Origin of the sequence: Pseudomonas cavernicola, assembly GCF_003596405.1 — a bacterium.
Taxonomy (GTDB): Bacteria; Pseudomonadota; Gammaproteobacteria; order Pseudomonadales; family Pseudomonadaceae; genus Aquipseudomonas; species Aquipseudomonas cavernicola.
In genome coordinates this window covers 455866-512694 of the sequence record NZ_QYUR01000008.1, presented here as the reverse complement: position 1 = coordinate 512694, position 56829 = coordinate 455866, and the positions used below count along the sequence as shown (strand labels likewise).

Below are 56829 nucleotides of genomic sequence, written 5' to 3'. Positions count from 1 at the left end.
GCGCGTGGCACCGCGAGACTGCCTACCGGCACCGCACTCCGCTGCCACGGCCACGGAACGGGTCCGCAACAGCAGCGACAGGAGGTCGTTTACGCCGGTGGCCATGAGCCTTGGGGGTTGCCGTGCCGGGTGCCTTAACCCAGCGAGGTGGTCAGGCTTGTAAAAACGCACCGCGCCACCCGCTTAGCTTTAGCTGTCAGGCTCTTTTCATTTCATGACCGAGCCTTTATAACCTAGAAGACCTATTCGAGCCGCGCGGCCAACCTGCAGCCGCCCTGAAACGAGCCCCGCCATGACTGCCCAAGCCCGTTCCGCCGTATTGACCAGCTACCTGGAAGTTGCTCGCCAGTACGGCCTGAACACCCGTGCCCTGATGTCCCAGGCGGGCCTGAGCCAGGCCATGCTCAACGACCCCGAACAGCGCATACCGGTCGAGGCGGCCATCCGCCTGATGGAGGATTCCGCCCGTGAAAGCGGTTGCGAAACCCTTGGCCTGCGCATGGCCGAACTGCGCCAGCTATCGGACTTCGGCGAGGTCAGTCTGCTGCTCAGCCACCAGCACAACCTGCGCGATGCGCTGCAGGTGATAGTGCAGTATCGCCACCTGATAAATGACTCGCTGGCGATCTATATCGAGGAAGCCGGCAAGACGGTGCTGATTCGTGAAGAGGTGGTCAGCGAGTACCCCAGCCACAGCCGCCAGTCCATCGAGCTGGCCATCGGCGTGATGTATCGCTTCTGCGCCGCCCTGCTCGGCGCGCACTGGCACCCGATCAGCGTCAACTTCAGCCACGAGGCCCCGGCGGATTTGTCGGTACATCGACGCATGTTTGCCTGCCCACTGGAGTTTGGCAGCGAGTTCAACGGCATCGTCTGCCCCTCGACCAACCTGGATACCGCCAACCCGCTGGCCAATGCCGCCATGGCGCGCCACGCCCAGCGCTACCTGGACTCCCTGCAGGACTCCAGCGAACACTCGCTGACCCTGGACGTGCGCAAGGCCATCTACCTGCTGCTGCCCATGGGCCGCGCCACCATCGAACAGATCGCCCAGGCCCAGGGCATGAACCTGCGTACCCTGCAGCGGCGCCTGGAGGATGAAGGCGACACCACCTTCAGCGAGCTGATCAACAGCGTGCGCCGCGAGCTGGTGATTCGCTATATGGAAAACCCCGGCTACTCCCTGGCGCGCATCGCCGACATGCTCGGCTATTCCTTGCCCAGCTCCTTCACCCGCTGGTTCATCTCGCAGTTCGGCATGCCACCGGCCGCCTGGCGCAGCGAGCACAATATCGTCCCGCGCAAGCACAGCTAGCGCGTACTGCGCCCACACGGCAGCACCCTGCGCTTCATGCGTATTGGCCTGGTCAGTTGGCGGGCTGGCGCGCCGGGTCGGCCTGGGCGGCAACCGTAGACCGCTCCCCCGCCACCAGCACGGCCTGCGCCAGCTCATCGAGATCGGTGACGGCGCGCCCGAGATAGAACTCGGCGCCGCCATGGGTCTGGCTCGTGCTCTGGCGCAGCTCGCCGCGCACGAAATGGTAACTGCTCTGGATCTTGCGCAGCACGTCGACGTGCTCGGGATAGCGCGTCAACAAGGTATCGAAGCCCTGTTCGATGCTCCGGTCGAGCGCCTGCAACGCCTCGCCCGACGCTGCGGATAGCGCTGGCGCTGGCTCCTGGGCAGGCCGTCTAGCTCGCTGAAGACGCGCTGCATGACTCGCAGCGGCTGCACCAGCGCTGCCGGCTGGCCGAGCTGCACAATTGTCGTATCCAGGCTCTGCAGGTGGTAGAAAACCGCCGTCAGGCCACGCGGATCGGGCTCGCGCTCCTGCGGATTGAAATACAGCAGGGCACTGGCGCACAACAGTTGGCTGCGGCTGCCCAGCTCGCTCAACTGCTGAGCACTGCGGCCATCGGCCCAGGCAGTGAACTCAGCAGGCACAACAGGCACAACAGGCACAGCAGCAATTTCGTGCGCATCTTCCCTCTCCTCGATTTTTTGTTGTTATGGCGGGTGCTATGACGAATCGGCTCGGTTGCTTCGGTTTACTCCCTCAGTGGTGAATGAAGTTGGCTTGCGGTATGGCAAGCGGTTGCCGGCCCTGGGGTGAGGCGACACTACGCAAGGCAGGTCGCCCGCTGAAATAAAAAAACGGTCGGCTGCCGAAACAGCCGCCGTAAAGGTACCGGGGAACATGCGCCCCGGAAGAGTGTCACGCACCGCCATGGAGTAACGGTGCGCGGCTCTTAACGCAGGATCTGGCAGCCGGTGGCGGCCTGCAGATCCGAAAAACTCACGCCGGGAGCCATTTCTACCAGGCGCAGCCCCGCATCGGTGATGTCCAGCACAGCCAGGTCGCTGATGATCCGATCGACCACGCCGACGCCGGTCAGCGGCAGGTCGCAGCGTTCGAGGATCTTGTGCGCGCCGCCCTTGGCGCTGTGCTCCATCATCACCACCACGCGCTTGACGCCGGCGACCAGGTCCATGGCGCCGCCCATGCCCTTGACCATCTTGCCGGGGATCATCCAGTTGGCCAGGTCGCCCTGCTCCGAGACCTGCATGGCCCCGAGCAGGGCCAGGTTGATGTGGCCGCCACGGATCATGCCGAAGCTCTCGGCACTGTCGAAGAAGCTGCTGCCCGGCAGGGTGGTGATGGTCTGCTTGCCGGCGTTGATCAGGTCGGCCTCGATCTCGTCCTTGCCCGGGAACGGGCCGATGCCGAGCAGGCCGTTCTCGCTTTGCAGCCAGACGTCCATGCCCTCGGGAATGTAGTTGGCCACCAGGGTCGGCAGGCCGATGCCGAGGTTGACGTAGAAACCGTCCTGCAATTCCTGGGCGGCGCGCTGCGCCATTTCTTCACGGGTCCACGCCATGATCAGTTCCTCACCGTACGGACTTCGATGCGCTTTTCCGGGCTGGAGTTGAGCACCAGGCGCTGCACGTAGATGCCCGGCAGGTGGATCTCGTCCGGGGCCAGTTCGCCGATCTCGACGATTTCCTCGACCTCGGCGACGCACACCTGGCCAGCCTTGGCGCACAGCGGATTGAAGTTGCGCGCGGTCTTGTTGAACCTCAGGTTGCCAGCCTTGTCCGCCACCGCGCCCTTGATCAGCGCCAGGTCGGCGCTCAGCGAACGCTCCATGACGTACCAGTGGCCGTCGAACTCGCGGGTCTCCTTGCCTTCGGCGATCAGCGTGCCGTAGCCGGTGCGGGTGTAGAACGCCGGGATGCCGGCACCGCCGGCACGCAGCTTCTCGGCCAGGGTGCCCTGGGGGGTGAACTCCAGTTCCAACTCGCCGGCCAGGTACTGGCGCTCGAACTCCTTGTTGCCACCGACGTAGGAGGAAATCATCTTCTTGATCTGCCGGCTGTAGAGCAGCGGGCCGAGGCCGAAGTCATCCACCCCGCAGTTATTGCTGATGATGGTGAAGCCGCGCTTGCCGGTCTCGCGCAGGGCCTCGATCAGCGCCTCGGGGATACCGCACAGGCCGAAGCCACCGGAGGCGATGGTGATGCCGTCGTTGACGATGCCGGCCAGTGCGGCGTGGGCATCGGGATAGATCTTGTTCATGACGATCCTCTGCTTGAATGGGGCCTGCAGTGTCAGCGCTGCAGCACATAAGTGCCGGGGGCTGCGCACAGCGGCGGGTATTTGCTTGAACCGAGCTGCAACGGCGCGACCTGGCTGGCGCCCGAGCGCTGCTGTACCCACTGCCGCCAGTGCGGCCACCAGCTGCCTTCGAGGCGCTCGCCGGCACCTTGCAGCCAAGTCTCCGGGTCGCTGGCGCTGGCCGGGGCCGCGTAGAAATACGACTTGGGATTGCCCGGCGGGTTGACCAGGCTCTGCAAGTGGCCGGCGTTGGAGAGGACGAAGGTGCCGTCCTCGCCGAACAGCCGGGCGGTGCCGTAGCAGCCCTGCCAGGGGGTGATGTGGTCGGTGGTGCCGCCGATCACGTAGGCACCGACCTTGACCTGGCCCATGTCGATCGCTTCGCCGCCGATCTGCAGTTGCCCCGGGTTGCTGTAGGGATTCTGCCGCACCAGGTCGAGGTAGTCGGCATGCAGCTTGGCCGGCAGCCGCGTGGTGTCGTTGTTCCAGGCCAGGATGTCGAACGCCGGCGGCTTGTTGCCGAGCAGGTAGTTGTTGACCCAGTAGTTCCAGATCAGGTCGTTGGGACGCATCCAGGCGAACATGCGCGAGAGTTCCTGGCCGCTGAGCACGCCCTTGCGCCACGAGCTGGCCTTGGCCGCGCGCAGGGCCGCCGGGGTGGCGAACAGGCCGAGGGTGGTGTCGTCGAGGGCCGCCGGCATGTCCAGCACGCACACCGCCCAGCAGGTGTTGGCCACCTTGGCGCCCTCGCCGCGCGCCGCCAGCCAGCCCAGATAGGCCGCCAGGGTCAGGCCGCCCGAACAGGAGCCCCACATGTTCACATCGGCGCTACCGGTGATCTGCCGCGCCACCTCGACCGCCTGGTCGAGGCACAGCGCATAGTCGGACAGGCCCCAGTCACGGTGCTTGGCGGTGGGGTTGCGCCAGCTGATGACGAACAGCTGCACGCCACTGTCCTGGATCCACTGGATCAGGCTCTTGTCCGGCGACAGGTCGATGGCGTAGTACTTGTTGATCTGCGGCGGCGACATCACCAGCGGCCGGGCATGCACATCGGGCGTGCTCGGGGCGAACTGCAGCAGCTCGAACATCTCGTTGCGGAACACCACCTCGCCCTTGACCGTCGCGACATTCTCGCCGACCTTGAACGGCTGGCTGTCGACCTGGCTCGGCATGCCGCGGTTGTTCAGCAGGTCGTGGGAGAACTGCTGCACGCCGCGCACCAGGTTCATGCCACCGGTATCGACCAGCTTGCGCAGCGCCGTCGGGTTGGTCAGCAACAGGTTGCTCGGTGCCAGCGCGTCGAACAGCAGCGAGGCGATGAACTGGGCACGGCCCCTGTCCAGCGGATCGAGATTGGCCGAGTCGATAAAACGGCGCAGTTCGTCATTGCCGGCCAGGTGGCTCTGCATCAGGGCGCGCAGCAGGAAGTTGGATTGCCAGGCCGGGTCGGCGAAGCGCTTGTCCCTGGGGTTCGGCGCCACCTCGGAGGTGCCGGTGGCGATGTCGCGCAGTTCCTTGAGGTAACTGCCGAGATGCAGCCCGGCCTTGAGCGGCGTCTTGCCCACGGCCTTGAACAGGGAACCGGCAGCCCCCAGCAGATCGGCCGGACGCACGCCGAGCAGCGGGGTGCCGGCCAACGTGTGGTTCACCGCCGTGCTCGCCAGTTCGTGCGCCTGCGCATCGCCCACCGGTGCCGCATCTGGTTTTTTACGCCGACCGCCGCGGGCCGCCGTACGGGGCTTGGCCGGGTTTGTCGGGGGGCTGCTAGGGGCTTTGCTCATTGCAGTTCTCTTGGTTGGAGCCGGGAGTTCAGGACTTCACGCAGGTCGCGCAGGGCCCCGGCATCCGTTGTCACTATTCGGCGGAGCGGTTCAGGCGCCCCAGTGCAGCAACAGCAGCACCAGGGCGACGAGGAATACGGTTTCACCGACCATCAGCAGGATCGGCTTGATCCCCACCGCGGCCAGCTCCTTGAGCTGGGTCTTCATGCCCAGGGCACTGATGGCCACCACGAGGCACCAGCGCGACAGTTCATTGACCCCGCCCTGCACCACCTGCGGCACCCAGCCGGTGCTGTTGACGCAGGCCAGCACCAGGAAGCCGACGGCGAACATGGGCAACAGCGGTGGACGCTTGCCGGTCGGGTCGGCGCCCTGCATGCGGGTGATCATGGCGGCGGCGAGGATCACCGGCAGCAGCATGGCCACGCGCATCAGCTTGACCACGGTGGCGGTATCGCCGGTCTCGGTGGACATGCTGTAGCCGGCGCCGACTACCTGGGCCACGTCGTGGATGGTGGCGCCGAGGAATACCCCGGCGTTCTGCGGCGACAGGCCGAACCAGTTGGCGATCATCGGGTAGACGATCATCGCCACGGTGGACAGCGCCGACACGCCGATCACGGTGAACAGGGTGGCGCGTTCCTTCTGCGGATGGTTGGGCAGCGCGGCGGCCAGCGCCAGGGCTGCCGAGGCACCGCAGATGGCGGTGGCGCCACCGGTGAGCATGCCGAACAGGCGCTGGAAGCCCAGGGCCTTGGCCGCCACCACCGAGACCAGGATGGTCACCACCACCAGCGTCACCACCAGCGCCACCGGCTTCCAGCCGAGGCCGGCGATCTGCTCGAGGGTGATGCGCATGCCCAGCAGGGCCACGCCGATGCGCAGCACGCTGCGCGCGGTGAACTCGATGCCGGCCTTGCACTGGCCCTCGCCGGACAGGAAGTTCAGCGCCATGCCCAGCAGCAGGGCGAACAGCATCACCGGCGCGCCGTAATGCTCGGAAAGAAAGGTCGCGGCGGCGGCAACGATCAGGCTGACGACGAAGCCCGGCGCCAGTTCGCGCACGCGACCTTGGATGCTGGCAAGCGCGAGGCTGCTCATGACAGGGACTCCTCAGGAACAGTAACGATGAACGCCTGGCCATCGACCAGCTCGACCGGATAAGTGGCCACCTTGAGCTGGGTCGAGTTGAGCAGGTAGCCACTGGCCAGGTTGAAGCGCAGGCCATGGGCACAGCACTGGATCACCCGGCCTTGCAGGCGGCCGCCGCACAGCGAGGCGCCCTGGTGCGGGCAACTGTCGTCGATGGCGTAGAGCTGGCCGTCGACGTTGAACAGCGCCAGGCTGTAGTCCTTGACCTCGATCAGCGCGCGGCCACCGGGGGCCGGCACACGCTCGGCCGGCACGCAGATACGCTGGTTCATGCCCGCTGCTCCAGATTCTGGCTCAGCGCCTGGAGCATGGCCGCGTGCAGCACCTCGGCCGGCTGCGCCCCCGATAGCGCCAGGCGGTTGTTGAATACGAAATAAGGCACGCTCTGCGCCAAGCCGCCCGGCTGTGCCGCGACGTAAGGCCGCCCATCGCCACGCAGAGCCGGCGCCAGCTGAGCCGGCTGGAAACCGCAGGACTCGGCGATGGCCAGCAGGGTCGCGCGGTCCCCGAGGTCTTCGCCTTTATGGAAATAGGCGGCGAACAGGCGCTCCAGCAAGGCATCGCGCTGGGCCGGCTCGGCCAAGGCGCCGGCCCGCTGCAGCAGGCGGTGGGCATCGGCGGTATTGGGCATGCTGGCGATGCGGGCCAGCTCGAGTTCCAGCCCGGCGGCCGCAGCGGCCTGCTGCACCTGGGCCTGGCGCAGGCGCACGGCCTCGGCGCTGCCCAGGCGGTCACGGTAGAACTCGGCGAAGGGCTCGCCCTGGACCGGGATATGCGGCAGCAACTGCACGCCATGCCAGGCCAGTTCGACCTCGACCTCCGGGCGGCTGGCGCGCAGCTGCGCCAGGGCACGTTCCAGCTGGCGCTTGCCGATCAGGCACCAGGGGCAGATGAAATCGAAGAACACATCGATGCGCAGCGAGCGACTCACGATTGGACCTCCAGCGCCGCCTCGAGCGACTTCTCCTCGACGCCCTCGCCTTTCAGCCGGGCCATGTCCTTGTGGTAGTGGCGCTTGGCGTAGAGGAACACCGCCGCCGCCGCGATGCTGACCAGCGGCACCAGCTGGAAGGCGTTGTCCAGGCCGATCAGGTCGGAGACCTTGCCGGTGAGCAGCGGGCCGGTGGCCAGGCCCAGCAGGTTGTTGGCCAGGGTCAGGGTGGCGAAGGCGGTGCCATGCACGCTGTAGTGGGTCAGGTTGGCGACCATGGCGCCGGCCGGTCCCGAGGTGCCGGCGGCGATCAGCATGCCCAGGCAGATCATCACCAGCTGGGGCAGGCCGAACGGCAGGGCGAAGGCCAGCGACAGCAGCAGGCAGCTGCCCAGGCAGTAGGCGATGGACAGGGCAATTTTGCGGTCGGGCCGGTTGCGGCACAGGCGGTCGCTGAGCATGCCGCAGAGGATCATCCCGGTGCCACCGCACAACACGATGATCGCCGCCACCGCGCCGGCCTTGTCGGTGCCCATCGCGTAGTAACGATTGAGGTAGCTGGGCATCCACACGATCACGGTGCCGCCGACGAACATCTGCAGGCCGCTGCCGACGTAGGCGCTGATCACCGAGCGGCTGGAATACAGGGTGCGCAGCGGCCGGGTGAGCGCTACCGCGGCCTTGTTCGCTGCGGTAGTCATACGCTGTGGGTTGATCCGTGCTTGCTTGACGATCAGCGGATAGAGCACGGCCAGCAGCAGGCCGAACAGCGCCATGCCGGCGAAGGCCCAGCGCCAGCCGAAATGCTGGGCCATCACGCCGCCGGCGGCCATGCCCAGTACCGAGCCGAACATGCCGCCGGAGATAAAGGCGCCGGACAGGGTGGCGCGCATCTCGCGGGGGAACACCGAGACCACCACGGCGATGCCGACGCTGCCGTAGGCGGCCTCGCCGACGCCGACCAGGAAGCGCGCAATGAACATCTGCTGGTAGTTCTCTGCCAGGCCGCAACCGAGGGTCGCCAGGCTCCACAGCACGGCCATCAGGGCCAGGCTCTTGATCCGGCCGAAACGATCGGCAAGCAGCGACAGCGGGAAGGTCAGCAGGCCGACCATCAAGGCGACTATGCCGCTGAGCAGGCCCAGCTGGCTGTCGGACAGCGCCCATTCCGCCTTCAGCAGGGGGAACACGGCGTTGAGCACCTGCCGCGACATGTAGTCGGAAATCAGCAGGCCGAAGGTCAGCGCAAAGACGATCCAGGCATAGGTGCGCGGAATGCCGAGCGACGTATCGATACCGTCGTCGCTGATGTGATGTGCGGCCATGCTGCCTCCTAGAAGCTTATTGTTGTTGTGCCTGAAACCGGTTCTGAAAAAGCTTCGCCCCGGCTCTTCGTGGGAGCGGACGCTCGGCGCATGGTCTTGTCTGCGTGGCGACAAGCGGGTAACGCCGACCTGGCAGAAGCTTTTTCACAATCGGATCGAGGTCGGTCGAACACGGGCGGCCAGGCCACCCGAGTCCGTCGCGGCCCCTGTGACGCGGGGCTGCCCCGCGTTCACAGTGTCCGCCCCCTGACCTGACCAGCAGAGGACTGATTCCTTGCCTCAGCGGCGCTGCGGCACGCCTTTCTCGCCCGGCTTGCGGTTCGGCGCCATGCCGTTGGCCAGCAGGGTTTCCTCGAGGCTGTCGTATTGAACGACATCCTGTAACTGCGGGTGAATCACTTGCGCAGGAAGCCCTGCTGACCGCCCTTCGGATTCGGGGCGAAGCCGTTGGCGGCCAGGGTTTCTTCGACCGTGTTGTAGAAAACGCCGATCTTGAGGATCTCGCGGGCTTCCTTGCCGTTGGCGACCGGACGGCCGATTTCTTTGGCGATGCGCACCAACTGTTCGATCTGTTCGACGGAGGTCATCCTGCGCGAGCGATCCTGGGTCCAGATGTTGTCCTCAATACCGCAGCGCACATGCAAGCCCATCGCCATGCCCATCAGGTTGACCGGCAGGGTATTGAGCATGCTGCTTTCCACCGTCAGCATGGTGCCGTCGGGGATGGCGCGCAGGAAGTTGGCCATGCTGTAGATATGCGGCTGGTCCATGCCACCGCCAATCGCCACCCAGTTGCACACCAGCGGCCCCTTGTAGACGCCGCGGCGGATCAGGCGCTCCACCGACTCGTAGCTGTTGATGTTGTAGAACTGGAAGGCGCTCTGGATGCCGGCGGCACTCAGGCGGCGCACATGCTCCTCGATGAAGCTCGGGCCGGAGGGCACGATCATCTCGCGGTAGGCTTCGTAGGTATCGCTGCCCATGGACGTGCCCGCGTAGTCGCGCGCATCCATCTGCTCGACGACGTTCATCTGCGTGGTGTTGACCGTCACAGTGACCTGGTCGGGCTTGGGATCGAGTTCGGCGAGCATGTGACGGGTGTCGTCATGCAACCACTTCGCGGCCGCGCCGTCTTCCGGGGGCGCGAAGGAGATGGAACCGCCGACCTGGATGACCATGTCCGGCACTGCCTTGCGTACGCCGGCAATCAGTTCGTTGAACTTGGACAGGCGCTTGGAGCCCTGGCCGTCCAGTTCACGCACGTGCAGGTGCAGTACGGAGGCGCCGGCTTCGTAGCAGTCAACAGCCTTCTGAATCTGTTCTTCCATGGTCACCGCAATGTCTTCCGGATAGTCGGAGGGGAACCATTCGGGGCCATAGGGGGCCACTGTGATGACGAGCTTGTCCTGGTTTTCAGGAAAGAGAGAACCGTCAAGGAAGTTCATGTCTGTTGCCTCAAATAATTAAAAGTAAGTGGCGCGACTGGGATGTTTCGACTCAGTAGGTCTTGTCGCCGATGATTCCGGCACGCTCCATCTTGCGATGGCAGGGCGGGTAATCCATGACCGCGTAATGCTGGGTACTGCGGTTGTCCCAGATGGCCACGCTGTTCGGCTGCCAGCGCCAGCGCACCTGGTACTCGGGGATGTACGCCTGGCTGATCAGGTAGCGCAGCAGGTCGGAGGCACCGGGATTGGCGTCCTGGCCGAAGCGCACCCGCTCAGGGGTGTGGTAGTTGCTGAAGTGGGTGGTGAAGGCATTGACGAACAGCACCTTCTCGCCGGTTTCCGGGTGGGTACGCACCACCGGGTGCTCGGCATCCGGGTACTGCGCCTTGAGCGCCAGGCGCTTCTCGATCGGCATCGCCGCGCCGAAGCTGGCCTCGATGCTGTGGCGCGCACGCAGGCCTTCGAGCCTGGCTTTGACGTCGTCCGGCAAATTGGCGTAGGCCAGGACCATGTTCGCCCACATGGTGTCGCCGCCCACCGGCGGGCATTCGATGCAGCGCAGCACGCAGCCCAGCGGCGGCGCCTCGCGCCAGGTGGCGTCGGTGTGCCAGGCGTTCTCGTAGCGATCCATCGGCTGGTCCGGGCGCTTGTAGATCTGCACCAGGCCCGGATGCTCCGGGTCGCTGCCGGCCACCGGGTGGTCTTCCAGCTCGCCGAAGCGGCGGGCGAAGGCCACGTGCTCGGCGCGGCTGAAGTCCTGCTTGCGCAGGAACAGCACGCGATGCCTGAGCAGCTGGGCGCGAATCTCGGCGAACAGGCCGTCGTCATGGATGGCGTCGGCGAGGTTCACGCCAACCAGCTCGGCGCCGATGCTGTAGGTCAGTTGTTCGACTTGCATGACGAGCCCCCCCTCAGATGACGAAGATCGACGAACCGGTGGTCTTGCGCGACTCCAGGTCGCGGTGCGCCTGCACGGCATCCTGCAGCGCGTAGTGCTGGTTGATCTCGATCTTGATCCGGCCACTGCCGACGTGATCGAACAGCTCGCCAGCCAGGGCGGCCTTCTCGGCCGGGTCGGCGATGTAGTCGGCCAGGGCTGGACGGGTCAGGTACAGCGAGCCCTTCATGGCCAGGAGCTGCGGATTGAAGCCTTCGATCGGACCGGAGGCGGTGCCGACACAGACCAGCAGGCCACGGCGCTTTAGCGAATCCAGCGAACCCATGAAGGTATTCTTGCCGACGCTGTCGAACACCACGTTGACGCCGACGCCATCGGTCAGCTCGCGCACGCGCTTGGCGACGTCTTCGTGGCTGTAGTTGATGGTGTGGTCGCAACCGTGGGCCCGGGCGACTTCGGCCTTGGCCTCGGTGGACACCGTGCCGATCACGTTCAGGCCGAGTAGCTTGGCCCACTGCGAAACGATCAGGCCGACGCCACCGGCGGCGGCGTGCAACAGGATGCTGTCGCCCGGCTTGAAGTCATAGATGCGGCGCATCAGGTACGACGAGGTCAGACCACGCATGGTCATGGCCGCAGCCGTCTCGAAGGCGATGGTGTCCGGCAGCTTGATCAGCGGCGCGGCCGGGATCAGACGCTCGGTGCTGTAGGCGCCGAGGGTGTTGAGGAACCCGGTGTAGGTGACGCGGTCACCGACCACCACGTTGCTCACGCCCTCGCCCACTGCCTGGACCACACCGGCGGCTTCCACGCCCATGCCGTTGGGCAGCGGGATCGGGTAGGTGCCGTTGCGGAAATAGGTGTCGGCGTAGTTCAGGCCAACGGCCACATGACGCAGACGAACCTCGCCTGGTCCGGGCTCGCCGACTTCGACGTCCTCATAGCGAAGGACTTCGGGACCACCGGTTTCGTTGAAGCGTACGGCTTTGGCCATGCCTGATTTCTCCAATCATCGATCTTGACGAACAGCGTCGATTTACGTTGATTGGACTTTAGGGCGCAGGCTTGGCGGGCGCTTCTCATCAGACGACAGGCGCTTTTCATTTAATGACACCCCACTTGCAAGCCTTTCATGATCTGTACGAATACGTCATGGCTGGTTTGGGTCGTATAGCGACGATTACAGGGGTAGCCGCCGCTGGTCTAGTAGGCCTGGTTTCCGCGTTTCACAGGCGTACCTCTCCTACGCTGTCCCAGCAAATGTCGACCTGCCATCCATACGTTCGACGGGGTGAGCAGCGTCAACAATTGCGCAGCGTTCTGGCCAGGCTCCCCTCATTAAGCTGATCGCCTTCGCCGGCACAGGGAAGACCACCACGCTGGTCGGGTACGCCCTGAAGCGATCGCACGCCCGGATTCTCTACCTCTGTTCCAACAAGAGCGTCGAGATGGCTTCGAAGCAAAAATTCCCTCTCAACGTCACCTGCAAAACCATGCACGGCCTGGCCTATGCAACGATGGAGACGAAGTACAAGCCCAAGCTGACTAGCAACCTGAGGCTGACGGACCGTCTGGCTAGCCGTCGACGCGGAATTCCCTGTGCTTGCCTCATAGTTGGGCGAGCAGGCACCGCTGCTCGCACTCTGATGCATGCTGCCTGTAGCGAGTCGATAGGTGGTTCATCCTATAGCGGCAGTGCCCTGTGCCATACACAGGAGCGGAGCCCAGCAGGCCTAGTTGAACAGTCCCGAGCGGGTCCACAATGGAGGCTCCAAGCCGCCGATGCTCGCCTCGCTGTCGGATTATGAGGCCGAAACTTAGGCTGAAACCTTCGAGCGGGTTGCAGGTTGACGATGAAGCTCCAGGTCCATTTGAACATCCTGCTGGCTCTCATGCTTGCCTGGAACGCGCTACTCGCTTGTACTCTCGGCCGTAGCAAGTCGGCTACACTCAGTCAGAAGCTTGGCACTTCAGCGCCTTCGCTTGTTGGTCAGGAGGTTCAGGTACTGAGCCAGTTTGCTGCTACTAGTAGCGGACTGCTCAAGGCCAAGGAGCCGCCATGTTGCGCATGCTGCATTTACTGATTTTAGGACTCGCGTTCGCACCATTCTGCGCGGCTCAAGTCCTACGTGTTTGCATCGATGATCAGCCTTTTCCGCCACTGACCTTTCCTGATCGTGAGGGCCAGGTGCAGTACCTGATCCGTCAGGCCGCCAGCCAACAAGGCTGGGCGGTGGAGTTCCTCAGCGTACCGAGGCGGCGGTGTCACGCCGGGGTCGCCAGCGGTCAATACCACGCCGCGGCGCCAGTATCAGCAACCACCGGCGTTCTGGACAATATGATTCTTCCCGAACTTGACGGCTCACCGGATGCGCAGCGCTCGTTCGGTGTCGTGCGGGCAGTTGTTTTTCGTGTCCGCGGTTCTCAGGCCGACTGGGATGGTCAGCGTTTTAGCGGGTTAGACAAGCCGGTGCTCTATGGCTCGGGGGTGCTTGCCTTCAAGGATCGTCTGGAGGCGCTAAAGGTGCCCAGCGACGACAGTGCCAAGTCCCTCTCTCAAATCATGACCTTGCTAGTGATCGGCCGCGGACAAATTGCTGTGAGCACCGAATACCAGACTCTGGCGGCACTGAAGGAGGGGGGCTTAGAAGACCGCATCGAAGTGCTGCCTGTCCCCTTTATGCAGGGAGCTGTTTTTCTCGGGGTTGGGAGGGGTTTCTATGCCGCCAATCAGCAGGTAATCGAGCGCATCTGGACAACCATCGGCGAGCTCCGTGCTGCCAAACAGTAGGGTTGCGGCCCGTGCTTGCGGCTAGTGGCGCTCAGCCAGTCTCGGTTCTCAGCAGGTTGCGGGTCTCGGCAATGGCTTCGGCCAGGTCCAGTGCAATCTTGGCCAATAAAGGCTCGGCGCTTCCGCGCGTCCAAGGCGAATTGCAGCTCCATGGCTGTCTATGCCAGGGCTTGTGCCCCTATGGTGCCGGCCATCGATTTCATGTTGTGGGCGATGCGGGATGCTTCGGCAAAGCTCTCCTGCTCCAGCAGGGCACAGATACCTCGAACAGGGCTTTAAAGTCATGTTTTAAAGACGCTAACGCTAGCGTGAAAAGATCGCCAGGATCACTAAGCCTATCGCCACAGTTATCAACACCACTGCGAAACCACGCTGTACATGGTGGCCTGAAAGACGGGAAGACAATTGTCGCCCAACGACCATGCCCAGGGCTGTTGCTAGCGCAAATAGCACCGTGGCTTTTACGGGCATCACTACGCCATAAGTCAGCGCGACCACAATCCCCCCAGTGCCTACCAAAGCAATAACCATCAAAGAGGTGGCAACGACTCCATGCATCGAAACATTTGTAAACCGACGAAGCATGGGCACGATGACAAAACCACCACCAACCCCCAACAGCCCAGTCAAGAAGCCCGCAAACGCCCCAATGCTACCCAACAGAAACCCCGTGCCCCAAGACCACTGAAACCGACCAGTTTTCGGGTCAATACGACCTACAGTGCGCATCGACACTTCAAGACTCATGGATGCCACCTCGTGCCTCTGCATGAGCAGGCGGACACCTACAAACAACATTGTGATACCGAAAAGCCCCATCAACCAACGTTGAGGGAGTACCTGCGCAACGTGGAGGCCCACGGCGGTAAACGGCACACCAGTCACCGCCATCAAAATCGCTGCCCGATAGCGCACCAGCCTTTTGCGTAACCCTTCCAGGGCACCGATCACAGCGCCACCTACTACCGCAACTAATGCCACCGGTGCAGCCTGCTGCATGGACCAGCCCATGCCAGCCACTAGCACGGGGACGGCGAGTATGCCTCCGCCGGCGCCTGTCAGACCAAGCACGGTCCCCACGAATATGCCAAGGATGAGCGAAATTACCATGATCGGGCTCCTAGCCCAGGTTTAGGTGGGGTTACCCACGGAGGCCGGAGCCAGCAGCCCACGGTGCTTTTTACACTCAAGCCATTCGAGCATCCCCATACCGCCCAACATGGCAATGACAAACACAGCCCCCTTGAGGACTCCCGAGCCCAGCAATACCTTCACTGGTTGCGGGTAAATGCCGGACACCCGCAACCCGATACCAAACTCGAGCCTGGCAATCCAGGAGAAGAAGGTATTCATGGCTAGCCAGAGCAGAATCATGCACGGCCTGCACATCCCACCAGAACGGGGCTGAAGCTAAGCCGACCGAGCGATCAAACGCAGACAGATTTTTGCCAGCAGGTCGCTGATCCAGAAAATGATGCAGGCACTCATCAAATGCCAAGCCACTGCTGAAAATTGCTTGGTTCTTCTGATAGACCGATAAGTAATGCTGCAGGCACCGATTTCCTTTCTCGTCCACCCACAGCACTCCTTCTACGTTAAATCAGCAAGCTCTAGAGCCTACTGCATCCGAACCCATGGCTTCCATTGCCAAGACCTCGGTGAACTCAACTACAAGGACGAAATCCGAGCTAGCGCGGCGGATTCTAACCTTCCCTCCGAATAAAGCCCGTACGGAAGGCCCTAGCCCCTGCAGGCTTGATACGCAGATGCTGGCCATCCTCCGTAAGGTAATGCATGGCCTCACAGACCTTGTGGAGAGCCTGGGGATCTGCTCGTTTGAACGTCCCGATACCGCACTTATCTCCATAACGCTCCTTGTCATCGTTGCTGCTATGGAAATAGCCCTGCCCACGAGTGATCTGCTCCCACAACTCACCGATCTGCCTAGCCTTGAGGCAGTCTTTACGCACCCCTGCTCCGTTGAAGAAGAACGCAGCATGGATGTGGAAGCCCATGTCCTCGCCCTGCTCCACGCAGCAGATGTAGCCCGTTTCGTACTCAAAGATCGGACTACGCTCACGTGCACTAATCAACCGATCCAGATCATCGAAGACATCCTCTACACGGATGTTTACTCACCAGTGCGCAGGACTCGCTCCCAGTCCCGGGTTAGCAAGTCTTGGCAGCCTTGCGGCGCACCACCGAAGCAGCGATTGGACACGACGGCCATTTCGCTCTCGGTCCGGTAGCTGATTGGCTGGCCATCCTGGTCAAGCAGGACTCCTCCACAGGCACGCATCAATGCGTGCCCGGCCACCACGTCATGGCGGACACCGGATACAGCGAGACTGCGCAAACCGCGTCACCGGCCGCGACTCGCGCCAGTCGGTAGGCGATGCTGGGCATCGCGTGAAACTGAGCGGGCGCACAGAGCTCAGCGTTTACCTGAGGTTTAGCCTCGGCAGCCGCACTCACCATGACCACGGCCAAGTCACCTAGCCGCTGCTGGCGGAGGTCATTTACGACTGGTTGGCCATTGCGCAACAGGTGCGGTAATCCCTCGGCCCAAGCGATGCAGTCAGCGCCACGATCTGGCGTAACCGGCGCATGCACGATACCCACTACCGGCAGTGCATCTCGCAAGAGCCCAACCGAGATGGCCGAGCCTTTTCGGCCCTTCAGGAAGTCGCTGGTGCCGTCGTTGGGATCGATCACCCAACACCATGAGTCTCCGGTCAGGACATGTCCGGTTTCCTCGCCCCAGAAATCGCAGGGCAACAGTTTCAGTAACGCTTCACGCAGTTGTTGCTCGATCTCCACGTCCACGGGTGCCTTGTCACCATGACCGCGCGGCCCCTCAGCTCGGCCCCATTCGGCAGTCAACCGCTTCCCGGCCCGGAGCACCTGAGCTACTACTTGGTCGAGTAAGGTTATGAGGTCGGGCTGGTGCATGTACGGAGCCTGTATAGAGCTAGTGAAGGTAGGACCCAGTGGCCGGCGACAGGGCAGGAATTATCCTCTACATCCAGACCTGCCTGACTACCGCCGCCTCCTAAGGCTGCCTCCCCCTCGCCTCGCCTCGCCTCGCCTCACGAAGTGTATTCGCTGTTCGCCACGCTCAAGGGCCAGGCGCCGAGCCGGAAATTCGACTGCCACCTGCGTTGGTTACCGCGCGCTGCGGCAGCCAACGTGCCAGGCGAGCCTGTTCCTTACTGGTATACACCGTACTCGAGTCGCGTCAGAAAGGCGGTCAGCTGCTCGTAGTCGGCGGAATCTTTGATCAGGTCCAGCGGGACCTGCCGGTCTAGCCCCATAGCCGGAGCGGTTAGCCAGCGTTCTGCTGCGACGCCGGAGCCGAACAGCTCTTCCGCGTGCGCGGAAACAACGATCAATCTGAGCAACCGCTCCCCTTGGGCGGGATTGAGGTGCGCAGAAGGCTCGTGCAGCCAGCGCCGCAAAGTTCGTTCAGAAATGCCCAACGCGCGGCACACCAGCGGACGCTTCCGAAGAAGTGGTGCTCGCCGGGCGGCGTGAAGCAGCTCGTTGAGCGTCATACTGGTGCCGGGCACTGCGAAAGCCTCTGCTGAAAGCCCGGCCTGCGATGCTTGTTCGGCCACCCGCTGCGCCAAGGCTTCCAGTGCAGTGGTGGATGTCTCGCGAGCTACATTCATCTTAATAGTCCTCGGGGCGCTTCCGGCCCCTGCAGGAGGTGCCGCCTGTCACTTCAAGGCGAAAAAGCGGTAAAGCCAGCCTCCCAATGGAGGCTGGCACAGACCTAGCTTCGTCACCAGTATGGGCGCTGGGAGAGGCTTCACTAGGGCGGCGTCGGGATTCTACGCCGACGGCACTGGTGAGGCGTGACGACGGGGGGCACTGACGCAAGCGCCGACACCGTCTAAGGTCCGGCTTGGGGCGTGAGTGCAGATAGCCAACCTGCTCGCCCGGGGCAGCTTGGGCCGGAGGCGAGGATTGACCTGGTTACCCCAATCCCTAGGAGGCTTGGCCAATGAGGTGGAAATTGAAGTGTCGTGACGCCGCTGACGGCAGCGGTGACCTGATCCTGGAGCTGCCGGACGACCTACTCCAGGCCGCCGGATGGGAGGTGGGCGACGTCCTGGAACTGGAGGGCGACCTGGCCAATGGTGGCGCCATTCAACTGAAGAAGACGGTACTGTGCGATGTGTGTGGTGCGAGCACTGCCGAAACCGGGCATGGTGTGCTTCAGGCGCAGTGGCGAGATGGCGAGTGCGAAGGTCTGCGCCTGTGCAAGGCCTGTTTCGGCTATGCAATGGCCACACTCCGCCGAGAGCATGAGGCACGCCACCTGTTTGACGAGGGTGAGCAGTGATCCAGCACCGCGATTAAAGCCGGTGCCTTGGATCCTGGAACACCCTTGCGGCGAATTTGCCCACGTCCCCTTCATTTGAACTTGGGAAACCACGTCCTTAGGAGGTGGTCATGAGTCACCGGCTCTGCCTGTGACGATTGAGGAGGCGCATGTTTAGTCCTCGGTTGAGTTGTCCCCACAACCAACCAAAGGAAGAAACATGAGCCGGTTTGAGAAGCTATCGCACGTCATTTGGCACTGCCAGTACCACATTGTTTGGGTACCGAAATACCGCTATCGAGTGCTGAAAGGAGCGATAGGAGAGGAGGTCCAAAACTGCATCGAGGTTTACAGCGGGCGTTTGGGATGCCGCGTAGAGGAGCTGAATGTGTGCACTTGCTGGTTCGGGTGCCGCCGAAGATCTCGGTGTCACAGCTGATGGGCACGATTAAGGGCAAGAGTGCGTTGCGAGTCTTTACTCGATTCCCGCACCTGAAACAGAAGCCGTACTGGGGCAACCATTTCTGGGCCAAAGGCTACTGCGTAGATACAGTCGGAATAGACGCGGAGATGATCCGCAAGTACGTGAAGTATCAGGAGAAAGAAGAGCACCGCCAGGTGCGTCTGGAACTGGCTTAGCACGGACCGTGACGTGATATGGATGGCCAGCCTTCTTTGAGGGCTGGCCACGCCCCCTTCTAGGGGGCCAAAAGCAAGTCCACGTTCTACGAACGTGGATGTTTACTCAAGCTGACGGACTTCTGGAAGAGTAAGGCGTCGAGCAGTTTGTCTGATGCGCCCCCTCTCGAAGTCATGGCTCATTGCAGCCAACTGTCGACGACTGCGGCGCCGTACTCCTGCTTCCAGACCTTCAATACCTTGTGGTTGCCGCCCTTGGTCTCGACCACTTCGTTGGTGTGCGGATTCTTGTAGCGTTTGACCTGGCGCTCACGCCGCTTGGCCTTCGCAGGCGCCACAAGCTTCGTACGTCCGGCCGGCGGCTGCAGAATAGCAATGATATCGCCCAGTTTCTTGCCGTAACCGTCCATTAGCTGCCGCAGCTTACGTTCGAACTCCATTTCCTGGTTCAAGCGCTTGTCGTTCTTCATGGCTTCGAGTTCGGCCAACTGTTCCGCCAGCTGCTGCTCCAAGGCGCGATATTCCGCAAGCTTTGACATGTTCCTTCTCCGAGTAAATCATCTTCCAGAAGAAGTATGGCTGGCGATGACTGCTGTCGCGATCCGCGTTGCTCCAGGGCAGAAAGTACCTGCCCTACCCTACTCTGCCCGCCCGTACCTGAGTGGGATCACCCAAAGCCGACGCAGTTCGTCACTGCAAACGCCAGCCAGAAGGCGGTCTTGCGATAAGACAAACTCGGAACCCTGTGACGGTTTTAGTGGGCGCCAAGCTTCGTTTCCTTTGGCTCCACTGGTGAGTACTACGCCCTGACCAATGAAGTGCATCGCCAGGTGATGGCTATCGTGCGTGAAGTTGTTGCTGGGGAAGGTTTGACGCAGGCCGAACGGCGGCTGCGAGGCGGGAATCCCTGGAGAAAAGATCGTCAGCGTGAGCGGAGTTAGTTTGCTAGAGAAGCGCGCCAAATGCGCGCTTCTCTAGCCCTTGCAAAGCACTGAGTGTTGCCGTTGACCGAAAACTGACCCAGTAAAGCCCGTTGTGCTGACTGAAAACTGACCCAGGTGCTCCACTGCACCTGCTCAATTTTTGAGCAGGAGAACACAGGGTGATCAGCATTGAAATGATGGGCAAAATTCGGCGGATGTACTTTCGCGACAAGCTGTCCTTGCATGAGATAGCCAAGCGTACCGGGCTGTCGCGGAATACCATCCGAAAATGGGTCAGAGCCCCCGAGTCAACGCAGCCGGTCTACCAGCGGCGTGCCGTTTTCAACAAGCTCAGTCCCTTTCACGAGACGTTGGAGCAGGCCCTCCGGGCCGATGCCTTCAGGGCGAAGCAGAATCGCCGGAGCGCAAAGGCGTTGCTGTCGATGATCCGGGCTGAAGGGTATGACGGCGGCTATAGCCAGCTCACCGCCTTCATCCGTCACTGGCGTGGTGAACAAGGCAAGGCGGTACGCGCCTTTGTGCCGTTGGCGTTCGCGCTGGGTGAGGCCTTTCAGTTTGATTGGAGCGAGGAAGGGATGCTGATTGGCGGCATCTTCCGACGCATCCAAGTCTCCCACATGAAGCTGTGTGCCAGTCGTGCCTTCTGGTTGGTGGCCTAGCCAGGGACATGAAATGCTGTTCGATGCCCATACCCGCTCATTCTCGGCACTGGGCGGGGTACCCCGTCGCGGCATCTACGACAACATGAAGACGGCGGTCGACAAGGTCAGCAAGGGCAAGGGCCGGACGGTCAATGCCCGCTTCACCGTGATGTGTTCGCACTACCTGTTCGACCCAGACTTCTGCAACGTCGCTTCCGGATGGGAAAAAGGTATCGTCGAAAAGAACGTGCAGGATAGCCGGCGCCGCATCTGGTTGGACGCCCGAGCCTGCACGTTTCACAGCTTCGAAGCGCTGAATGCCTGGCTCGCTCAGCGCTGTCGAGCATTGTGGGGCGAGCTGGTGCACCCGCAGTACAACGGGTTGACGGTGGCGGAAGTCCTGGAGTTGGAGCGGGAGGAAATGATGCCGATGCCCACCGCGTTCGATGGCTACGTCGAACGTACGGTTCGCGTCTCCAGCACCTGTCTGATCAGCGTGGCACGTAATCGCTATTCAGTGCCCTGTGAGCGCGTTGGCCAGTGGGTCAGTAGCCGGCTCTATCCCTCTCGGATCGTCGTGATGGCCGATGACGGCATGATTGCCAGTCACGAGCGCCTCTTTGATCGAGACCAAGTCAGCTATGACTGGCAACACTACCTCCCGCTGATCGAGCGCAAACCCGGTGCCTTGCGCAACGGCGCTCCGTTTGCTGATTTACCTAAGCCATTGCGCCTGCTCAGGCAGGGGCTGAGGCGACACGCCCAGGGCGATCGGATCATGACCCAGGTGCTGGCAGCTGTTCCCATTGCCGGCCTGGATGCCGTGCTGGTTGCGGTGGAGTTGGTACTGGAATCCGGCAGCCTGAGTGCCGATCACATCCTCAACGTCGTGGCCCGTTTGACGTCGGCCGAAGCCCCGCCCTCGGTCGAGACCAGCCTGCCACTCAAGGTCGTCGCCCCTGTCGCCAATACGGCGCGCTATGACCGGCTGCGCAGCACCGATGAGGAGGTGCGCAATGCGTGATCTGACAGACGAACTCAAAGGGCTGCGTTTGCACGGCATGGCCAACGCCTGGGCGGAGCTGGCCGCTCAGGGCGAATCCACCACGGCGTCATCCAAATGGTTGCTCGAACATCTGCTCGAACAGGAGCATGCAGATCGCGCCGTGCGCTCTGTGAGCCACCAGATGAACATGGCCAAGCTTCCGATGCACCGAGACCTGGCTGGCTTCGACTTCAGTGTCTCCAGTGCCGACGCCAAGCTGGTCAAGGAACTGTCCAGTTTGACGTTTACGGATACCGCGCAGAACGTGGTGTTCATCGGTGGCCCCGGGACGGGGAAAACGCACCTAGCGACGGCACTGGCCGTATCTGGCATCACACAGCACAACAAGCGGGTTCGCTTCTACTCCACGGTCGACCTGGTCAACCTGCTGGAGCGCGAAAAACACGAGGGCAAGGCGGGACGAATCACCCGGGGGCTGCTGCGAACGGATCTGGTGATCCTCGATGAGCTGGGGTATTTGCCCTTCAGCCAAAGCGGTGGCGCGCTGCTGTTTCACCTGCTCTCCAAGCTGTACGAGCACACCAGCGTGATCATCACGACCAACCTCAGTTTCGCCGAATGGTCGAGTGTGTTTGGTGATGCCAAGATGACCACCGCGCTGCTGGATCGGCTGACGCACCACTGTCACATCGTCGAAACCGGCAACGAATCCTACCGCCTGCAACACAGTAGTCTGGTTGCCCAGACCAAGATCCAGGCACGGGAGCGCAAGCGCACCGATGTCGTGGAGCCGGAGGACGATCCCTTTTGAGCCAGTCGAAGCGACCTCACCACACGATGCCGTGGGTGGGGTCAGCTTCGTTTACCCACCTGACGACTGCTAGGCTTATCCACAATTGCTGAGGTGAAAATCAGCAAGCTGCCCTGGGTCATTTTTCAATCGGCAGGGTGGGTCAGTTTTCAATCAGCGCCGACAGACCGAGGAGTTCAGGATCAGAATGGTCAGCTCTGGCGCATCATCGGCGCACTGCGAGACATCTCGGATGAGAAGCTCGCCGAAGCAATGCACGCCATAGAACTGGAAAATATTCAAGCGACCTACGGGCGGATATCCGAAGTTGTAGGAGTCATCAAAGGCATCGCCGACCAAACCAATATGCTGGCGCTAAATGCGGCAATTGAGGCAACTCGTGCGGGTGATGTGGGGCGAGGTTTTTCGGTCGTGGCGGATGAAGTGAAAAAGCTGGCCGGACGAACTCGCGAAGCCACCCAAAAGATCCAGGAAATGCTTTCAGACTCCAAGTCATCTTAAGAACGGCCCAGTGTATGCAGACCGTACCGGAGCCAGTTGTAAGGCAATCGTCGCTCCTGGGGAGACGTGCGTATTGGTCAAAGTCTTGGCAGTGGCTCGAACAGCGGCGCAGCATGTGGGGCATTCGCTGTATTGGGCGTGGCTTCAGCGTCCTTGCATCTTTCAATATTTTTCATGCATTCCTGGTTGGTTATTTGTATTGCTTTAATCATATCGAGCGCGGAGTCAATATTGGCCATGCTGGCTGATCGCAACAGTAAGTTGATTCGATAATTGGAATCCCTGACATGCTCCTTGATGGCACGTCGATGATCCTGACTAAGTGCCTTATCCACTGCGGCGGTGCCTGATGACTCATCCGCTGCCAATAGTCCTGAGTAAAAGACCAGAGAAACGGATAGCCACCAATGAGCTCGAAAGAAAGTCATGACAGATTTACCTCGGGCTACCACCTGTGCTCGGCGCAAATATAGTCGCTGGTGCCATGCCACCCGTGTCACTGGGACATGCAATGACGTCGAAACTCCATGAGTTCATTCGTGAGTTCACCTTTCGGGCCCGCCACCCGAGGAAGAAAGAGGGAGATGCGTGATGCCCTAAATCATTGGGTCCCAACGCTGCGACCAGCCGGTATCCAGCTCGACGATCTCCCGCAGCAGCGCAAAGGCTTGCTGCAAAGCCGGGAAATCGCGCTCGCGGGAGTAGATCAAATAGGTCGGATAGCTGAACTCGGGGGCCTTGGGCACTCGCTTGAGCACTTTCTTGTCAAGGTAGTGTTGTACCACCCGGGTACGGAAGTAACCGGATCCACATATTCCAGGATGTACTGCAGGGCCAGCGGGCCAAGGTTGAAGGACACCGGCGCCTTGGCCCGCTCCGGTAGCGCGCGGTCGTGCTGACGGCGGAAACCTTCACCCCAGTCGATGTAGACGTAGGGTTCCGCCGTCCGTGCGCGGACCATGATCAGCTTCTCCTCCAGCAACTGTTCTACTTGCAAGCCTGGCCAGTAACTGGGCTGGCAAACCAGCGCAGCGTCCAGCGTGCCCTGCTCCAACTGGCGAAGCAGGGGCTGGCCGTCCGCGATCTTGGCGCGCACGGCATGGTCGCCGATGGCCTCGCGAATGCGACCGACTCAGCGCAGCATCAGCGGATTGCAGAGACTCACCTCGCCGCCGATGTGCAAGATGTTGTTGTACCCATCCGGCATGGGCAGTTCGTGCTGCGCCGTCTCCCAGGCCTGCAGAATCGGTCGCGGTAGGAATGGCAGTCGCCTGCCACCCCCCGCACAGATCCGTACGTGCAGTATTACCGCATACGGCGCCTGCCTTGGGTTTTGACGCCGAATCGGACTACGGGGAAGGGATGCATTGGCAGCTCTCGGGCATAAGGCAGGAACAGCCTGGACAGCGTTTTCATGCGCTCCCAGGGCCAGAGCCATTGCCGGGTTAATATCCAGTACCGAGGGCGTACGAATTTTTGTGTAACCGGCCTATGAGCCCGCTTTCTCACTCATGGATGTAGCGGCCTGGAGCGGGCTCCAGTTCACCATAGCGTTTGCGCCCAGCCATTTTCGGTGCCGATCGTTCTGCTCCGGCGCGCTCAGTAACCCAGTCAGCCCAATGTTTCCACCAAGTGCCAGATTGCTCACTGGCCTGAGCCAACCAGTCGTCTGCGTCCAGGGTCGGAGCCGGGCCGGTAAAGTGGCGTGCCTTGGGGTTGCTCGGTGGATTGACCAGGCTGGCAATATGCCCCGCGTTGCTGAGCACGAAACTGCGTTCCCCACCAAATAGCTGAGCCGAGCGATAACAACCTTGCCAGGGTGTCAAATGGTCCCCCTCTGCCGCCATGAAATAGCTATCGCAGTGGCTAGCGCCTGCCTGAAAGGGTGAGCCGAGCACCGTCAATGGCCCGTCGACCAGGGCGTTATCGCTGAAAATATCGAGGAACTGACTGTGCAACGCCGCAGGCAGGCGAGTGCCATCGGCATTCCAGGCCATAACATCAATAGAGGGTGGCGATTCACCCATCAGGTAATTGTTGTGCCAGTAATTCCACACTAGGTCGTTAGGACGCAACCAGGAAAAAGCCGCGGCCATATCGCTCGAACTCATCACGCCGGACTTGGCGGAGCGCTGACGAGCAAACTTCAGCAAGGGGGGCGGCGAAAACGCGCCGAGAGACATTGGATACTCAAAGTCCAATAACATCACACCAAAGGACACGCCATTCACCGGGCACTTACCCTGTGCCACACTGTGGTTCAAGGCAGCGCTGAGAATGAGGCCACCGGCACACAAACCATGGGTATTCACTTCGACGCCATCGGCAATCTCCCGCACCACCTTCAGCGCTTCAAGCACGGCTGCGGCATAGGTGTCGAGATTCCATGCGGTCTGTTCAGGATTTGGGTTGCGCCAACTGATAGTGAAGAAGTGCAAGCCGCGGCTGACCGCGTATTCAATAAAGCTACGTCCCGGCGCCATGTCGAGGAAGTAGTATTTGCCGATCATCGGCGGCACCAGCAGGACCGGACGCTCACGCACCGTCGTGGTGACCGGGCGATGCTCGATAAGCTCGAACACCTCACAGCGATACACCACCGCGCCGGGGGTGACCGCCAGATTCTCGCCGACTTTAAAGTGGCTGGAGTCCACCTGAGTTGGCATGCCGCGATTATGCAGCAGGTCGTGGAGCCAGTTTTTGGTCCCTCGTAGCAGGCTGGTTCCGCCCGACTCGAAGGCTTTTTGCAAGGCCGCCGGATTACCCAGCAAGCTGTTGGTCGGTGCGGCGGCACTGGTCCATAGTTCGAGGGCAAAGCGCAGTTGTTCCCTGGCACGCCAATCAGGTGTTTCCAGTCGATCGGCCAGGCCATTGACACTGCGTGACCAAGCCAGATAGGCCTGGCCCAGACGGCGGTAACCAGGATGCCCGCGCCAGGCTGGGTGGTGGAAACGCCTATCGGACTTCTCAGGCTCAATCTGTGAAGTGCCAAGACCGATTGAAGCCAGTTGGGTCGTCAGTTCAGCACTGACCGAGACGACCTGGGCGCTGTTTTTAGCCAGACGCGCCAAGCGTGCGAAAAGCGACTCCTTCTTGGTTGCCTTAGCCTGAGCTCTTTTACGCGGCGGGCCAACAATGACCGGATTGCACGTTTTTTTCCATGGCATGGGTTCCTGTTTGGGACGAGCTGGGCTTTGAAGACCTTAGAGTAAGCGTGTCGTTGGCACATAGTCCGCTTTGATGAGGGTTTGCTCTCGTTCTAGGGGCTCTGAGCTGGGTCGTGGGAGCGAACTTGAGGGAGCAAACAAGTGGAACTCGACAGCATGACTACCACAATCACCGATCAACCAATCCATGCGGTCACCATTTAAAGCTCAGCCAGCACGGCTTCTCGGATCAGCTTCTTGTTGATCTTGCCAACGCTGGTCTTGGGAATGTCGGCGACGAAGCGGATCTGCCGCGGAATCGCCCACTTGTTGATGTGCCCGCTATCGACGAACTGCTGCAGGTGCACTTCGATGGTCTTCTGGTCGAGGCTCTCGCCCGGTGCGCAGACCACCAGGGCCAGCGGCCGCTCGCCCCACTGCGCGTCGGGAATGCCCACCACGGCCACCGCGGCGACCGCCGCGTGCTGGCTGATCAGGCTCTCCAGCTCCAGCGAGCTGATCCACTCGCCGCCGGTCTTGATCACGTCCTTGATGCGGTCCTTGATTTCCACGATGCCGCGCTGGTCGATCGAGGCCATGTCGCCGGTGTGCAGCCAGCCGCCTTCCCAGAGCTCGGCGCCCTTCTCCGGCTCCTTCAGGTAGCCCTGGGCCAGCCAGGGGGTGCGCACCACGATCTCGCCCAGCGCCACACCGTCATGAGGCACGTCGTTGCCGGCGCCGTCGACGATGCGCAGGTCGACCATCGGGATCGGCACGCCGGTCTTGATGCGCTCCGGGATCTGCTCGTCCATCGGCAGGGCGAGGTCCTCGGCACGCAGATGGGTCAGGGTCAGCAGCGGGCAGGTCTCGGACATGCCATAGCCGCAGTGCACCCGCATGCCCCGCTCGCTCGCCTGGCGAGCCAAGCCGAGGGTCAGCGCGCTGCCACCGAGCAGCATCTTCCAGCCGGCGAAGTCGGTGCGCTTGCCCTCTTCGCAGTCCAGCATCATCTGCAGGATGGTCGGCACGCAGTGGGAGAAGCTCACCCCCTCCTCGCGGAACAGGTGAACCAGCGTGTTCGGCTCGTAGCGGCCGGGATAGACCTGCTTGACGCCCATCGCCGTGGCCGTGTAGGGCACGCCCCAGGCGTGCACGTGGAACATCGGGGTGATCGGCATGTACACGTCGCCGGAGCGCAGCAGCGGCTGGCCGTCCCAACCGGCGAAGGTGCCCAGTTGGTTGAGGGTGTGCAGCACCAGTTGGCGGTGGGTGAAGTACACGCCCTTCGGATTGCCGGTGGTACCGGTGGTGTAGAACATGGTCGCCACCGAGTTCTCGTCGAAATCGGGGAACTCGAAGTGACTGTCGGCGCCGGCCAGCAGCGCCTCGTACTCGCCCACCAGCGGCAGTTGCGTCGGCTTGGCGACGCTCTCGGTGAGCTGCACGTAGCCCTTCACGGTGTTCAGCTCGCCGTGGATCTGCTCCAGCAGCGGCAGGAAGTCGTCATGCACCAGGACAATGTCGTCCTCGGCATGGTTCATGGTGTAGACGATCTGCTCCGGCGACAGGCGCACGTTCACGGTGTGCAGTACCGCCCCGAGCATCGGTACGGCGAAGAAGCACTCCAGCGAGCGGTGGCTGTCCCAGTCGAGCAGCGCCACGGTGTCGCCGGCCTTGACCCCAGCCGCGCTCAGCGCATTGGCCAGGCGCTGGATGCGCTCGTTGAGGGTGCGGTAGCTGTAGCGCAGCTTGTCGGCGTAGACGATTTCCTGGTCCGGCTGGTAGCGCACGCCGGACAGCAGCAGGCGCTTGATCAGCAGTTGGTAGTTGTAGGCACCTTGCGCAGGCGGAATTATTTTTGTCTTCGCCATGATTGTTTTCCCGACTTTGCCATTCTGAAGTTTTTGTTTTGCTGCACGCGGGCGCCGGCATCACTCAGGTGAGCGCAGTCATCCGGACGCAATCGCCTCTCTATGGGACGAACAGTAATTACCCCTCCCCTCGGCCGCTTCACATCCCACGTCATGAAGTTTTCATTTGATGACAGCACGCGCTGTTACTGGGCGTGACCTGCCCTGCGCCGGCATCAGCGAGTCCGGGGGATGACGGGGAGAGGGAAAGCGCCGCCACGCCCCGGCGACGGGCCGTGGCGGACGGCCTGTTGGCCTGAGGGCCGCGATCAGAACTGCTCGGCGTCGAGCAGGTACAGGCTCGCGCTGCCGGCGCGCACCGAGGCGCTCAGCGAGTGGATGCGCGGCAGGATGCGGGCGAAGTAGAAACGCGCGGTACCCAGTTTGCTGGCGTAGAAGTCGTCCTCACCCTGCTTGACCAGCGCGACGGCGGCCATGCGCGCCCACAGGTAGGCGTACACGGTGTAGCCGAAGGTGTGCAGGTACTCGACCGACGCAGCGCCGATCTCGTTGGGGTTGTTCTGCGCCTTGTCCAGCACATGGGCGGTCAGCTCGTCGAGGTTGTCCACGGCGGCCTTCAGCGGCGCGGTGAACTCGGCCAGAGCGGTATCGGCGCCGGCGATGAAGGCATTGATTTCCTCGGACAGGTGCCGGTAGAAGCTGCCGCCGCTGGCGACCACCTTGCGGCCCATCAGGTCCAGCGACTGGATGCCGTTGGTGCCTTCGTATATCTGGGTGATGCGGCAGTCGCGCACCAGTTGCTCCTGGCCCCACTCGCGGATATAGCCGTGGCCGCCGAACACCTGCTGGCCGTGGATGGTGGTTTCCAGGCCCATGTCCGTGAGGAAGGCCTTGGCCACCGGAGTCAGCAGGGCGACCAGTTCCTCGGCGCGCTTGCGGACGACGGCGTCCTCGCTGTACTTGGCGGTGTCGAGCTGCAGGGCGACGTAGCTGGAGAAGGCGCGGCCGCCCTCGTTCAGCGCCTTCATGGTCAGCAGCATGCGGCGCACGTCCGGGTGCACGATGATCGGGTCGGCCGCCTTGTCCCTGGCCACCGCGCCGGTCGGCGCACGGCTCTGGATGCGCTCGCGGGCGTACTCGACGGCGTTCTGGTAGGAGCGCTCGCCCAGCGCCAGGCCCTGGATGCCGACGCCCAGACGCTCGTAGTTCATCATGGTGAACATGGCGTTGAGGCCCTTGTTCAGCTCGCCGACCAGGTAGCCGGTGGCGCAGTCGAAGTTCATTACGCAGGTGGCCGAGGCCTTGATGCTCATCTTGTGCTCGATGGAGCCGCAGGCAACCGCGTTGCGCCCGCCCAGCGAGCCGTCGGCGTCGACCATCACCTTGGGCACCAGGAACAGCGAGATGCCCTTCGGCCCTGCCGGGGCGTCCGGCAGCTTGGCCAGCACCAGCTGGATGATGTTCTCGGACAGGTCCTGCTCGCCGCCAGTGATGAAGATCTTGGTGCCGCTGACCTTGTAGCTGCCGTCGGCCTGGGGCTCGGCCTTGGTGCGGATGATGCCCAGGTCGGTACCGGCGTGCGACTCGGTCAGGCACATGGAGCCGGCCCAGCGGCCTTCGTACAGGTTCGGCAGATACTGGGCCTTGAGCTCCTCGCTGCCGTGGTTGAGCAGCGCCAGGCAGGCGCCGGCGGTCAGCATCGGGTACAGGGCGAAGGACAGGTTGGCCGAATTGACCATCTCCTCGACCTGGGCGCCGATCACCTTGGGCATGCCCATGCCGCCGAACTCCGGCGAGCCACCGACGCCGACCCAGCCGCCTTCGGCGTAGGCCTGGTAGGCCGCGGGGAAACCGGCCGGAGTCTGCACCGCGCCCTCGCGCCAGGAGCAGCCTTCCTCGTCGCCGCTGCGGTTCAGCGGAGCGACGACGCCGGCGGTGACCTTGCCGGCCTCCTCGAGAATGGCCTTGGCGGTGTCGACGTCGACGACCTCGGCCAGCGCCGGCAGCTCGGCCCACAGTTGGGATACGTCGAAAACTTCGTTGAGCACGAAGTCCATGTCGCGAAGGGGCGCTTTGTAGTCAGCCATTGGAAACACTCACCCAAATTTATTTGTGCTTTTGTCGTAGCCGTGGCTTGGGCGGTGACGGAGTCACGCTTCGGCCATTCAGCGCCGATTTTTTAGCAAGGCGGTGCTGCACGCTTCGAACCTGGGGTGGATTTGCGGGTGGACCTGGGTCGAGCCCGGGGTGGAAGCAGGCTCCACCGGCTTGGCCGAGACGGCGCCGGTGCGCTTGTCCGGCAGCAGGAAGTACGACAGCGCCGGGATCAGGATCAGCGCGCCGAGCATGTTCCACAGGAACATGAAGGTCAGCAGGATGCCCATGTCGGCCTGGAACTTGATCGGCGACCAGACCCAGCCCACCACGCCGGCGGCCAGGGTGATGCCGACCAGGCCGACCACCCGGCCGGTGAAGGCCACGGCGTTCTCGTAGGCGTCGGACAGCGACATGCCCTGGCGCTGCTAGTGCAACTGCACGCTGAGCAAGTACAGCGCGTAGTCGACGCCGATGCCCACGCCAAGGGCGATCACCGGCAGGGTCGCCACCTTGACGCCGATGCCCATCGCCACCATCAGCGCCTCGCACAGCACCGAGGTGAGCACCAGCGGCAGCAGCGCCACCAGCGTCGCCCGCCAGCTGCGGAAGGTGATCAGGCAGAAGATGGTCACCGCCAGGTAGACGAACAGCAGCATGGTGCTGTTGCCCACCACGAGCTATCCCCCTCTTCGAAACACCTGTCATGAAAAGACAGTCTCTTGTCGCTCGATGAGAAGCGCTGCATCCCGCCTGCGGCCTACAGTCCGCTCAGCGTGCCTAAACGCTTACAACAACAATGCTGATTGGAGAAAACACTCATGGCCAAAGCCGTACGCTTTTACGAAACCGGTGCACCCGAAGTCCTGCGCTATGAAGATGTCGAAGTCGGTGAACCCGGTCCGGGGGAAGTACTTCTTCGTCATGTGGCTGTAGGTCTGAATTATGCCGACACCTACTTCCGCAACGGCACCTACCCGATTCCGCTGCCTAACGGCATGGGGGTCGAAGCCGCCGGTGTGGTGCAGGCGCTCGGCGAGGGCGTGACCAACGTCGCGGTCGGCGACCGCGTCACCTACACCGGCTTCATCAACACCCTCGGCGCCTACAGCACCGAGCGCATCATCCCCGCCGCGCCACTGATCAAACTGCCGGAAAACATCAGTTGCGAAACCGCTGCCGCCATGACCATGCGCGGTCTGACGTCGTCCTACCTGATGCGCCGCATCCATGACTTCAAGGCCGGCGACACCATTCTGCTGCACGCTGCCGCCGGCGGTGTCGGGCTTATCGTTTCGCAATGGGCCAAGCTGCTCGGCCTCACCGTGATCGGCACCGTGTCCACCGAGGCCAAGGCCGAACTGGCCCGCGCCCACGGCTGCGACCACATCATCAACTACAGCCATGAGGACGTCGCCAAGCGCGCACGCGAGCTGACCGACGGCGTCGGCGTCGATGTGGTGTTCGACAGCGTCGGCAAGAATACCTTCATGGGCTCGCTGGATTCGCTCAAGCGTCGCGGCCTGATGGTCTGCGTCGGCACCGCCTCGGGCCCCATCGACGGCTTCAACCCGCAACTGCTGGCGATGAAGGGATCGCTATACCTGACCCGTCCGGCGCTGGCCGACTACATCGCCGACCCGGCGGAGAAGGCCGCCCTGTCCGGCGAGCTGTTCGACCACGTCGGCAGCGGGCGGATCAAGATCGAGATCAACCAGCAGTATGAATTGAAAGATGCCGTGCAGGCCCACCGCGACCTGGAGTCGCGCAAGACCACCGGCTCGTCGCTCTTCGTCATCTGAGGAGGCCACCGTCATGCAAGTCGAACAATTGACCTGCACCATTGGCGCCGAGCTGATCGGCGTCAACCTGGCCGACGCCATCGATGACGATGGGCTGTTCGCCGAGATTCGCCAGCAACTACTCAAGCATCGCGTGCTGTTTTTGCGCGACCAGGACATCAGTCACGCCGAGCATGTGGCGTTTGCCCGACGCTTTGGCGAACTGGAGGATCACCCGGTCGTCGGTAGCCACCCGGAACATCCGGGCCTGGTGCAGATCCACAAGTCGCCCGAGACGCCGGTCGACCGTTACGAGAACGCCTGGCACACCGATACCACCTGGCGCGAGAAACCGTCGATGGGAGCGGTGCTTCGCTGCCTGGAGTGCCCGCCGGTAGGCGGCGACACCATGTGGGCCAACATGGTGGTGGCCTACGAGCGCCTGCCGGAGGATGTGAAAGCCAAGATCGACGGCCTGCGCGCCCGCCACAGCATCGAGGCCAGCTTCGGCGCGGCCATGCCCATCGAAAAGCGCCTGGCGCTCAAGGCCCAGTACCCGGACGCCGAGCATCCGGTGGTGCGCACTCACCCGGAAACGGGTGAGAAGGTGCTGTTCGTCAACAGTTTCGCCACCCACTTCACCAACTTTCACACCCCTGAACGGGTACGTTTCGGCCAGGACGCCAACCCCGGCTCGGCCGACCTGCTGCGCTATTTGATCAGCCAGGCGGCCATCCCCGAGTATCAGGTGCGCTGGCGCTGGAAGCCCAACAGCGTGGCGATCTGGGACAACCGCAGCACCCAGCATTACGCGGTCATGGACTACCCGCCCTGCCACCGCAAGCTGAACCGCGCCGGCATCATCGGGGACACCCCTTACTGATCGATCTCGCCGGTGATTCGACAGCGTCACATCGCGTTTGCCAGGGCGCGGTGTGAGCGCTTGACCGGTGCCACCAGCACTGGTCCTTTTACCGCAGCGACACAACAGCCTGGCGTTTTTTTCGCCAAGCGGCAGGCGACATGCCAAATTGGCTGATGAACCAGCGGGTAAAAGAAGTCGCCACGGAGAAGCCCAGCAACTCGGCGACTCGTCCCAGGGGGTAATTCGAATTCCCCAGGTAGCGCAGCGCCAGATCGCGGCGTGCGTCACGGATCAGGACGCTGAAAACATGGCCTTCGTCTTTCAGACGACGCTGCAGGGTCCGCACGTTCATGCCCTGGACCTCGGCAATCTGCTCGATGGACGCTCGCCCCAACGGCAGCCACAGGTAAATGGCCTTGCGTATCTCGAACAGAATCGACGGCCCTTCACTGCCCTGCAGCGAGACGAGGTAACGCTGGGCGTTGCGCGCCATCGCCGGGTCGGCGAGCGGCTTGCTCATGTCCAGGTTTGCATCCGGGCAGACAATGCCATTGAAGTGGCTGCCAAATACCAGGTGGCAGCCGAACAGACGCCGATGCAGTCGCAGGTTTGCCGGCGCCAGGTGGGTGAAATGCACACTGATCGGGCGCCAGTGCTTATCGAGCAAGGCCGCACATAAACGAAACAGCACGCCCATGGCCAGCTCATTGGACTGGCGACAGGCCACCGGCGACTTGCTGAGCACTTCCTGGCGAATGATCGCCCTGCCGCCCTCCTCTTCCAGGTGGATGGCAACTGCATCGTTCATCAGATGACGGTAATGTAGCAGCACCTGCAAGGCATCACGCAGCGAGCGCTGGTGGAGGAGCAACAGGCTGACCGCACCCAGATCCGAGAGTTGTCGCGACTCGGCCATGCTCAGGCCGAAGCTCTGGCAACCGCTGACGGCGGCCGAGTTTTCCAGCAGGCGTGCCGTCGCCTCGGCCGAGACGCGGTGCTCAGGGTGCTGCAGCTGTGCTTTGCTCAGGCCGACTTCGGCCAGCAAGGGGATGGGGTCGAGCCTAAGCTGCTGGCTCACTTTCAGGTAGTTGGTCAGGGCGGCAGCCCGAATGAGCGTTGTCATGCAATGGCCTTCCTCAGACTGGCTGCCATGGTTCAGAACCCTACCTGGTCTGCCCCCTTGAGCTTAAGCATCTGGCGCGTCTCATCTGGCGTGGCCACCTCGAGATTCAGTGCATGCAGGATCGACACCACACGCTTGACCTGCTCGGCATTGCTCCTGGACAACACGCCAGGCCCATCCCAGAGCGAGTCCTCAAGACCGACACGCACATTGCCGCCCATGGTTGCCGACTGGGTGGCCAGGGGCATCTGGTGTTTTCCGGCACCCAGCACCGACCAGTAATAGTCCTCGCCAAACAACCGATCAGCCGTGCGCTTCATATGCAGTACATCCTCAGGATGCGAACCGATGCCACCGAGCAGGCCAAACACCGACTGGATCAACAACGGCCCTTTGACGATCCCGCGGTCCAGGAAGTGTGCAGCCGTGTACAGGTGCCCGATGTCATAGCATTCGATCTCAAAGCGCGTGCCATTGCCCGCGCAGGACTCCAGGATGTACTGAATGTCGCTGAAGGTATTTCTGAACACCCGGTCTCGCGAGCCCTCCAGGTACGGCCTTTCCCAATCGTGCTGGAAGTCCTTGAAGCGCTCGAGCATGGGATAGAGGCCGAAATTGATCGAGCCCATGTTCAGCGATGCCACCTCAGGCTTGAGTTGCAGCGCCGGCTGCAGGCGCTCCTCCACCAGCATGTTCGGCGCACCGCCGGTGGTGAGATTGATCACCACATCCGAGCGTTGGCGGATGTTGGGAAGAAACTCCATGAACAGCCGCGGATCTTGCGAGGGTTGGCCATTGCTCGGATCCCGTGCATGCAGGTGCACGATCGATGCGCCGGCCTGCGCCGCGCCAACAGCGGATTCTTCTATCTGCGCCGCCGTGACCGGCAGGTAGGGCGACATCGAGGGGGTATGAATCGAGCCCGTCACAGCACAGGTGACGATGACCTTGTTTTGCTTGGCAGCCATAAATTCTCCAATACGCCATGCGACCGGAATCGGTCTTTCAGTGAAAGGTTGATTGCTGTTCAGGGGGCTTTGCTGCGTGGTCGCTCAAGGGCAACCACGCACTGGCTCAGGGGTGTGCAGCCGCCATAGCCGCCGTTTGGCTGTTGTCGTCAGCCTGTTGGCGCACCATGTCATCGAGATAGTGGCGTTTGGCGTAAAAGAGCACCGCCGCCGCCGCGATGCTGACCAGTGGCACCAGTTGCAGCGCGGCATCCAGGCCGATGTGGTCGGAAACCTTGCCAGTGATCAGTGGCCCGCTAGCCAGCCCGAGCAGGTTGTTGGCCAGGGTCAGGGTGGCCAGAGCGGTGCCATGCACCGAGTAGTGGGTCAGGTTGCCGACCATGGCGCTGGTGGGGCCATTGGTCCCGGCCGCGACCATCATGCCCAGGCAGATCACTACCAGTTGGGTGGTGCCCACTGGCAAGGCGAAGGCCAGCGACAGCAGCAGACAGCTGCCTAGGCAGTAGACGATGGCCAGGCTGATCTTGCGATCCGCGCGCTTGCGCGCGAAGCGGTCGCAGAGGATGCCGCAGGCAACGACCCCAACCCCGCCGCACAACATGATGACTGCCGCCACCGTGGCAGCCTTGTCGGTGCCCATGCCGTAGTAGCGGCTGAGGTAGCTGGGCATCCATACGATCATGGTGCCGGCGACGAACAGCTGCAGGCCGCTACCGACGTAGGCGCCGAGCACCGAGCGGCTGGAATACAGGGTACGCAGGGGGCGCTGGGCCTTGATCGCCGCCCTGCTGGCGGCATCGGCCAGGCGCTGGGGGGCGATGCGCGCCTCGCGGACGATCATCGGGTAGATCGTGGCCAGCACCAGGCCGAAGATCGCCATGCCGGCGAACGCCCAGCGCCAGCCAAAAAGCTCCGCTATGACCCCGCCGATGGCGATGCCCAGCACCGAGCCGAACATGCCGCCCGCCATAAAGGCGCCAGACAGGGTGGCGCGCATTTCCCGCGGGAATACCGCCATCACCACGGCGCCACCCACGCTGCCGTAGGCCGCCTCACCGACGCCCACCAGAAAACGCGCGACGAGCATTTGCTGATAGTTCTCGGCCAGCGCGCAGCCCAGGGTCGCCAGGCTCCAGAGCATGGCCATCAATACCAGACACTTGACCCGGCCGAAGCGATCGGCGAGCAGAGACAGGGGGAAAGTCAGCAGGCCGACCATCAAGGCGACGATGCCACTGAGCAAACCGAGCTGGCTGTCCGACAGCGTCCATTCGCTTTTGAGCAACGGGAACACGGCGTTAAGCACTTGCCGTGACATGTAATCGGAGATCAGCAAACCGAAGGTCAGTGCAAAAACAATCCAGGCATAGCGACGCGGTATAACGATCGAAGTGTCCATGCTACATCCTCACTCTATCTATTATTGTTATGGATAAAGCTTGAGCAGAGGCCTCGACCGAGGCTCGTCCCTGAGCATCAATCGGAGCATTGCGAACCCGCAGCGTTATCGGTGCAGAAACCTCAGCCCTGGGTGTTGACTGTTTTTCATCAACGCCATGCTCGCAAGGATCAACAGCCTCTACACAGTGGCCGTCTTGCGCAGGAAACCCTGCTGGCCACCGTTGCGGTTGGGTGCGAAGCCGTTGGCCTGCAGACTTTCTTCCACGGTATCGTAAAACACGCCGATCCTGCTGATCTCGCGCGCCTGCTTGGCGGTGGCGATCGGGCGACCGAATTCGCGCGATATGCGCACCAGTTGCTCGATCTGCGCGACGGTGGACATTTTTCCCGTTTGCGCCTGGTTCCAGAGGTTGTCCTCGATCCCGCAGCGCACGTGCAGGCCCATCGCAATGCCCATCATGTTGACCGGCAACACGTTGCGCATCGAGCTTTCCACTGTGACCACCGCGCCGTCCGGCACGGCACGCAGGAAGTTGGCCAGGCTGTAGATGTTAGGCACGTCCATGCCGCCGCCGATCGCCACCCAGTTCATGACCAGCGGGCCCTTGTAGATGCCGCGACGCATCAGCCGCTCGACCGACTCGAAACTATTGAGGTTGTAGCACTGGAAGGCGCTCTGGATGCCCGCAGCCGTCAGGCGACGGATGTGTTCTTCCACCCAGCCCGGCTGCGCCGGTACGGTCATCTCCTTGTACGCGGTATAGACGGCCGGGTCCTCCATCGAGGTGCCCTTGATGTCCTGGTCGCCCCAGTGCTCGACGACGTTCATCTGCGAGGTGTTCACCGTCACCGTGACCTGGTCGGGCTTGGGCTCGAGCTCGGCCAACATATGGCGCGTGTCGTCGCTCAGCCACTTGGCGGCGGCACCTTCGGTTTCCGGTGCGAAGCTGATCGAGCCGCCCACCTGAATGATCATCTCTGGCACGGCTTCACGCACGCCGGCGATCAGCTCGTTGAATTTGGACAGGCGCTTGGAGCCCTTGCCATCCAGTTCACGCACATGCAAATGCAGCACGGTAGCGCCGGCGTTGTAGCAGTCCACCGCCTTTTGCACCTGCTCGGCCATGGTCACCGGAATGTCCTCGGGAAAATCGGAGGGCACCCAGGACGGTGCATAGGGTGCTGCCGTGATGATCAGGGGTTGCTGGTTTTCGGTGAACAGGTGGCCATCAAGGAAGTTCATAGGGGTTTTCCCGAATTGTGATTGTTAGGGGGAGTGTCGCGGTCTACCGGCGGCTTACTCGGCTTCGGTGTCCAGCTTGGCCATTTCTTCCAGCAGAATGGGTGTCCCGAGGCTGCAGGTTTGAATACCAAGCATGGAGACGGACTGCAGAACCGCCAGGATTTCCTCAGGGCTGGCGCCAAGTTTCAGCGCATTGCGGGTGTGCCTGCGCACGCCAGGGCTGTACATGTGGGTGCATGAAGCATTTACCGCGATGGCGAGGAACTCGTAGGTCTTGGGGTCGATCAGGCCACGCGCGACAGGCATGGCTGCGGTCTGCAGGAACTGCTCGGTCCATTGCGGGTCGAGCCGAGCGAAACTGTCCCAGCTTGGGCTCAGTTGCCCGCTGGCGCGCATGCGGTCAATGATCGGCGTTGCTGGCTTTAGGCTTTGGTCTTCGTTGGCGGTGGCGTGCATCATGATCTCCATAGGTGAAGCGGGCCTTTCGGCACCGGTGATCGGAGCGTGTCGAGAGTGCATTGGCGTGCTCGAACGCTTTGTCGACACCCCTTGAGTCTGCTAAAACATGCCAAGCAGGATTTAACCTATTGGGACGTTCACGGGATCGAGTAGGGACGAAACCGCATCATGGCCAACTTGGTTCTTAGCGCTTGCCTGACCCACTACGCCGAGGTGGCCCGCGCCTGCGGGCTCGACCCGATCGCCCAATTGCTGGCAGTGCAGCTCGCCCCCTCATGCCTTGAGCACACAGACAGCAAGATCAGCATCGACGGGGTCTGGCACCTGTTGGAAAACTCCGCGAACGAAGCGCATGTGGAAGATTTCGGCCTGCGCATGGCCGAGAAGCGACAGCTTTCCAACTTGGGGCCTCTGGCCCAGGTGATGCGTGCAGAAGCCAGCCTGCGCAAGGCCCTGGAAACGCTCCAGCGCTACCTGCACCTGCATAACGAGGGTTTCATGATCCTCATCGAGGAGCGCGACGGCATTGCGGTGATTCGCGGGGAGCAGATCACCCACAGGCAACTGCCGGCGCGTCAGTCGATCGACCTGATACTCGGCGTCACCTATCGGACGATCAAAACCTTGCTCGGCGAGCACTGGCAGCCGCAGACAGTCTGCTTCAGGCATAAGGCGCCACGCGATCGCTCGACCCACCTTCGCGTGTTCGGGACCAATATCCAGTTCAACAGCGTGATCGACGGCATTGTCTGCCGTTCCGTGGACCTGGATGCGCCCTTGCGCGGCACCGCCCCGGTGGGTGCCCGTTTTGTCCGCCAGCAGCTCGATGCACGCGGGACGGCCAGCGAATCGGTGGTCGATACTGTGCGGCGCCTGGTGTGGCAACAGCTGCTCACTGGGCGCTTTTCGATCGAGCAGGTGGCACGGCAACTAGGCGTCGACCGGCGGACAGTGCACCGCCGGCTCATGCGTCATCAGGAAAGTTTCAGCTCAATTCTTGACCAGGTTCGCAAGGAACAGGTCATCAGGCACCTGAGAGACTCCAAGCATTCGCAAAGTGAAATAGCCGAGTTTTTGGGCTTCTCGGGGCTCAGCGCGTTTTCCCGCTGGTTCAGACAACGCTTCGGTTGCAGCCCGCGTGCGTGGCGCAAGGCTCATATGAATTAGCCACTCAAGATGCTGCCTGCCTCATCGCCGGCAAGCCGACTCCCACAACGTTCTGTGGGAGCAACTGTCTTGTACTTATTGTATTCCCAGGAGGGGGAACACGCCGCTTACATGGCAGTTTTCCCGCCATTCACGGCCAGGATCTGGCCAGTGATGTAGCTTGCACGTTGCGAGGCCATGAACAGGATGGCATCCGCCACTTCTTCCGGTTTGCCAATGCGTCCCGCAGGAATCGTCGACGCTACCATCGGAAGGTTGTGCGAGCCGTCTGCGATGCGCTCGAGCATATCGGTAGCGATCGGGCCAGGCGCCACCGCATTGACTCGCACATTGTATTGGCATGCCTCGAGCGCCACGGACTTGGTGAAGCCTTCGATGGCATGCTTGCTGGCCACGTACATCGGTGCTTGCGCATTGCCTCGGCTACCCATGGTGGACGACAGGTTGATGATGGCGCCAGACTTCTGCCGCGACATGATGCGCATCTGGTGCTTCAGGCTGAGGAACGTGCCCAGCGCGTTGGCATTGAACACCGCAGTGTACGACTCCACCGTCTGCTCCATGATCGAACCACGCGTGCCCTCGTAGCCTGCGCTGTTCACGGCTACATCCAGGCGACCAAAGCGCTCGACACAGCAATCGACAAGCCTGGCCACTTGCGCTTCGTCGCTCACATCGGCTTGCACGAAATCAGCCTGTGCGCCCATGGATTGCAACTCCGATAACAGTTGTTTTCCGGCAACGGCATTGCGCCCCGAAACGATCAGGTGCGCGCCTTCACGGGCGAAGGCAATGGCCGTGGCGTAGCCGATGCCCGCTGTCGCGCCGGTGATCAATACCACTTGATTTTGAAACTGCTTACTCATGGGGGCGTCCATTAATAGAAGGGAATGAACCTCCAGTTATAGGTATTACGTCGCCGCGGAATTTGACGTTTTGGGACGCTTCCAGGATGTCTGTCATGAAATGTAGATCTGTTGTCACCTGATGTTAAAAGAGCCGGGGCCTGGCGTGGTTATCATCCGAGCAATTGCAATCGGTCAGGCCGATTGAACGGTGGTTCGTCATTTCATCAAATGTTGCAAGGACCTCTATTTTGAAAGCCATCCAACTCCAACGCCCTGGTGGCCTGGACAAGCTGCGTCTTGTCGATCTCCCCCTCCCCGATGCGCCGAAACCAGGGGAAATCCAGGTACGTATTCATGCCAGTTCGCTCAACTATCACGACCTCGGCGTGGTCTGCGGCCACCTTAAGGTGGACGATGACCGCATACCCATGGCCGATGGTGCCGGGGTCGTCACCGCCGTAGGTGCAGACGTGACGGAGTTTGCCGTGGGCGATGCCGTTGTCTCGTGCTTTTTCCCTCACTGGCACGCTGGCCGGGCGGTACCCAGCACGTTCAAGACCGTACCGGGTGATGGCGTGGACGGCTTCGCGCGCGAGCGGGTCAACATGCCCGCCCTGGCATTCACCCATGCACCCAAAGGCTACTCCCACGAACAAGCCGCCACGCTGACCACCGCCGGCCTGACCGCCTGGCGTGCATTGGTGGTGGACGGGCGTATTCAAGCGGGCGACACCGTGCTGGTGCTGGGCACTGGCGGGGTCTCGGTGTTTGCACTACAAATGGCCAAAGCCATGGGGGCCCGTGTGATCGCCACGACCTCGTCGGATGCCAAACAAGCGCGCTTGCTCGCACTGGGTGCCGACCAGGTCATCAATTACCGGCACCAGCCCGAATGGGGCGACGCGGTACTGGCCGCCACTGGCGGCCGTGGTGTCGACATCGTCGTGGAGGTGGGTGGCCCCGGCACCCTGCCCCAGTCCATCCGCGCCTGCGCTCCCGGCGGGCACATCGCGCTGATCGGCGTGCTGACAGGCATTTCCGGCAACATTCCGACCGTTGAGATGATGCGCAAGCAGCAAACCCTGCGAGGGCTGATCGTCGGCAGCCGCGAGCAGCAGCAAGACATGGTGCGTGCCCTGGAAAACTTCAGCTGGCGCCCTGTCATCGACAGCAGCTATCCGCTGGAGCAAATTGCCGAGGCCTTTGCTCACCAACAAGCCGCCAAGCATTTTGGCAAGATCTGCCTGCACTATTGAACAAGGCGGCAACGCTGAGGACAGCGGCGCAGCCTTCTGGCCAGCGCCGTGTGTCGGCCCGCCCCATCCCCCCAGGTGCATCTCCCGAATCAGTTTCTTGTTGATCTTGCCGACGTGGGTCTTGGGGATGTCGGCGACGAGTCGCCAGCCGCGCAGACCACCAGCACCATCGGCCGTTCCCCCAATGCTCATCGGGAATGCCAACCACCGCCACCGCGTTGAGCGACCAGATCGCGTAGCGAATGGATGATACGATCCTGATCGCGTGGATCGTGTAAGGCATCGGCCACCGCTGCCGACAATCCGATCCGGCGATCGACCTGGCGCAGCAGCATCAGTCCACCATCGGAACTCAGGGCGCCACCCTGGAAATTCGCCTCGATCACCCGACGTCCCAGGCGGCCAAAACTCAGCTCGTTCGAGGTACACTTTGGCATCGGCACAGCCCCCACAAAATCTTGTTCGCACCCTGATTTTATGCGGATTTAAAGCTGTGCCGACCCTACATCTCATGAAATATCCGGGTTAGAACAACAAGATGACCGCCCTCGCTCGCGCCGCCTCGCTGACCAACTATCTGGAAGTCGCCCGTCACCTGGGCCTGAACGTGCACAGCATGCTGACGCAGGTGGGCCTCAGTACCACGCAGTTGGAAGATCCCGACCGACGCATCCCGGCCTCCCCCGCCGTCACCCTGCTCGAGGAGTCGGCGCGGATCAGCGGCTGCGAGACGCTAGGCCTGCGCATGGCCGAGCTGCGCCAGCTGTCCGACTTCGGCGAGGTCAGTCTGCTGCTCAGCCACCAGCGCACCCTGCGCGACGCCCTGCAGGTGATCGTGCAGTACCGCCACCTGCTCAACGACGCCCTGGCGATCCACATCGAGGAAGCCGGCAAGACGGTGATCATCCGCCAGGAGGTGATCACCGACCAACCGATGCAGAGCCGCCAATCCATCGAGCTGGCGATCGGCATCATGCACCGTTTCTGCGCGGCCCTGCTCGGCGCGCACTGGCATCCGATCAGCGCGAACTTCACCCACGCCGCGCCAGCGGACCTGGCCATCCACCGACGCATCTTCGGCTGCAAGCTGGAATTCGGCAGCGAGTTCAACGGTCTCGTCTGCCCTGCGGCCGACCTGGACGCGGCCAACCCGCTGGCCAACGAAGCCATGGCCCGCATAGCCCATCGCTACCTGGACTCGCTGCACACGGAGAGCAAGCTCTCGCTGCTGCTCGAGGTGCGCAAGACCATCTTCCTGCTGCTGCCCATGGGCCGCGCCTCCATCGAGCAGGTAGCCCAGACCCAGGGGATAAACGTGCGCACCCTGCAGCGCCGCCTGGAGGAAGGCGGCGCCACCTTCAGCGACCTGATCAACGGCGTGCGCCGCGACCTGGTGGTCCGCTACCTGGAGAATCCCGGCTACTCGCTCGGGCGCATCGCCGACATGCTCGGCTACTCCATGCCCAGCTCCTTCACCCGCTGGTTCATCGCCCAGTTCGGCATGCCGCCGGCCGCCTGGCGCACGCAGCACGACATAGTGTCGCGCAAGGAGCGGTAAAGCGGACGAGCGCCGCCTAGGCGCGCCGCGGCAGCGCCATCTTCCTGGCCAGGATGCGGTCGATCCAGCGCGTGGGGAGCAGCGCCGCCAGTCCCGCAGCGCCGACCAGGATCTCCACTTGGCGTACCGCCCCCTCCAGCGCGGCCGGGTCGGTGACGTCCAGCAGCAGCGGCAGGAAGGCCTCGCCGAGCTGCTCGCGGATGCGCACGCCATCCTCGCGGCGGCGCACCGTGCCTATCACCCGGTAGCCCTGCTCGACCAGCAGACGCGCGCAACCCACACCGATGCCCGAGGAGGCGCCGGTAATCAGTACGAAGGGTTTCATGCATTTTGCTCCTTTGAAATCGGCTGTCCCTGCTACAGCCCGCGCTGCGACAGGCGGAACGCCAGCATGGCCAGGCAGGCCAGCAGTGCCATGCCCAGCGCCAGGCTCAGCGTGCTGCCGAGCAGCAGCGGCACCAGCACGGCCGCCGACAGCGCATTGCTGGCCTGCTGGACGGTCACGTAGCCGCTGGATGCCAGGCCGCGGCGCTCGGGAAAGCGGTCGAGGGCCAGCAGCTGCAGGCCCGGCTGGGTCAGCATCAGGCCGAAGCCGAACGGCGGTAGCGCCAACAGCGACCAGGGCACGCCGACCGGTAGCCACAGTGCCGCGCCGATGTTGACCAGCGCCGCCGCCAGCATCACGGCGTAGCCGGCCAGCACCGCGCGCTCCGGGGGCGACCGCCCGGCAGCGCGGTGGGCGGCAAAGGAGCCGACCAGCAGACCGCCGACTATCGGCAGGAACAGCCAGGCGAAGGACTGCGAGCCGAGCCCCAGATGGCGGGTGACGAAGGTCGGCGCGCTCAGCACGTACAGGTAGATGGCGGTATTCACCCCGGCGTTGGCCAGGCACACCAGCAGATAGCGGCCGTCGCGCAGCAGGTCGCCGAAACCGCGAATCAGGGCCAGCGGGCGCAGCGACTGGCGCCGTTCCACCGGCAGGGTCTCGGCCAACTGCCGGCAGCAGCCCAGCCACAGCAGCGCACCGAGCACGGCAAGAAAGGCGAAGATGCCACGCCAACCGACCAGCGACAGCAGCCAACCGCCGCACACCGGTGCCAGCGCCGGCGCCAGGGAAAACAGGATGGCCACCATGGCCAGCTGCTTCTGCGCCAGCACGCCATCGAAACGGTCGCGCAGCATGACGCGACCGACCACGATGCCGACGCCCGCGGAGAGACCCTGCAGCACCCGCCCGGCGAACAACCAGTCGATGTCCGGCGCCAGCGCGCAGAGCAGCGAGCCGGCGATGAACAACAGCAGGCCGCAGAGAATGAAGCCGCGGCGGCCGAACGCATCGGAGATGGCCCCGTGCCAGACGATGGCCAGAGCGAAGGGCAACAGATAGGCGGTGAGGGTCTGTTGCACCTCGGCCGGACTGGCCGCCAGCTCCGCGCCGATGGCGTCGAAGGCCGGCAGGTATGTGGCAATGGCGAACTGGCCCAAGGCGGCCAGGCCGGCGACCAGCAGGACGAACAGGGAGTGACTGGGCATTCGGGAAATCAGCCTAATGGTTCCGGGCGGCGGATCGATCCGCTCAGGCTGCTTGCGCAGCGGTGCGCCTCCCGCCGGGTCAGGCCACGGGCGGGAGGCATCAATGCCGGCGCGGCATCCTCACGGCGTACGCTGCGCCACCGTCAGCGCCAGCTCGTCGAGATCGGTCACCGCGCGTCCCAGGTAGAACTCGGCGCCGCCGTTGGCGCGCTTGCCTGCCTGTTGCAACTGGGCGCGCACGAACTGGTAGCTGCCGCGGATCTTGTCGAGGGCTTCGGCGTGCTCGGCATGCTGCTGGCGCAGGCGGGCAAAGCGCTCTTCGATACCCTGGTCGAGGGCCTGCAACTGCTCGGCAGACAGCAGCCACTGCTCCTTGTCCGTTATCGGGTAATGGCGCAGCTGGTAGTCGAACAGGAAGCTGGCCAGGGCGCGGCTTTGCTCGCTGAACAGCCGGGCGGAAGACTCGCTGGGAAGTTTGCGCTGCTCGCGGACCTGGACGGCGCCGGCGGCCTCGCGCAGCGCCTGCCGGTGGACCAGCAGTTGCCGCACCAGGATCGGGTACTCCTGGCGGCGCGTCGCCGGCAGCCCGTCCAATTCGACGAACGCCTGCTGCATGGCGTGCACCGGCCCGGCCAGTTCGACCGGCTGGCCGAGTTGCTGCACGTCGGTCTGCAGCGTCTGCAGGTGATGGAAGACCGAGGTGAGCAGGCGCGGATCGGGCAAGCGGTCCTTGGGGTCGAAGTACATGGCGCTTGCGCAGAGCAGTTGCGCGCGGCTGTCGAGTTCGCTCAACTGCAGCGCGCTGCGCTCGTCGGCCCAGGCCTGCGTACCTAGCAGGAGCACGGCGAACCAGGGCAGCAGCGGCGGACGCTTGCCGGTCGGGTCGGTCCGTCCAGCGCCATGGTCGCCAACCTGACCCCGTGGCGCACGCCCAGGGCGAGCGCCACGGGGTCAGCGAGCTGCCGAGCAGGATCCAGGCGCAGTCGCGCCACCAGGCGGTCGTTGCGGAGGAGTCCATGCGCTTCAAAACGCCGATATCCCGCCGTCCACGGCGATGGCCTGCCCGGTCATGTAGCCGTTCTCCCGCGCGCACAGCATCAACATCACGCTGACGATCTCCGCGGGGGTGCCGAGCCGCTTCATCGGCGAGCCCTGGGCGAGGAACTGCTCCTTCTCGCCGACCTCGCTCTCGGTGACCATCGGCGTGGCGCTGTAGAACGGGCACACGGCGTTGATGCGGATGCCCTGGCGGGCGTACTCCACCGCTGCCGTCCTGGTCAGCCCTACCACCGCATGCTTGGCGGCGACGTAGGCCGCCAGCTTGGGCGCGCCGCCCAGGCCGGCCATCGAGGCGACGTTGAGGATCACCCCGCCGCCCTGGGCGAGCATCTGGCGGATCTGGTGCTTCATGCCGAAGAACACGCCCTTGGTGTTGACCGCAAAGCTGAGGTCCAGCTCATCCTCGCTGGTGTCGATGAAGCTCTTCATCGGCGTGAGGATGCCGGCGTTGTTGATGCCGACGTCGAGGCGCCCGAAGGTGGCGACCGCCGCCTCGACCAGCGCCTTGACCTCGGCTTCGCGGGTCACGTCGCAGACCTCGGCGACCACGCGGGCGCCGGCCTCGCGCAGCTCCGCGGCCACTCGCGCCAGCCCCGCCGCGTTGCGGTCGCCGAGCGCGAGCCTGGCGCCCATGCCGGCGAGACGCCGGGCCAGCAGCTCGCCGAAGCCGCTGGCCGCCCCGGTGATCATCACCACCTGATCCTGATAACTGTCGATATGCATGCTCTGCTCTCCCTGGATCAGCCGTGCGCCGCGGCGGCGCGGGCAAGGATCTTCTTCGCCAGGCTCATGCGGTGCACTTCGTTGGGACCGTCGTAGATGCGGAAGCTGCGCGCGTCGCGGAAGATCCGCTCGACGATCGTCTCGCCGGTGACCCCCTGCCCGCCCAGCACCTGTACGCAGCGGTCGATCACCCGCCAGATGCCTTCCGAGCTGATCACCTTGGCCATGCTCGACTCGAAATTGCCGCGCTCGCCCTGATCCAGTACCCAGGCGCAGTGCCAGATCGCCAGGCGGGTGGCGTGCAGGTCCATCGCGTTGTCGGCGAGCATGAAACCCACCCCCTGGTGCTCGCCCAGCGGCTTGCCGAACGACTGGCGGTGGTTGGCGTAGGCACAGGCGGTGTCGTGGGCGCGGCGCGCCTGGCCGAGCCAGCGCATGCAGTGGGTGAGGCGGGCCGGCGCCAGGCGCACCTGGGCGTAGCGGAAGCCCTTGCCCACCTCGCCGAGCACGTCGCTGGCCGGCACCCGCAGGTTCTCGAAGCGCAGCACCCCATGGCCGCCGGCGAAGCAGCTGTCGAGCGAATCCATCATGCGCTCGAGGACGAAGCCCGGGCGGTCGGTGTCGGTGAGGAACATGGTCGCGCTGCCGTCCTCCATGCGCGCCATGACGATCGCCAGCTGCGCGCCTTCGGCGCCGGTGATGAACCACTTGTGGCCGTTGATCACGTAGTCGTCGCCGTCGCGCACCGCCGTGGTGGCCAGCATCGACGGGTCGGAACCGGCGCCCGGACTCGGCTCGGTCATCGCGAAGCAGGAGCGGATGCGGCCCTGGACCATCGGCTGCAGCCAGCGGTCCTTCTGCGCCGGCGAGGCCACCACCTCGAGCAGGTGGATGTTGCCTTCGTCCGGGGCGTGGATGTTCAGCGCGATGGGCCCCAGCGGCGAATAGCCGGCCTCCTCGAAGACGATCGCCTTCTCCACATGGCACAGCCCCAGCCCGCCCATCTCCCGCGAGGCGTGCGGGGTGAGCAGGCCATGCGCGCGGGCCTTTTCCACCAGTTCCTGGCGCAGTTCGGCGGAGGGGCCGTGGGCGGTCTGCCGCGGATCGCGCTCCATGGGAATGACGTGTTCGGCGACGAAGCGCCGGACCTTGGCCTGCAGGGCAAGCAGCTCGGCGGAGAGAGCGAAGTTCATGTCGATGTTCCTTTGGTTCTGAAGGGGAAATCAGGCGCCCAGGCCGCGTGGATCGATGGCCGCGAACAGGTTTTCCATGACGGTTTGCCGGATCCCGGCCTTGGCCGGGTCGTAGGGCGTGAAGTTCTGCACGCGGATGATGGCCCGCACCACCTGCGGCCCATCCATGTCGATGTCCAGCACGTTGAGGCAGGCGGTGTCCTGCTCGAAGGCGGCGAGGCCGCGCAGGCCCGCGCCGCTCGCCCACGCCAGCAGGATCCGGTTGACCGCGTCGTGGCTGACCACCAGCGCCGTCTCCCACTCCGGCTCGGCGAGCAGGTGGTGGAAGGTCTCCAGCACGCGCCCCTGGAACTGCCGCCACGCTTCGCCGCGCAGGAAGGCCGCGCCGGGCTGGTCGGCCAGCAGGTAAGCCTGGCTGACCTCCGCGTGCAGGGCCTCGGCCGGGATGTCGCGCAGGCGGCCGGCGCGGACCTCGCGCAGGCCGGCCAGCTCCTCGACCGGCAGGCCGCGCCCGCCCAGCAACTCATCGAGGGTCTGCCGGGCGCGCGGATAGTCCGAGCACACGGCACGGTCGACCGGCATGTCGGCGAGGACCTGACCCAGCGCCTGCGCCTGGCGCACGCCGGCAGCCGACAGGGGCACGCCGCGCGGGTCGAGCGGCCGGCCGGCGGCATCGAAATAGCTGACGTGGCCGTGGCGCACCAGATAGCAACGGCGCCGGCGCAGCGGCGGCGAACGGAATTCAGCCATGGGCCACCACCTTGGGATTGCTGATCCGCAGCTGCTCGCGGGTGATCGCCAGCAGGGCATCGAGCAGGCGCTCGCGGACCGCGCCGTGCTCGTCGTACAGGCCCTGACGGATGTTGCGGGCCACCTGGGCGCGCGCCTCGGCCAGGCTCGGCTCGGCCTGGCCATGCACGTCCAGCACGCGGGCCAGGGCCGCCGCCTCGGCCTGGGTGCAGGCGGCCGCCAGTTCCATCTCGCGCAGCGCCATGGCCATCGCGCTGGCGATCATGCGCGCTTCGTAGTGCAGGCTCGCCGGCAGCGCCGGCAGCAGCTGCTTGAGCAGCAGCTCGCGGGCGGTGGCGAGAAGATCGCGGGCGTCTGGCCGGTTCATGCTTTATCTCCGCGGGTGAGCGCCAGGATTTCGTATTCGAGCTCCGGGACCAGGCGCCCGGTCAGGGCCAGTTCCAGGGAGCGCTGCTGCCCGGACAGATGACGTTCGGCTTGCTGGAGGGCGATCACCGCCCAGCGCAGGTGGGCGAGGACCTGCCAGAACACCAGTTCCCCGGCGTTCAAGCGCTGGCCAGAGACCTCGCGATAGCCGGCCAGGAAGTCCTCCAGGCGGCCGATGCCGCCGGCCTCGAGATCCGGACGGGCGAAGCGCCAGCAGCGGGCGGAGAACCAGCCGAGGTCTTCGCGCGGGTCGCCCCAGCCGGCGAACTCCCAGTCCAGCACGCCGGTCAGCGTGCCGGCGTCCACCAGGTAGTTGCCGGTGCGGAAGTCGCGGTGCAGCAGGCAGGGGGCGAGCGGCGCGGGCTTGTTCAGCTCGCACCAGCGCAGGCCCCATTCGAGCACCGGGTGGCTGTCCGTCAGGGCGTCGAGGAAGCGGCGGTACTGGTCGATGCTGGCCTGCACCGGATCGCGCGCCGGCGCGGCCAGGAACTCCAGGCCGGCCTGCGGCGGCCTGATCCGATGCAGGCGCGCCAGGCTCTCGCCCAACTGGACGCTGAGGGCGGCGCGCCGCTCCTCCAGCGCGCGGTCGGTGGTCAGCCGATGGCCGCTGGCGGTGCCGGCCAGCGCCTCCATGACGAAGAAGTCGCGGCCGATCACCGGCCGGTCGCGGCACAGCCACAGCGGCTTCGGTACCTTCACCCCGGCCCGATGGACCGCGCTGAGCACCGCGAACTCCTGCTCGCGGCTCATGCTCGCCGCCACCGCCGACGCCGCGTCGGTGCGCAGCACCCAGCGCCGGGGGCTGTCGTCCACCCGGGCCTCCAGCAGCCAGTTCTCCTGGATGGCCCCGCCGGACAGGCGCTCGCTGCGCTCGATGACGACGCGCTCGCCGTCCATCCGCCCCGTCAGGTAGGCGGACAGCGCCTCGTGGGCATCCGCTATGTCGATTCGCGCGCAGTCAGGCCGCGGATTGTTGCTGCTTGTTGGCATGCTCGCCTCGGTCTCGCAGGTTCATTCCTGCCAGGCATTCAGCAAGATCGGTGCCAGCGCCGACAAAAATAAATTTCCCATTCTAAAACAACAAGTTAAAAAAACAATAGGAACACCCGGACGGGCGTCGGCAATGCAGGTTTGCAATGCGCCAGCGCAGCCGGGAAATCCAGTTTCACAATTGGCATGCGGCTGGCGCACGACCGACGCCGGCCCCGCACGGCGACCAGCGAATTTCTCCCGCGCCAGCGCGCCGCTCGGCTAGGATGAGCGCACCCGGGCTGCCACACTGCTCGCTCCGGGCGCCGAAACCGCCTCAGCGCAGCGGCCGCGCCGGTCGCTGGCTGCCAGCCAGGAAACCGCACGCGATGGCCCTTCCCGCGCTCAAACCCAACCAGTTACGCCCCCCCGCCGAACCGGCGAAGGCGCTCGCCCGCCCGCGCCTGTTGCAGCAGCTGGCCAGCTCGCTGGCGGCCGGCTGCTTCACCCTGCTGCAGGCCCCGCTGGGTTACGGCAAGAGCACCCTGCTCGGCCAGTTCGCCCGCACCCTGCCCGGCCGCAGCGCCTGGCTACGCCTGACCCCTGCCGAGAACCAGCCGCTCGGCCTGCTCGTCCACCTGCACGCGGCGCTCGGTTTGCCGGCGGCCCAGCGGGCGACGGCGGACGCCGAGGGCCTGTGGAGCGAGATCCAGCACTGCCTGGAAAGCGCCAGCGAACCGCTGACCCTTCTGCTCGACGACCTGCAGCTACTGAACTCGCCGCCCGCCTACCAGTACCTCGAGCAGCTGCTGCACTTCCCGCCTCCGGCGCTGCGTCTGCTGGCCGCCAGCGAGGGTCCGCCGCGACTGCCGCTGGCGCACCTGCGCCGCGACGGGCGGCTGACGCTGATCGACATCCACGAGCTGGCCCTGGACAGCGAGGAAACCCGGCAGTTGGCCGCCGCCCGCGACGTGCGCCTGAGCGCCGATGCGATCTACCAGTTGCGCGCCGGCAGCGAAGGCTGGATCAGCGGCGTGCTGTTCTGGCTCGACGCCTATCACCAGGCGGCATCGCTCGGGCAGCCGCCCGCCGACCTGCGCCCGGTCACCGTGCAGGCCTACGCGCACGCCCGGCAGTTCCTCGAGGAGGAACGCCTGCGCCGCCTCAAGCCCGAGCTGCTGGGCTTCCTGGAGCGCACGGCGGTGGTCCAGGTGTTCGATGCCGCGCTGGCCGCCGAGCTCAGCGGCCGTGCGGATGCCAGCGAGGCGATCCGCCAGCTGCGCCGGCTGGATCTGTTCATCGAGGAGCGTGCCGGCGAGCGCAGCGAGTACCGCTACCATCCGGCCTTGCGCAACAGCCTCTACCAGCGCCTGGCGCAGCGCGATCCGCAGCGCCTGCGCCAGCTGCATCGCCAGGCGGCGAACTGGCTGCTGGAGCAGCGCCGCTTCACCGAGGCGATCTACCAGTTCGGCCGCGCCAGGGACTTCGATGCGGTGCTGGCCACCGTCGACCGCCACACCTTCGACCTGCTGCGCGAGGGCCAGGTCAATGCCCTGATCGACTTCCTCGGCGAAGTCGCCGGGCATGCCGGCAGCGACAGCTTCACCCTGGCCATCACCGAGGCCTCCACCATCATCGTGACCAACGACGTCGCGCAGACCTGCCAGTGCATCCGCCGCCTGCAGGGACTGCTCAGGCGCCAGGGCATTCCCCGCCATCCGCAACGGGTGCAGCAGACCATCGCCTTTCTGCGCAGCCGCCTGGCCTACCTGGGCGGCAACCTGGCGCACGGCCTGGAAGTGGCCGGCCGCGCCCTGCAGCGCTTCCCGCAGCACAACGCGGCCAGCTCGGTGCTGCACTTCGACCGCGCCAGTTGCCTGTTCGCCCTGGGCCGCCTGGACGAAGCCCGCGACGAGGCCGAACTGGCCCTCGGCGAGCTGCAGGGCTTTGGCCTCAGCGGCTATACCAATCTCATCCAGCTGCTGCTCGGCCAGATCGAGCTGGCCCAGGGCTGCGGCGAGGCGGCCTGGCAGCGCTTCCTCGCCCTGGACGAGCTGCCGGCCAGCAGCTCGGCGAGCTTCTACGAGTTGTTTCATCACCTCGGCAAGGGCCTGGCCCTGCTGCAGGCCAACCAGCTGGAACAGGCCCGCCAGTGCCTGAACCAGGCCGAAGTGCTGGCGCTGGACTTCCCCCATTGCGCCGCCCTGGCCTGGGTCTTCCACCACCAGGCCGGCCTGTACTGGGCGCAGGGCCAAACGCACCAGGCCAAGGCCCGCTGGGACGAGGTCCGCCGCATGGCCCGCCAGTACCGGCTGTTCACCCTCTACCGCCAGGCCGGCGCCTGGCGGGCGCGCCTGGCCGTGCGCGAGGACGACCAGGATTTCCTGCTCGACTGGCTCGAGGAGTGGCACTGGTGCTTCCGCCACTACGGCGAGCACCTGCTGCCCGAGGAGTGGCTGGCCTACGCCTGGGTGCAGCGCCACCTGGGCCAGCACGGCAAGGCCTGGCAGATCCACGCCAACCTCAAGGAGCAGGCGCAGATCCAGGCCAACCGTCGCCTGCAGCTCGACGCGCTGCTGCTCGAGGCCGGCCTCTTCCAGGACCGCGGCGCCCGCACCGAGGCCCTCGGCAGCCTCGAGCAGGCCCTGCAACTGGCCAGCCGCTACGGCTTCGGCCAGCTGCTGCAGTACGAGGGGGACGACCAGCTGGAGTCATTGCGCGAGCTGCTGTTGCCGCAGACCCGCGCGCAGCTCGGCCTGGCCGAGCCGGCGCCGCCGCGCGAGCGGCTCAACGCGCTGTTCCGCCGCCTGCTCGCCGGCACGGAGACGGCCGCCAGCGCGCTCATCGTGCCACTGTCGCGCCGCGAGCTGGACGTGCTGCAGCGCATGGCGCGCGGGCAGACCAACCAGCAGATCGCCGACGCGCTGTTCATCAGCCTCAGCACGGTCAAGACCCATATCAACCACCTGTTCCGCAAGCTCGACGTGACCGATCGCGACAGCGCCCTGCGCTCGGCGCGCGAACTCGAGTTGCTGGGCTGAGCGCGACCTCCACCCGCCCCTCGACCCGATTCCACCCCCCATTCCACCGGGGGGGTGGAAGTTGCCGGGCTTCTTCGCTTGTTACAACGGCGCATCGCTCGTTCATCCCCAGGAGAACCGCATGCCCAGCTATCAGGCCCCGCTGCGCGACATCGCCTTCGTCGCCCACGAACTGCTCGACTTCGGCAGCCACTATCAGCAACTAGCCGGCTGCGAAGCCCTCGATCCGGCCACCTTTGACGCCATCGTCGAGGAAGGCGCCAAGTTCGCGGCGCAGCAGCTCGCCCCGCTCAACGCCGACGGCGACCAGTACGGCTGCCAGTGGCAGGACGGCCGGGTCAGCACGCCACCGGGCTTTGCCGCAGCCTTCCGCCAGTTTGCCGACAACGGCTGGCTGGGCCTCGACAAGGATCCGCAGTACGGTGGCCAGGGCCTGCCGCCCTCGCTGGGCTTCGTGATCCACGAGATGCTGTGCAGCGCCAACCATGCCTGGAGCCAGTTCCCCAACCTCACCGGCGGCGCCATCAGCACGCTCCACGAGCACGCCGACGAGACCATCCGCCAGCGCTTCCTGCCGGCGCTGATCGAGGGCCGCTGTAGCGGCACCATGTGCCTGACCGAGCCGCACTGCGGTTCCGACCTCGGCCTGCTGCGCACCCGCGCTGAGCCGCAGGCCGACGGCAGCTACCGGATCAGCGGCAGCAAGATGTTCATCTCCGCCGGCGAGCACGACCTGACCGACAACATCGTCCACCTGGTGCTGGCCCGCATCGACGGCGCCGCGGCCGGCGTCAAGGGCATCTCCCTGTTCGTGGTGCCGAAGATCCACGTCGAGGCCGACGGCAGCCTCGGCGCAGCCAACGGCGTCAGCTGCGGCTCCATCGAGGAAAAGATGGGCCTGCACGGCAACCCCACCTGCGTGCTCAACTTCGACGACGCCTGCGGCTACCTGCTCGGCGAGGCCCATCGTGGCCTGAACGCCATGTTCACCTTCATCAACGAGTCGCGCCTGGCCGTGGCCCAGCAGGCCCAGGCCCACGCCGAGACGGCCTTCCAGGGCGCCCTGGCCTACGCCCGCGAGCGCCTGCAGATGCGCGCCACCCCGCGCCTACGCCCCGAGCTGCCGGCCGACCCGATCATCGGCCATGCCGACGTGCGGCGCATGCTGCTGACCCAGAAGGCCTACGCCGAAGGCGGCCGCATGCTGACCTACGCCTGCGCCCAGAACGTCGACCGCCTGCACCACGCCGCCACGCCGGCCGAGCGCGCCGCCGCGGCCCGCCGCCTGGCGCTGCTCACCCCGATCGCCAAGGGCATCCTCAGCGAGGCCGGCAACGAGGCGGCGCAGCTGGGCATCCAGGTGTTCGGCGGCCACGGCTTCATCCGCGAGTGGGGCATGGAGCAGATCGCCCGCGACGTGCGCATCACCTCGATCTACGAGGGCACCAACACCATCCAGGGCCTCGACCTGCTCACCCGCAAGGTGTTCGCCGACGGCGGCGAGGCGCTCGCCGAACTCCTCGCCGAGATCGAGGACTTCGCCCGCGCCGCGACGGCGCCGGCCGAACTGTCCCGCCCGCTGCTGGAACAGGTGAATGCCTGGCGCGAGGTCAGCGCCTGGCTGCAGGAGCGCTGCGGCGCGGATGCCAACCTGGTCGGCGCCAGCGCCTTCGACTACCTGATGCTCGCCGGCTATACCCTGCTCGGCTACCTCTGGCTGCGCGCCGCCTGCCAGGCCGAACAGGCCCTGGCCAGCGGCAGCGCCGAGGCGGACTTCTACCAGGGCAAGCGGGAAACCGCGCGCTTCTACCTGCAGCGCCTGCTGCCCAGGGCCGCCCTGCACCGCACGCTGATCGAGAGCGGCAGCGCCAACCTGATGAGCATCGCCGACAGCGCCTTCGCGCGCTGAGTTCACTCAGCAACTCCGCCACGCCCATTCGGCGGCAGCAGAGTCCCTTGGTGGCCGCCAGTAACGTGGCAGCCACCCTTTTTATCGCCAACCCCCGGCCGCGCACGCGGCCGGGCAGCGGGCGGCCGGGCGGCATGCCGCGCCGCACCCGCCCTTCCGAAGAGGGAATTCCATGCAGCAGTTGATCGACTACCGCCGCGACCAGGAGCTGGCCCTGATCGGCCTGTGCCACGCGCCGGTCAATGCGCTCGGCCACGAACTGCGCCAGGCGCTGGCCAGCGCCTGCGAACTGGCCGCCAGCGACCCGGCGGTACGCGCCATCGTCCTCCATGGCCGCCAGCTGCCGTTCAGCGCCGGCGCCGACATCGGCGAATTCGGCACGCCGCTCACCTGGCAGGCGCCAGACCTGCCGCAGCTGCTGGCGGATCTGGCGCGGATCGACAAGCCGCTGGTCGCCGCCATCGGCGGCGTGGCCCTCGGCGGCGGCCTGGAGCTGGCCCTCGCCTGCAGCCAGCGCATCGCCAGCGCCGACGCTCGCCTCGGCCTGCCGGAGGTGCGCCTCGGCCTGCTGCCGGGCGCCGGCGGCACCCAGCGCCTGCCGCGTCTGGTCGGCGTGGCCGCGGCCCTGCAGATGATGCTCGACGGCCAGCCGGTCGGCGCCCGACAGGCCCGCGAAATGGGCCTGGTCGACCGCCTGGTCGAGCCCGGCGAGGATCTCGTCGCCGCGGCCTGCCACTTCGCCCGCGAACTGCTGGCGGGAGCGGCGCCGGCGCGCCCGGAACAGGGCCCCCTCGACGAGCCGAGCGGCGCTTTCTTCGCCGCCCAGGAGGCCCAGCTGGCCGCCCGCAAGGCCGGCCAGCTGGCGCCGCAGCTGGTGCTGGCGGCGGTGCGTGCCGCCTGCGAGCTGCCCCTGGCGCAGGGGCTGGCCCGCGAGCAGGTGCTGTTCCGCCAGGCGCTGGGCAGTGCGCAGGCCACGGCGCTGCGCCACCAGTTCTTCGCCGAGCGCGAGGCGCTGAAGATCCCCGGCATCGACGCGGCCACCCCGCTGCGCAGCATCGCCAGGGTGGCGGTGATCGGCGCCGGCACCATGGGCGGCGGCATCGCCATGAACTTCGTCAATGCCGGCATCCCGGTGACCCTGCTGGAGGTCAAGCCCGAAGCCCTCGACCGCGGCCTGGCGCAGATCCGCAAGAACTACGAGATCAGCCTCAAGCGCGGCAAGCTCAGCCCCGCGCAGCTCGATCAGCGCATGGCCCTGCTGCAGGGCACCCTCGACTACGCCGACCTGGCCGACGCCGACCTGGTGATCGAGGCGGTGTTCGAGAACCTAGCCATCAAGCAGGCGGTGTTCCGCACCCTAGACGAGGTGTGCAAGCCCGGCGCCATCCTGGCCAGCAACACCTCGACCCTGGATGTCGATCAGATCGCCGCCGTCACCCGCCGCCCGCAGGACGTGGTCGGCCTGCACTTCTTCAGCCCGGCCAACGTCATGCGCCTGCTGGAAGTGGTGCGCGGCCAGGCGACCGCGCCGCAGGTGCTGGCCACCACCCTGCAGATCGCCAAGCGCATCGGCAAGCTGCCGGTGGTATCCGGGGTGTGCTTCGGCTTCATCGGCAACCGCATGCTCGAGCCCTATGCCCGCGAGGCGCACCGCCTGGTGCTGGAAGGCGCCAGCCCGGCGCAGGTCGACCGCGTGCTCACCGGCCTCGGCCTGGCCATGGGCGTGTTCGCCATGTACGACCTGGCCGGCATCGACATCGGCTATCTGGTGCGCGAGGCCAGGCGCAGCCAGCTAGCCCACGACCCGAGCTATTTCCGCCTGGCCGACGAGCTGTACGCCCGCGGCTGGCATGGCCAGAAGACTGGGCGCGGTTTCTACCGCTACGAGGGCCGTGAGCGCCTGGAGGACGCCGAGGTGGTGCAGATCGCCGAGCGCCTGGCCGCCGAGCTGGGCATCCAGCGCCGCGCGATCAGCGACCAGGAAATCCACGATCGCTGCCTGTTCATGCTGATCAACGAGGGCCTGCAGCTGCTCGACGAGGGCATCGCCCTGCGCAGCGGCGACGTCGACCTGGTGTGGATCAACGGCTACGGCTTCCCGGCCTGGCGCGGCGGCCCGCTGCACTACGCCGAACAGCTCGGCCTCGCCGAGGTGCTCGCCGGCATCGAGCAGTACCGCGACCGGCTCGGCGCCTACGCCGCGATGTGGCTGCAGCCGGCGCCGCTGCTGCAGCGCCTGGTCACCGCCGGCAAGACCCGCATCGAAATCTGCTGAGCCTCTTCCACCCCCGACAGGAAACCCGAACCATGCAAGAAGCCGTCATCGTTTCCACCGCCCGCACGCCGATCGCCAAGGCCTTCCGCGGCGCCTTCAACGACCTCAAGTCGCCGTCCATGGCCGCCGTGGCCATCCACGCCGCCGTCGAGCGCGCCGGCATCGAGGCCGCCGAGATCGAAGACCTGGTGATGGGCACCGCCATGCAGGGCGGCACCGCCTCGACCAATCTGGCGAGACTCTCCGCGCTTGCCGCCGGCCTGCCGCTGTCGGTCAGCGGGCAGACCATCGACCGCCAGTGCGCCTCCGGGCTGATGGCGATCTCCATCGCCGCCAAGCAGATCATGGTCGACGGC

At 64.4% G+C, this 56829-nt stretch carries 49 protein-coding genes and 7 pseudogenes (1 of these 56 only partly in view); 17 read left to right on the top strand and 39 right to left on the bottom strand.

The window, feature by feature from the left end; genetic code table 11:
* Positions 1-292 precede the first annotated feature (292 nt).
* Positions 293-1315 (top strand): AraC family transcriptional regulator, encoded by a 1023-nt coding sequence (locus D3879_RS24425; protein ID WP_119956776.1) that lies wholly within the window; start codon positions 293-295, stop codon positions 1313-1315.
* Between the two features lie 52 nt (positions 1316-1367).
* On the opposite strand, the gene D3879_RS24420 is transcribed toward D3879_RS24425, so the two are convergent.
* From D3879_RS24420 to D3879_RS24365, 11 genes are all read right to left on the bottom strand, one after another.
* Positions 1368-1640, bottom strand: coding sequence for a hypothetical protein (locus D3879_RS24420; RefSeq protein WP_147411226.1), 273 nt, complete (start codon positions 1638-1640; stop codon positions 1368-1370).
* Positions 1641-2250: 610 nt separating this feature from the next.
* A complete protein-coding gene (locus D3879_RS24410) occupies positions 2251-2880 on the bottom strand; it encodes a CoA transferase subunit B (RefSeq protein ID WP_119956773.1) in 630 nt (209 codons plus the stop codon).
* Positions 2881-2882: 2 nt separating this feature from the next.
* Positions 2883-3578 (bottom strand): CoA transferase subunit A, encoded by a 696-nt coding sequence (locus D3879_RS24405; protein ID WP_119956772.1) that lies wholly within the window; start codon positions 3576-3578, stop codon positions 2883-2885.
* Positions 3579-3610: 32 nt separating this feature from the next.
* On the bottom strand, positions 3611-5401 hold the full coding sequence (locus tag D3879_RS24400) for an alpha/beta fold hydrolase (RefSeq protein WP_119956771.1): 1791 nt from the start codon (positions 5399-5401) through the stop codon (positions 3611-3613).
* A 90-nt stretch (positions 5402-5491) separates the two neighbouring features.
* Entirely contained in the window at positions 5492-6502 is a 1011-nt protein-coding gene (locus tag D3879_RS24395; RefSeq protein ID WP_119956770.1) for a YeiH family protein, read from the bottom strand.
* Positions 6499-6825 (bottom strand): Rieske (2Fe-2S) protein, encoded by a 327-nt coding sequence (locus D3879_RS24390; RefSeq protein ID WP_119956769.1) that lies wholly within the window; start codon positions 6823-6825, stop codon positions 6499-6501. Before D3879_RS24390 ends, D3879_RS24395 begins: the two co-directional genes overlap by 4 nt.
* Positions 6822-7484 (bottom strand): DsbA family oxidoreductase, encoded by a 663-nt coding sequence (locus D3879_RS24385; protein ID WP_119956768.1) that lies wholly within the window; start codon positions 7482-7484, stop codon positions 6822-6824. Before D3879_RS24385 ends, D3879_RS24390 begins: the two co-directional genes overlap by 4 nt.
* Positions 7481-8809: an MFS transporter gene (locus D3879_RS24380; protein ID WP_119956767.1), complete on the bottom strand. Its 1329-nt coding sequence runs from the start codon at positions 8807-8809 to the stop codon at positions 7481-7483. Before D3879_RS24380 ends, D3879_RS24385 begins: the two co-directional genes overlap by 4 nt.
* 395 nt (positions 8810-9204) lie before the next feature.
* Entirely contained in the window at positions 9205-10254 is a 1050-nt protein-coding gene (locus tag D3879_RS24375; RefSeq protein ID WP_119956766.1) for a beta-keto acid cleavage family enzyme, read from the bottom strand.
* A 52-nt stretch (positions 10255-10306) separates the two neighbouring features.
* A complete protein-coding gene (locus D3879_RS24370; protein ID WP_119956765.1) occupies positions 10307-11155 on the bottom strand; it encodes a TauD/TfdA dioxygenase family protein in 849 nt (282 codons plus the stop codon).
* Positions 11156-11168: 13 nt separating this feature from the next.
* Positions 11169-12149 carry a quinone oxidoreductase family protein gene (locus D3879_RS24365; protein WP_119956764.1) on the bottom strand — a complete coding sequence of 327 codons (981 nt, stop codon included), beginning with the start codon at positions 12147-12149 and terminating at the stop codon, positions 11169-11171.
* Between the two features lie 313 nt (positions 12150-12462).
* On the opposite strand from D3879_RS24365, the pseudogene D3879_RS27335 reads away from it, so the two are divergent.
* Together D3879_RS27335 and D3879_RS24355 are read left to right on the top strand one after the other, a co-directional pair.
* Positions 12463-12723, top strand: a pseudogene (locus D3879_RS27335) (ATP-dependent helicase); the annotation flags it as partial.
* Between the two features lie 491 nt (positions 12724-13214).
* The gene (locus D3879_RS24355; protein WP_119956763.1) at positions 13215-13946 is read left to right on the top strand and encodes a hypothetical protein; all 732 of its coding nucleotides are present in this window, start codon (positions 13215-13217) and stop codon (positions 13944-13946) included.
* A 158-nt stretch (positions 13947-14104) separates the two neighbouring features.
* Here D3879_RS24355 and D3879_RS27975 read toward each other — a convergent pair whose 3' ends face one another.
* The 6 genes and pseudogenes from D3879_RS27975 to D3879_RS24325 all read right to left on the bottom strand — a co-directional run bounded on the left by D3879_RS27975 (position 14105) and on the right by D3879_RS24325 (position 17617).
* Positions 14105-14194 carry a hypothetical protein gene (locus D3879_RS27975; protein ID WP_420800956.1) on the bottom strand — a complete coding sequence of 30 codons (90 nt, stop codon included), beginning with the start codon at positions 14192-14194 and terminating at the stop codon, positions 14105-14107.
* Between the two features lie 55 nt (positions 14195-14249).
* Positions 14250-15056 (bottom strand): sulfite exporter TauE/SafE family protein, encoded by an 807-nt coding sequence (locus tag D3879_RS24345; RefSeq protein WP_119956762.1) that lies wholly within the window; start codon positions 15054-15056, stop codon positions 14250-14252.
* Between the two features lie 21 nt (positions 15057-15077).
* Positions 15078-15320: a DUF6691 family protein gene (locus tag D3879_RS24340; RefSeq protein ID WP_119956761.1), complete on the bottom strand. Its 243-nt coding sequence runs from the start codon at positions 15318-15320 to the stop codon at positions 15078-15080.
* Positions 15321-15649: 329 nt separating this feature from the next.
* On the bottom strand, positions 15650-15961 hold the full coding sequence (locus D3879_RS24335) for a hypothetical protein (protein WP_338014910.1): 312 nt from the start codon (positions 15959-15961) through the stop codon (positions 15650-15652).
* A gap of 116 nt (positions 15962-16077) precedes the next feature.
* Positions 16078-16898: pseudogene (locus D3879_RS24330) on the bottom strand (inositol monophosphatase family protein).
* 257 nt (positions 16899-17155) lie between these two features.
* Positions 17156-17617 carry an antitoxin Xre/MbcA/ParS toxin-binding domain-containing protein gene (locus D3879_RS24325; RefSeq protein ID WP_119956759.1) on the bottom strand — a complete coding sequence of 154 codons (462 nt, stop codon included), beginning with the start codon at positions 17615-17617 and terminating at the stop codon, positions 17156-17158.
* Positions 17618-17952: 335 nt separating this feature from the next.
* Here D3879_RS24325 and D3879_RS27710 point away from each other — a divergent pair, with 335 nt between their 5' ends.
* Both D3879_RS27710 and tnpA read left to right on the top strand, forming a co-directional pair.
* The gene (locus D3879_RS27710; RefSeq protein ID WP_338014909.1) at positions 17953-18294 is read left to right on the top strand and encodes a hypothetical protein; all 342 of its coding nucleotides are present in this window, start codon (positions 17953-17955) and stop codon (positions 18292-18294) included.
* A gap of 199 nt (positions 18295-18493) precedes the next feature.
* Positions 18494-18912, top strand: a pseudogene (gene tnpA, locus D3879_RS24315) (IS200/IS605 family transposase).
* A gap of 179 nt (positions 18913-19091) precedes the next feature.
* Here the strand turns inward: tnpA and D3879_RS24310 are convergent.
* Positions 19092-19451, bottom strand: coding sequence for a histone-like nucleoid-structuring protein, MvaT/MvaU family (locus D3879_RS24310; protein ID WP_119956758.1), 360 nt, complete (start codon positions 19449-19451; stop codon positions 19092-19094).
* A 581-nt stretch (positions 19452-20032) separates the two neighbouring features.
* On the opposite strand from D3879_RS24310, the pseudogene istA reads away from it, so the two are divergent.
* The 3 genes and pseudogenes from istA to D3879_RS27575 form a co-directional block, all read left to right on the top strand.
* A pseudogene (gene istA / locus D3879_RS24300) lies at positions 20033-21521 on the top strand (IS21 family transposase).
* Positions 21514-22314 (top strand): IS21-like element helper ATPase IstB, encoded by an 801-nt coding sequence (istB, locus tag D3879_RS24295; protein ID WP_119956757.1) that lies wholly within the window; start codon positions 21514-21516, stop codon positions 22312-22314. The pseudogene istA and the gene istB overlap by 8 nt, the downstream one beginning before the upstream one ends.
* 168 nt (positions 22315-22482) lie before the next feature.
* Positions 22483-22815: pseudogene (locus tag D3879_RS27575) on the top strand (methyl-accepting chemotaxis protein); the annotation flags it as partial.
* Between the two features lie 77 nt (positions 22816-22892).
* Here D3879_RS27575 and D3879_RS26410 read toward each other — a convergent pair.
* The 6 genes and pseudogenes from D3879_RS26410 to D3879_RS24260 all read right to left on the bottom strand — a co-directional run.
* Positions 22893-23243, bottom strand: a complete 351-nt coding sequence (locus tag D3879_RS26410) for a hypothetical protein (protein ID WP_147411224.1) — start codon at positions 23241-23243, stop codon at positions 22893-22895.
* A 168-nt stretch (positions 23244-23411) separates the two neighbouring features.
* Positions 23412-24061: pseudogene (locus tag D3879_RS24285) on the bottom strand (substrate-binding domain-containing protein); the annotation flags it as partial.
* A 259-nt stretch (positions 24062-24320) separates the two neighbouring features.
* Positions 24321-25982 (bottom strand): PHA/PHB synthase family protein, encoded by a 1662-nt coding sequence (locus D3879_RS24275; protein ID WP_119956756.1) that lies wholly within the window; start codon positions 25980-25982, stop codon positions 24321-24323.
* A gap of 200 nt (positions 25983-26182) precedes the next feature.
* Positions 26183-27832 carry a fatty acid--CoA ligase gene (locus D3879_RS24270; RefSeq protein ID WP_119956755.1) on the bottom strand — a complete coding sequence of 550 codons (1650 nt, stop codon included), beginning with the start codon at positions 27830-27832 and terminating at the stop codon, positions 26183-26185.
* Between the two features lie 308 nt (positions 27833-28140).
* Complete coding sequence (locus tag D3879_RS24265; RefSeq protein ID WP_119956754.1) at positions 28141-29919, bottom strand: acyl-CoA dehydrogenase C-terminal domain-containing protein; 1779 nt, start codon at positions 29917-29919, stop codon at positions 28141-28143.
* A 78-nt stretch (positions 29920-29997) separates the two neighbouring features.
* A pseudogene (locus D3879_RS24260) lies at positions 29998-30594 on the bottom strand (MMPL family transporter); the annotation flags it as partial.
* Between the two features lie 153 nt (positions 30595-30747).
* On the opposite strand from D3879_RS24260, the gene D3879_RS24255 reads away from it, so the two are divergent.
* Both D3879_RS24255 and D3879_RS24250 read left to right on the top strand, forming a co-directional pair.
* Positions 30748-31728 carry a quinone oxidoreductase family protein gene (locus D3879_RS24255; RefSeq protein ID WP_119956753.1) on the top strand — a complete coding sequence of 327 codons (981 nt, stop codon included), beginning with the start codon at positions 30748-30750 and terminating at the stop codon, positions 31726-31728.
* A gap of 13 nt (positions 31729-31741) precedes the next feature.
* Positions 31742-32590 carry a TauD/TfdA dioxygenase family protein gene (locus D3879_RS24250; protein ID WP_119956752.1) on the top strand — a complete coding sequence of 283 codons (849 nt, stop codon included), beginning with the start codon at positions 31742-31744 and terminating at the stop codon, positions 32588-32590.
* A gap of 88 nt (positions 32591-32678) precedes the next feature.
* On the opposite strand, the gene D3879_RS24245 is transcribed toward D3879_RS24250, so the two are convergent.
* From D3879_RS24245 to D3879_RS24225, 5 genes are all read right to left on the bottom strand, one after another.
* Positions 32679-33695 carry an AraC family transcriptional regulator gene (locus D3879_RS24245; RefSeq protein WP_119956751.1) on the bottom strand — a complete coding sequence of 339 codons (1017 nt, stop codon included), beginning with the start codon at positions 33693-33695 and terminating at the stop codon, positions 32679-32681.
* 32 nt (positions 33696-33727) lie between these two features.
* Positions 33728-34663 carry a 3,5-dioxohexanoate:acetyl-CoA acetone transferase gene (kce, locus tag D3879_RS24240; RefSeq protein WP_119956750.1) on the bottom strand — a complete coding sequence of 312 codons (936 nt, stop codon included), beginning with the start codon at positions 34661-34663 and terminating at the stop codon, positions 33728-33730.
* Between the two features lie 106 nt (positions 34664-34769).
* Positions 34770-36062, bottom strand: a complete 1293-nt coding sequence (locus tag D3879_RS24235; protein WP_119956749.1) for an MFS transporter — start codon at positions 36060-36062, stop codon at positions 34770-34772.
* Positions 36063-36242: 180 nt separating this feature from the next.
* Entirely contained in the window at positions 36243-37307 is a 1065-nt protein-coding gene (locus tag D3879_RS24230; protein ID WP_119956748.1) for a beta-keto acid cleavage family enzyme, read from the bottom strand.
* Between the two features lie 54 nt (positions 37308-37361).
* Entirely contained in the window at positions 37362-37763 is a 402-nt protein-coding gene (locus tag D3879_RS24225; RefSeq protein ID WP_119956747.1) for a carboxymuconolactone decarboxylase family protein, read from the bottom strand.
* 216 nt (positions 37764-37979) lie between these two features.
* Here D3879_RS24225 and D3879_RS24220 point away from each other — a divergent pair, with 216 nt between their 5' ends.
* Entirely contained in the window at positions 37980-38933 is a 954-nt protein-coding gene (locus D3879_RS24220; protein ID WP_238474317.1) for an AraC family transcriptional regulator, read from the top strand.
* 107 nt (positions 38934-39040) lie between these two features.
* Here D3879_RS24220 and D3879_RS24215 read toward each other — a convergent pair whose 3' ends face one another.
* Positions 39041-39799 carry an SDR family NAD(P)-dependent oxidoreductase gene (locus D3879_RS24215; protein WP_119956745.1) on the bottom strand — a complete coding sequence of 253 codons (759 nt, stop codon included), beginning with the start codon at positions 39797-39799 and terminating at the stop codon, positions 39041-39043.
* Positions 39800-40029: 230 nt separating this feature from the next.
* Between D3879_RS24215 and D3879_RS24210 the strand changes: the two genes are divergently transcribed.
* Entirely contained in the window at positions 40030-41037 is a 1008-nt protein-coding gene (locus D3879_RS24210) for a zinc-dependent alcohol dehydrogenase family protein (RefSeq protein WP_119956744.1), read from the top strand.
* 188 nt (positions 41038-41225) lie between these two features.
* On the opposite strand, the gene D3879_RS24205 is transcribed toward D3879_RS24210, so the two are convergent.
* On the bottom strand, positions 41226-41474 hold the full coding sequence (locus D3879_RS24205) for a transposase (protein ID WP_119956743.1): 249 nt from the start codon (positions 41472-41474) through the stop codon (positions 41226-41228).
* Positions 41475-41575: 101 nt separating this feature from the next.
* Here D3879_RS24205 and D3879_RS24200 point away from each other — a divergent pair, with 101 nt between their 5' ends.
* Positions 41576-42595, top strand: a complete 1020-nt coding sequence (locus D3879_RS24200; RefSeq protein WP_119956742.1) for an AraC family transcriptional regulator — start codon at positions 41576-41578, stop codon at positions 42593-42595.
* Between the two features lie 16 nt (positions 42596-42611).
* Here D3879_RS24200 and D3879_RS24195 read toward each other — a convergent pair whose 3' ends face one another.
* From D3879_RS24195 to D3879_RS24160, 8 genes are all read right to left on the bottom strand, one after another.
* Positions 42612-42920, bottom strand: coding sequence for an SDR family NAD(P)-dependent oxidoreductase (locus D3879_RS24195; RefSeq protein WP_119956741.1), 309 nt, complete (start codon positions 42918-42920; stop codon positions 42612-42614).
* Positions 42921-42952: 32 nt separating this feature from the next.
* Positions 42953-44128: a multidrug effflux MFS transporter gene (locus tag D3879_RS24190; RefSeq protein ID WP_119956740.1), complete on the bottom strand. Its 1176-nt coding sequence runs from the start codon at positions 44126-44128 to the stop codon at positions 42953-42955.
* Between the two features lie 120 nt (positions 44129-44248).
* The gene (locus tag D3879_RS24185; RefSeq protein ID WP_119956739.1) at positions 44249-44971 is read right to left on the bottom strand and encodes a hypothetical protein; all 723 of its coding nucleotides are present in this window, start codon (positions 44969-44971) and stop codon (positions 44249-44251) included.
* Between the two features lie 180 nt (positions 44972-45151).
* Entirely contained in the window at positions 45152-45910 is a 759-nt protein-coding gene (locus D3879_RS24180) for an SDR family NAD(P)-dependent oxidoreductase (protein ID WP_119956738.1), read from the bottom strand.
* A 17-nt stretch (positions 45911-45927) separates the two neighbouring features.
* Positions 45928-47103 (bottom strand): acyl-CoA dehydrogenase family protein, encoded by a 1176-nt coding sequence (locus D3879_RS24175; protein WP_119956737.1) that lies wholly within the window; start codon positions 47101-47103, stop codon positions 45928-45930.
* 30 nt (positions 47104-47133) lie between these two features.
* Positions 47134-47853 (bottom strand): histidine phosphatase family protein, encoded by a 720-nt coding sequence (locus tag D3879_RS24170; protein ID WP_119956736.1) that lies wholly within the window; start codon positions 47851-47853, stop codon positions 47134-47136.
* On the bottom strand, positions 47846-48220 hold the full coding sequence (locus D3879_RS24165; protein WP_119956735.1) for a DUF6285 domain-containing protein: 375 nt from the start codon (positions 48218-48220) through the stop codon (positions 47846-47848). The genes D3879_RS24170 and D3879_RS24165 overlap by 8 nt, the downstream gene beginning before the upstream one ends.
* Entirely contained in the window at positions 48217-49269 is a 1053-nt protein-coding gene (locus D3879_RS24160; RefSeq protein ID WP_119956734.1) for a phosphotransferase family protein, read from the bottom strand. Before D3879_RS24160 ends, D3879_RS24165 begins: the two co-directional genes overlap by 4 nt.
* Positions 49270-49637: 368 nt before the next feature.
* Here D3879_RS24160 and D3879_RS24155 point away from each other — a divergent pair, with 368 nt between their 5' ends.
* The 4 genes from D3879_RS24155 to D3879_RS24140 all read left to right on the top strand — a co-directional run.
* Positions 49638-52289, top strand: a complete 2652-nt coding sequence (locus D3879_RS24155; RefSeq protein WP_119956733.1) for a winged helix-turn-helix domain-containing protein — start codon at positions 49638-49640, stop codon at positions 52287-52289.
* 121 nt (positions 52290-52410) lie between these two features.
* Positions 52411-54198: an acyl-CoA dehydrogenase C-terminal domain-containing protein gene (locus D3879_RS24150; protein WP_119956732.1), complete on the top strand. Its 1788-nt coding sequence runs from the start codon at positions 52411-52413 to the stop codon at positions 54196-54198.
* Positions 54199-54370: 172 nt separating this feature from the next.
* Positions 54371-56473 (top strand): 3-hydroxyacyl-CoA dehydrogenase NAD-binding domain-containing protein, encoded by a 2103-nt coding sequence (locus D3879_RS24145; RefSeq protein WP_119956731.1) that lies wholly within the window; start codon positions 54371-54373, stop codon positions 56471-56473.
* A 32-nt stretch (positions 56474-56505) separates the two neighbouring features.
* Positions 56506-56829, top strand: partial view of an acetyl-CoA C-acyltransferase gene (locus tag D3879_RS24140; RefSeq protein ID WP_119956730.1) — the 5' end (the start) only. The gene runs 861 nt beyond the window's last position; only the first 324 of its 1185 coding nucleotides appear in the window; the start codon lies at positions 56506-56508; its stop codon lies beyond the right edge, outside the window.

Bases quoted from the DNA above. Each gene is read 5' to 3' on its own strand.
- D3879_RS24340 (WP_119956761.1), bottom strand. From the start codon at position 15,320: ATGATTCTGCTCTGGCTAGCCATGAATACCTTCTTCTCCTGGATTGCC.
- D3879_RS24255 (WP_119956753.1), top strand. From the start codon at position 30,748: ATGGCCAAAGCCGTACGCTTTTACGAAACCGGTGCACCCGAAGTCCTG.
- D3879_RS24205 (WP_119956743.1), bottom strand. From the start codon at position 41,474: ATGCCAAAGTGTACCTCGAACGAGCTGAGTTTTGGCCGCCTGGGACGT.
- D3879_RS24270 (WP_119956755.1), bottom strand. From the start codon at position 27,832: ATGGCGAAGACAAAAATAATTCCGCCTGCGCAAGGTGCCTACAACTAC.
- D3879_RS24405 (WP_119956772.1), bottom strand. From the start codon at position 3,578: ATGAACAAGATCTATCCCGATGCCCACGCCGCACTGGCCGGCATCGTC.
- istB (WP_119956757.1), top strand. From the start codon at position 21,514: ATGCGTGATCTGACAGACGAACTCAAAGGGCTGCGTTTGCACGGCATG.
- D3879_RS24150 (WP_119956732.1), top strand. From the start codon at position 52,411: ATGCCCAGCTATCAGGCCCCGCTGCGCGACATCGCCTTCGTCGCCCAC.
- D3879_RS24265 (WP_119956754.1), bottom strand. From the start codon at position 29,919: ATGGCTGACTACAAAGCGCCCCTTCGCGACATGGACTTCGTGCTCAAC.
- D3879_RS24395 (WP_119956770.1), bottom strand. From the start codon at position 6,502: ATGAGCAGCCTCGCGCTTGCCAGCATCCAAGGTCGCGTGCGCGAACTG.
- D3879_RS24275 (WP_119956756.1), bottom strand. From the start codon at position 25,982: ATGCCATGGAAAAAAACGTGCAATCCGGTCATTGTTGGCCCGCCGCGT.
- D3879_RS24200 (WP_119956742.1), top strand. From the start codon at position 41,576: ATGACCGCCCTCGCTCGCGCCGCCTCGCTGACCAACTATCTGGAAGTC.
- D3879_RS24225 (WP_119956747.1), bottom strand. From the start codon at position 37,763: ATGCACGCCACCGCCAACGAAGACCAAAGCCTAAAGCCAGCAACGCCG.
- D3879_RS24170 (WP_119956736.1), bottom strand. From the start codon at position 47,853: ATGGCTGAATTCCGTTCGCCGCCGCTGCGCCGGCGCCGTTGCTATCTG.
- D3879_RS26410 (WP_147411224.1), bottom strand. From the start codon at position 23,243: ATGACTTTCTTTCGAGCTCATTGGTGGCTATCCGTTTCTCTGGTCTTT.
- D3879_RS24145 (WP_119956731.1), top strand. From the start codon at position 54,371: ATGCAGCAGTTGATCGACTACCGCCGCGACCAGGAGCTGGCCCTGATC.
- D3879_RS24355 (WP_119956763.1), top strand. From the start codon at position 13,215: ATGTTGCGCATGCTGCATTTACTGATTTTAGGACTCGCGTTCGCACCA.
- kce (WP_119956750.1), bottom strand. From the start codon at position 34,663: ATGGCTGCCAAGCAAAACAAGGTCATCGTCACCTGTGCTGTGACGGGC.
- D3879_RS24365 (WP_119956764.1), bottom strand. From the start codon at position 12,149: ATGGCCAAAGCCGTACGCTTCAACGAAACCGGTGGTCCCGAAGTCCTT.
- D3879_RS24230 (WP_119956748.1), bottom strand. From the start codon at position 37,307: ATGAACTTCCTTGATGGCCACCTGTTCACCGAAAACCAGCAACCCCTG.
- D3879_RS24165 (WP_119956735.1), bottom strand. From the start codon at position 48,220: ATGAACCGGCCAGACGCCCGCGATCTTCTCGCCACCGCCCGCGAGCTG.
- D3879_RS24245 (WP_119956751.1), bottom strand. From the start codon at position 33,695: ATGACAACGCTCATTCGGGCTGCCGCCCTGACCAACTACCTGAAAGTG.
- D3879_RS24370 (WP_119956765.1), bottom strand. From the start codon at position 11,155: ATGCAAGTCGAACAACTGACCTACAGCATCGGCGCCGAGCTGGTTGGC.
- D3879_RS24155 (WP_119956733.1), top strand. From the start codon at position 49,638: ATGGCCCTTCCCGCGCTCAAACCCAACCAGTTACGCCCCCCCGCCGAA.
- D3879_RS24335 (WP_338014910.1), bottom strand. From the start codon at position 15,961: ATGGGCTTCCACATCCATGCTGCGTTCTTCTTCAACGGAGCAGGGGTG.
- D3879_RS24390 (WP_119956769.1), bottom strand. From the start codon at position 6,825: ATGAACCAGCGTATCTGCGTGCCGGCCGAGCGTGTGCCGGCCCCCGGT.
- D3879_RS24325 (WP_119956759.1), bottom strand. From the start codon at position 17,617: ATGAATGTAGCTCGCGAGACATCCACCACTGCACTGGAAGCCTTGGCG.
- D3879_RS24310 (WP_119956758.1), bottom strand. From the start codon at position 19,451: ATGTCAAAGCTTGCGGAATATCGCGCCTTGGAGCAGCAGCTGGCGGAA.
- D3879_RS24425 (WP_119956776.1), top strand. From the start codon at position 293: ATGACTGCCCAAGCCCGTTCCGCCGTATTGACCAGCTACCTGGAAGTT.
- D3879_RS24175 (WP_119956737.1), bottom strand. From the start codon at position 47,103: ATGAACTTCGCTCTCTCCGCCGAGCTGCTTGCCCTGCAGGCCAAGGTC.
- D3879_RS24180 (WP_119956738.1), bottom strand. From the start codon at position 45,910: ATGCATATCGACAGTTATCAGGATCAGGTGGTGATGATCACCGGGGCG.
- D3879_RS24345 (WP_119956762.1), bottom strand. From the start codon at position 15,056: ATGGTAATTTCGCTCATCCTTGGCATATTCGTGGGGACCGTGCTTGGT.
- D3879_RS24400 (WP_119956771.1), bottom strand. From the start codon at position 5,401: ATGAGCAAAGCCCCTAGCAGCCCCCCGACAAACCCGGCCAAGCCCCGT.
- D3879_RS27710 (WP_338014909.1), top strand. From the start codon at position 17,953: ATGAGGTGGAAATTGAAGTGTCGTGACGCCGCTGACGGCAGCGGTGAC.
- D3879_RS24250 (WP_119956752.1), top strand. From the start codon at position 31,742: ATGCAAGTCGAACAATTGACCTGCACCATTGGCGCCGAGCTGATCGGC.
- D3879_RS24375 (WP_119956766.1), bottom strand. From the start codon at position 10,254: ATGAACTTCCTTGACGGTTCTCTCTTTCCTGAAAACCAGGACAAGCTC.
- D3879_RS24380 (WP_119956767.1), bottom strand. From the start codon at position 8,809: ATGGCCGCACATCACATCAGCGACGACGGTATCGATACGTCGCTCGGC.
- D3879_RS24190 (WP_119956740.1), bottom strand. From the start codon at position 44,128: ATGCCCAGTCACTCCCTGTTCGTCCTGCTGGTCGCCGGCCTGGCCGCC.
- D3879_RS24215 (WP_119956745.1), bottom strand. From the start codon at position 39,799: ATGAGTAAGCAGTTTCAAAATCAAGTGGTATTGATCACCGGCGCGACA.
- D3879_RS24160 (WP_119956734.1), bottom strand. From the start codon at position 49,269: ATGCCAACAAGCAGCAACAATCCGCGGCCTGACTGCGCGCGAATCGAC.
- D3879_RS24410 (WP_119956773.1), bottom strand. From the start codon at position 2,880: ATGGCGTGGACCCGTGAAGAAATGGCGCAGCGCGCCGCCCAGGAATTG.
- D3879_RS24235 (WP_119956749.1), bottom strand. From the start codon at position 36,062: ATGGACACTTCGATCGTTATACCGCGTCGCTATGCCTGGATTGTTTTT.
- D3879_RS24195 (WP_119956741.1), bottom strand. From the start codon at position 42,920: ATGAAACCCTTCGTACTGATTACCGGCGCCTCCTCGGGCATCGGTGTG.